Source organism: Micromonospora sp. BQ11 (genome assembly GCF_052068135.1).
GTDB lineage: Bacteria > Actinomycetota > Actinomycetes > Mycobacteriales > Micromonosporaceae > Micromonospora.
In genome coordinates, this window is the sequence record NZ_JBQHDB010000002.1 from 1 (window position 1) to 55,303 (window position 55,303).

55 protein-coding genes and 1 pseudogene (1 of these 56 cut by a window edge) are annotated in these 55,303 nt (G+C 71.8%); 23 read left to right on the forward strand and 33 right to left on the reverse strand.

Features of this window, described 5'->3' with window-relative positions:
• A partial coding sequence (locus tag ACTMSW_RS03985; protein ID WP_441179059.1) for a hypothetical protein occupies window positions 1-374 on the reverse strand: 374 nt, incomplete at its 3' end.
• 88 nt (window positions 375-462) lie between these two features.
• Between ACTMSW_RS03985 and ACTMSW_RS03990 the strand changes: the two are divergent.
• The 3 genes and pseudogenes from ACTMSW_RS03990 to ACTMSW_RS04000 all read left to right on the forward strand — a co-directional run.
• Window positions 463-594, forward strand: a pseudogene (locus tag ACTMSW_RS03990) (IS5/IS1182 family transposase); the annotation flags it as partial.
• Between the two features lie 65 nt (window positions 595-659).
• Window positions 660-1,232: an RNA polymerase sigma factor gene (locus tag ACTMSW_RS03995; protein WP_441179060.1), complete on the forward strand. Its 573-nt coding sequence runs from the start codon at window positions 660-662 to the stop codon at window positions 1,230-1,232.
• Window positions 1,229-2,161, forward strand: coding sequence for a CU044_5270 family protein (locus ACTMSW_RS04000; protein WP_441179061.1), 933 nt, complete (start codon window positions 1,229-1,231; stop codon window positions 2,159-2,161). Before ACTMSW_RS03995 ends, ACTMSW_RS04000 begins: the two co-directional genes overlap by 4 nt.
• A gap of 327 nt (window positions 2,162-2,488) precedes the next feature.
• Here the strand turns inward: ACTMSW_RS04000 and ACTMSW_RS04005 are convergent, their stop codons facing one another.
• From ACTMSW_RS04005 to ACTMSW_RS04040, 8 genes are all read right to left on the reverse strand, one after another.
• Window positions 2,489-2,818 carry a hypothetical protein gene (locus tag ACTMSW_RS04005; RefSeq protein WP_441179062.1) on the reverse strand — a complete coding sequence of 110 codons (330 nt, stop codon included), beginning with the start codon at window positions 2,816-2,818 and terminating at the stop codon, window positions 2,489-2,491.
• Between the two features lie 366 nt (window positions 2,819-3,184).
• Window positions 3,185-3,928, reverse strand: coding sequence for a class F sortase (locus ACTMSW_RS04010; protein ID WP_441179063.1), 744 nt, complete (start codon window positions 3,926-3,928; stop codon window positions 3,185-3,187).
• Between the two features lie 58 nt (window positions 3,929-3,986).
• The gene (locus ACTMSW_RS04015) at window positions 3,987-4,664 is read right to left on the reverse strand and encodes a hypothetical protein (RefSeq protein WP_441179064.1); all 678 of its coding nucleotides are present in this window, start codon (window positions 4,662-4,664) and stop codon (window positions 3,987-3,989) included.
• A gap of 256 nt (window positions 4,665-4,920) precedes the next feature.
• Window positions 4,921-10,416: a pullulanase-type alpha-1,6-glucosidase gene (gene pulA, locus ACTMSW_RS04020; protein ID WP_441179065.1), complete on the reverse strand. Its 5,496-nt coding sequence runs from the start codon at window positions 10,414-10,416 to the stop codon at window positions 4,921-4,923.
• A 158-nt stretch (window positions 10,417-10,574) separates the two neighbouring features.
• The gene (locus tag ACTMSW_RS04025; protein WP_441179066.1) at window positions 10,575-11,255 is read right to left on the reverse strand and encodes a cellulose binding domain-containing protein; all 681 of its coding nucleotides are present in this window, start codon (window positions 11,253-11,255) and stop codon (window positions 10,575-10,577) included.
• A gap of 109 nt (window positions 11,256-11,364) precedes the next feature.
• Entirely contained in the window at window positions 11,365-11,967 is a 603-nt protein-coding gene (locus ACTMSW_RS04030) for a cellulose binding domain-containing protein (protein ID WP_441179067.1), read from the reverse strand.
• A 153-nt stretch (window positions 11,968-12,120) separates the two neighbouring features.
• Window positions 12,121-12,510 carry a hypothetical protein gene (locus tag ACTMSW_RS04035; RefSeq protein WP_441179068.1) on the reverse strand — a complete coding sequence of 130 codons (390 nt, stop codon included), beginning with the start codon at window positions 12,508-12,510 and terminating at the stop codon, window positions 12,121-12,123.
• Window positions 12,511-12,547: 37 nt separating this feature from the next.
• Window positions 12,548-13,228, reverse strand: coding sequence for a hypothetical protein (locus ACTMSW_RS04040; RefSeq protein ID WP_441179069.1), 681 nt, complete (start codon window positions 13,226-13,228; stop codon window positions 12,548-12,550).
• On the opposite strand from ACTMSW_RS04040, the gene ACTMSW_RS04045 reads away from it, so the two are divergent.
• A complete protein-coding gene (locus tag ACTMSW_RS04045) occupies window positions 13,227-13,439 on the forward strand; it encodes a hypothetical protein (protein WP_441179070.1) in 213 nt (70 codons plus the stop codon). The two genes, ACTMSW_RS04040 and ACTMSW_RS04045, sit on opposite strands and share 2 nt — an antisense overlap.
• 24 nt (window positions 13,440-13,463) lie before the next feature.
• Here ACTMSW_RS04045 and ACTMSW_RS04050 read toward each other — a convergent pair whose 3' ends face one another.
• Window positions 13,464-13,832 (reverse strand): ArsC/Spx/MgsR family protein, encoded by a 369-nt coding sequence (locus ACTMSW_RS04050; RefSeq protein WP_441179071.1) that lies wholly within the window; start codon window positions 13,830-13,832, stop codon window positions 13,464-13,466.
• An 86-nt stretch (window positions 13,833-13,918) separates the two neighbouring features.
• Between ACTMSW_RS04050 and ACTMSW_RS04055 the strand changes: the two genes are divergently transcribed.
• From ACTMSW_RS04055 to ACTMSW_RS04065, 3 genes are all read left to right on the forward strand, one after another.
• The gene (locus ACTMSW_RS04055) at window positions 13,919-14,632 is read left to right on the forward strand and encodes a dienelactone hydrolase family protein (protein ID WP_441179072.1); all 714 of its coding nucleotides are present in this window, start codon (window positions 13,919-13,921) and stop codon (window positions 14,630-14,632) included.
• Between the two features lie 185 nt (window positions 14,633-14,817).
• Window positions 14,818-17,673, forward strand: a complete 2,856-nt coding sequence (locus ACTMSW_RS04060; RefSeq protein ID WP_441179073.1) for an aconitate hydratase — start codon at window positions 14,818-14,820, stop codon at window positions 17,671-17,673.
• Between the two features lie 166 nt (window positions 17,674-17,839).
• Window positions 17,840-18,088: a DUF2630 family protein gene (locus tag ACTMSW_RS04065; protein WP_441179074.1), complete on the forward strand. Its 249-nt coding sequence runs from the start codon at window positions 17,840-17,842 to the stop codon at window positions 18,086-18,088.
• 39 nt (window positions 18,089-18,127) lie between these two features.
• Here the strand turns inward: ACTMSW_RS04065 and ACTMSW_RS04070 are convergent, their stop codons facing one another.
• The 3 genes from ACTMSW_RS04070 to ACTMSW_RS04080 form a co-directional block, all read right to left on the reverse strand.
• Window positions 18,128-19,060: a serine protein kinase RIO gene (locus tag ACTMSW_RS04070; protein WP_441179075.1), complete on the reverse strand. Its 933-nt coding sequence runs from the start codon at window positions 19,058-19,060 to the stop codon at window positions 18,128-18,130.
• 155 nt (window positions 19,061-19,215) lie between these two features.
• Window positions 19,216-19,860: an HAD family hydrolase gene (locus ACTMSW_RS04075; protein ID WP_441179076.1), complete on the reverse strand. Its 645-nt coding sequence runs from the start codon at window positions 19,858-19,860 to the stop codon at window positions 19,216-19,218.
• 62 nt (window positions 19,861-19,922) lie between these two features.
• On the reverse strand, window positions 19,923-20,786 hold the full coding sequence (locus ACTMSW_RS04080) for a carbon-nitrogen hydrolase family protein (protein WP_441179077.1): 864 nt from the start codon (window positions 20,784-20,786) through the stop codon (window positions 19,923-19,925).
• A 105-nt stretch (window positions 20,787-20,891) separates the two neighbouring features.
• Between ACTMSW_RS04080 and ACTMSW_RS04085 the strand changes: the two genes are divergently transcribed.
• From ACTMSW_RS04085 to mug, 6 genes are all read left to right on the forward strand, one after another.
• Window positions 20,892-21,464 (forward strand): helix-turn-helix domain-containing protein, encoded by a 573-nt coding sequence (locus tag ACTMSW_RS04085; protein WP_441179078.1) that lies wholly within the window; start codon window positions 20,892-20,894, stop codon window positions 21,462-21,464.
• Window positions 21,465-21,570: 106 nt separating this feature from the next.
• The gene (locus ACTMSW_RS04090; protein ID WP_441179079.1) at window positions 21,571-22,470 is read left to right on the forward strand and encodes a TIGR04222 domain-containing membrane protein; all 900 of its coding nucleotides are present in this window, start codon (window positions 21,571-21,573) and stop codon (window positions 22,468-22,470) included.
• Complete coding sequence (locus tag ACTMSW_RS04095) at window positions 22,467-23,285, forward strand: DUF692 domain-containing protein (RefSeq protein WP_441179080.1); 819 nt, start codon at window positions 22,467-22,469, stop codon at window positions 23,283-23,285. Before ACTMSW_RS04090 ends, ACTMSW_RS04095 begins: the two co-directional genes overlap by 4 nt.
• Window positions 23,282-23,728, forward strand: coding sequence for a hypothetical protein (locus ACTMSW_RS04100; RefSeq protein WP_441179081.1), 447 nt, complete (start codon window positions 23,282-23,284; stop codon window positions 23,726-23,728). Before ACTMSW_RS04095 ends, ACTMSW_RS04100 begins: the two co-directional genes overlap by 4 nt.
• A gap of 159 nt (window positions 23,729-23,887) precedes the next feature.
• Entirely contained in the window at window positions 23,888-24,655 is a 768-nt protein-coding gene (locus ACTMSW_RS04105) for an SDR family oxidoreductase (protein WP_441179082.1), read from the forward strand.
• Window positions 24,655-25,251, forward strand: a complete 597-nt coding sequence (gene mug, locus ACTMSW_RS04110; RefSeq protein WP_441179083.1) for a G/U mismatch-specific DNA glycosylase — start codon at window positions 24,655-24,657, stop codon at window positions 25,249-25,251. Before ACTMSW_RS04105 ends, mug begins: the two co-directional genes overlap by 1 nt.
• A 27-nt stretch (window positions 25,252-25,278) precedes the next feature.
• Here the strand turns inward: mug and ACTMSW_RS04115 are convergent, their stop codons facing one another.
• From ACTMSW_RS04115 to ACTMSW_RS04125, 3 genes are all read right to left on the reverse strand, one after another.
• On the reverse strand, window positions 25,279-27,255 hold the full coding sequence (locus ACTMSW_RS04115; RefSeq protein ID WP_441179653.1) for an ABC transporter ATP-binding protein: 1,977 nt from the start codon (window positions 27,253-27,255) through the stop codon (window positions 25,279-25,281).
• Between the two features lie 112 nt (window positions 27,256-27,367).
• Entirely contained in the window at window positions 27,368-28,135 is a 768-nt protein-coding gene (locus tag ACTMSW_RS04120) for an enoyl-CoA hydratase/isomerase family protein (RefSeq protein WP_441179084.1), read from the reverse strand.
• Between the two features lie 46 nt (window positions 28,136-28,181).
• Complete coding sequence (locus tag ACTMSW_RS04125) at window positions 28,182-28,409, reverse strand: helix-turn-helix domain-containing protein (protein WP_007462679.1); 228 nt, start codon at window positions 28,407-28,409, stop codon at window positions 28,182-28,184.
• Window positions 28,410-28,618: 209 nt separating this feature from the next.
• Between ACTMSW_RS04125 and ACTMSW_RS04130 the strand changes: the two genes are divergently transcribed.
• Window positions 28,619-29,218, forward strand: coding sequence for a cadmium resistance transporter (locus tag ACTMSW_RS04130; RefSeq protein ID WP_441179085.1), 600 nt, complete (start codon window positions 28,619-28,621; stop codon window positions 29,216-29,218).
• 21 nt (window positions 29,219-29,239) lie between these two features.
• Here ACTMSW_RS04130 and ACTMSW_RS04135 read toward each other — a convergent pair whose 3' ends face one another.
• Window positions 29,240-30,844, reverse strand: a complete 1,605-nt coding sequence (locus ACTMSW_RS04135; RefSeq protein ID WP_441179086.1) for an ABC-F family ATP-binding cassette domain-containing protein — start codon at window positions 30,842-30,844, stop codon at window positions 29,240-29,242.
• A 247-nt stretch (window positions 30,845-31,091) separates the two neighbouring features.
• On the opposite strand from ACTMSW_RS04135, the gene ypfJ reads away from it, so the two are divergent.
• A complete protein-coding gene (ypfJ, locus tag ACTMSW_RS04140; RefSeq protein ID WP_441179087.1) occupies window positions 31,092-32,006 on the forward strand; it encodes a KPN_02809 family neutral zinc metallopeptidase in 915 nt (304 codons plus the stop codon).
• A 67-nt stretch (window positions 32,007-32,073) separates the two neighbouring features.
• On the opposite strand, the gene ACTMSW_RS04145 is transcribed toward ypfJ, so the two are convergent.
• A complete protein-coding gene (locus ACTMSW_RS04145; protein ID WP_441179088.1) occupies window positions 32,074-32,727 on the reverse strand; it encodes an acVLRF1 family peptidyl-tRNA hydrolase in 654 nt (217 codons plus the stop codon).
• 113 nt (window positions 32,728-32,840) lie between these two features.
• Window positions 32,841-33,437, reverse strand: a complete 597-nt coding sequence (locus tag ACTMSW_RS04150; protein WP_441179654.1) for a LysE family transporter — start codon at window positions 33,435-33,437, stop codon at window positions 32,841-32,843.
• A 432-nt stretch (window positions 33,438-33,869) separates the two neighbouring features.
• Between ACTMSW_RS04150 and ACTMSW_RS04155 the strand changes: the two genes are divergently transcribed.
• The gene (locus ACTMSW_RS04155) at window positions 33,870-34,619 is read left to right on the forward strand and encodes a glyoxalase (RefSeq protein ID WP_441179089.1); all 750 of its coding nucleotides are present in this window, start codon (window positions 33,870-33,872) and stop codon (window positions 34,617-34,619) included.
• 54 nt (window positions 34,620-34,673) lie between these two features.
• On the opposite strand, the gene ACTMSW_RS04160 is transcribed toward ACTMSW_RS04155, so the two are convergent.
• The 8 genes from ACTMSW_RS04160 to ACTMSW_RS04195 form a co-directional block, all read right to left on the reverse strand.
• Window positions 34,674-35,081 carry a metal-sulfur cluster assembly factor gene (locus tag ACTMSW_RS04160; protein WP_441179090.1) on the reverse strand — a complete coding sequence of 136 codons (408 nt, stop codon included), beginning with the start codon at window positions 35,079-35,081 and terminating at the stop codon, window positions 34,674-34,676.
• On the reverse strand, window positions 35,078-35,554 hold the full coding sequence (gene sufU, locus ACTMSW_RS04165) for a Fe-S cluster assembly sulfur transfer protein SufU (protein WP_441179091.1): 477 nt from the start codon (window positions 35,552-35,554) through the stop codon (window positions 35,078-35,080). Before sufU ends, ACTMSW_RS04160 begins: the two co-directional genes overlap by 4 nt.
• The gene (locus ACTMSW_RS04170; RefSeq protein WP_441179092.1) at window positions 35,554-36,858 is read right to left on the reverse strand and encodes a cysteine desulfurase; all 1,305 of its coding nucleotides are present in this window, start codon (window positions 36,856-36,858) and stop codon (window positions 35,554-35,556) included. Before ACTMSW_RS04170 ends, sufU begins: the two co-directional genes overlap by 1 nt.
• Before the next feature lie 7 nt (window positions 36,859-36,865).
• A complete protein-coding gene (gene sufC, locus ACTMSW_RS04175; RefSeq protein ID WP_441179093.1) occupies window positions 36,866-37,639 on the reverse strand; it encodes a Fe-S cluster assembly ATPase SufC in 774 nt (257 codons plus the stop codon).
• Entirely contained in the window at window positions 37,639-37,965 is a 327-nt protein-coding gene (locus ACTMSW_RS04180) for a non-heme iron oxygenase ferredoxin subunit (RefSeq protein WP_441179094.1), read from the reverse strand. The genes sufC and ACTMSW_RS04180 overlap by 1 nt, the downstream gene beginning before the upstream one ends.
• Window positions 37,965-39,107: a Fe-S cluster assembly protein SufD gene (sufD, locus tag ACTMSW_RS04185; protein WP_441179095.1), complete on the reverse strand. Its 1,143-nt coding sequence runs from the start codon at window positions 39,105-39,107 to the stop codon at window positions 37,965-37,967. Before sufD ends, ACTMSW_RS04180 begins: the two co-directional genes overlap by 1 nt.
• A 91-nt stretch (window positions 39,108-39,198) precedes the next feature.
• Window positions 39,199-40,629 carry a Fe-S cluster assembly protein SufB gene (sufB, locus tag ACTMSW_RS04190; protein ID WP_441179096.1) on the reverse strand — a complete coding sequence of 477 codons (1,431 nt, stop codon included), beginning with the start codon at window positions 40,627-40,629 and terminating at the stop codon, window positions 39,199-39,201.
• The gene (locus ACTMSW_RS04195) at window positions 40,626-41,384 is read right to left on the reverse strand and encodes a helix-turn-helix transcriptional regulator (protein ID WP_441179097.1); all 759 of its coding nucleotides are present in this window, start codon (window positions 41,382-41,384) and stop codon (window positions 40,626-40,628) included. Before ACTMSW_RS04195 ends, sufB begins: the two co-directional genes overlap by 4 nt.
• A gap of 98 nt (window positions 41,385-41,482) precedes the next feature.
• Between ACTMSW_RS04195 and ACTMSW_RS04200 the strand changes: the two genes are divergently transcribed.
• Complete coding sequence (locus ACTMSW_RS04200) at window positions 41,483-42,454, forward strand: COX15/CtaA family protein (RefSeq protein ID WP_441179098.1); 972 nt, start codon at window positions 41,483-41,485, stop codon at window positions 42,452-42,454.
• A 39-nt stretch (window positions 42,455-42,493) separates the two neighbouring features.
• On the opposite strand, the gene ACTMSW_RS04205 is transcribed toward ACTMSW_RS04200, so the two are convergent.
• The 3 genes from ACTMSW_RS04205 to ACTMSW_RS04215 form a co-directional block, all read right to left on the reverse strand.
• The gene (locus ACTMSW_RS04205) at window positions 42,494-43,414 is read right to left on the reverse strand and encodes an ATP-grasp domain-containing protein (RefSeq protein WP_441179099.1); all 921 of its coding nucleotides are present in this window, start codon (window positions 43,412-43,414) and stop codon (window positions 42,494-42,496) included.
• Window positions 43,415-43,422: 8 nt separating this feature from the next.
• Window positions 43,423-43,758, reverse strand: a complete 336-nt coding sequence (locus ACTMSW_RS04210; RefSeq protein WP_357030037.1) for a hypothetical protein — start codon at window positions 43,756-43,758, stop codon at window positions 43,423-43,425.
• Between the two features lie 276 nt (window positions 43,759-44,034).
• Window positions 44,035-44,994, reverse strand: coding sequence for a heme o synthase (locus ACTMSW_RS04215; RefSeq protein WP_441179100.1), 960 nt, complete (start codon window positions 44,992-44,994; stop codon window positions 44,035-44,037).
• 279 nt (window positions 44,995-45,273) lie between these two features.
• On the opposite strand from ACTMSW_RS04215, the gene tkt reads away from it, so the two are divergent.
• From tkt to pgl, 6 genes are all read left to right on the forward strand, one after another.
• A complete protein-coding gene (tkt, locus tag ACTMSW_RS04220; protein WP_441179101.1) occupies window positions 45,274-47,412 on the forward strand; it encodes a transketolase in 2,139 nt (712 codons plus the stop codon).
• Window positions 47,413-47,428: 16 nt separating this feature from the next.
• Window positions 47,429-48,613, forward strand: a complete 1,185-nt coding sequence (gene tal, locus ACTMSW_RS04225; protein WP_441179102.1) for a transaldolase — start codon at window positions 47,429-47,431, stop codon at window positions 48,611-48,613.
• Complete coding sequence (locus ACTMSW_RS04230) at window positions 48,610-50,259, forward strand: glucose-6-phosphate isomerase (protein WP_441179103.1); 1,650 nt, start codon at window positions 48,610-48,612, stop codon at window positions 50,257-50,259. Before tal ends, ACTMSW_RS04230 begins: the two co-directional genes overlap by 4 nt.
• Before the next feature lie 2 nt (window positions 50,260-50,261).
• Window positions 50,262-51,812 carry a glucose-6-phosphate dehydrogenase gene (zwf, locus tag ACTMSW_RS04235; RefSeq protein WP_441179655.1) on the forward strand — a complete coding sequence of 517 codons (1,551 nt, stop codon included), beginning with the start codon at window positions 50,262-50,264 and terminating at the stop codon, window positions 51,810-51,812.
• 22 nt (window positions 51,813-51,834) lie between these two features.
• Window positions 51,835-52,851, forward strand: a complete 1,017-nt coding sequence (locus ACTMSW_RS04240; protein ID WP_441179104.1) for a glucose-6-phosphate dehydrogenase assembly protein OpcA — start codon at window positions 51,835-51,837, stop codon at window positions 52,849-52,851.
• Window positions 52,852-52,915: 64 nt separating this feature from the next.
• Window positions 52,916-53,686 (forward strand): 6-phosphogluconolactonase, encoded by a 771-nt coding sequence (gene pgl, locus ACTMSW_RS04245; RefSeq protein ID WP_441179105.1) that lies wholly within the window; start codon window positions 52,916-52,918, stop codon window positions 53,684-53,686.
• Between the two features lie 85 nt (window positions 53,687-53,771).
• On the opposite strand, the gene ACTMSW_RS04250 is transcribed toward pgl, so the two are convergent.
• From ACTMSW_RS04250 to tpiA, 3 genes are all read right to left on the reverse strand, one after another.
• Window positions 53,772-54,119: an RNA polymerase-binding protein RbpA gene (locus tag ACTMSW_RS04250; protein WP_441179106.1), complete on the reverse strand. Its 348-nt coding sequence runs from the start codon at window positions 54,117-54,119 to the stop codon at window positions 53,772-53,774.
• A 139-nt stretch (window positions 54,120-54,258) separates the two neighbouring features.
• Window positions 54,259-54,516, reverse strand: coding sequence for a preprotein translocase subunit SecG (gene secG / locus ACTMSW_RS04255; protein WP_441179107.1), 258 nt, complete (start codon window positions 54,514-54,516; stop codon window positions 54,259-54,261).
• A 96-nt stretch (window positions 54,517-54,612) separates the two neighbouring features.
• On the reverse strand, window positions 54,613-55,303 hold the 3' portion of the coding sequence (tpiA, locus tag ACTMSW_RS04260; RefSeq protein ID WP_441179108.1) for a triose-phosphate isomerase. It continues 101 nt past the right edge of the window; 691 of the gene's 792 nt are visible here — the last part of the coding sequence; its start codon lies off the right edge, out of view; its stop codon occupies window positions 54,613-54,615.

The window sequence follows — 55,303 nt, forward strand, 5'->3', positions numbered from 1 at the left end:
TCGAACTCGACGACAAGTCCACCGTCACCGACAACGACCCCAAGAACTGCGTCAACGTCAAAGACTGCCACGCCTGACCGGCAGCGCAGTGAACAGCCGAACCGCTGACGGCATCGGCTGAGGCCACCCTCCGGCCCGCTCGGGAACGGTCCAACCGGATCGGACCCGGCGGGCCGGAGGACTGTCGCCAGGAGATACGAGCCGGCCCCCTTCCGCGTCACCGCGCAAGGGGGCCGGCCGCTGTCGTACTCCTGCCGCACGAGATCGTGACCCTCCGCGCCGGCGCGGATGATCGTGCCGGTGGCCGCATCGGTCGTGGTCGTCGGCAGCACCTCGTCGCTGCGGACGGTGACGAAGCCGGTCCCCTGCCCCATCACTGAGCCTTTCCAAACTGATCTTCCAGCTCAGGGCGGGTGTGGCGAGCGCGGGAATCGCGGAGGTGATGACCTTGGCTGACAAGGCGGCGAACGCGCCATCGCCACGCTCAAGACCTGGAAGATGCTGACCAGGCTGCGCTGCCGCCCGCTCCGCGCCACCGAGATCGTGCAGGCCATCCTCGTCCTCCACCATGTCGAAGCGAACCGCTACGCATGATGAGAGATGTCCCCGGTGGTGGAACTCGGGGGTGGCTGCGGACAGGTACAGGTGTGACAGCTGAGATGCGGGTCCGGATCCGGGCCGGAGACACCGATGCTTTCGGTGAGCTCTTCGATGAGCATGCCGATGCGGTTCATCGGCATGCGGTGTGGAGTGGGGGCGATCCGGTTCAGGCCGAGGATGTGGTGTCGCTGACCTTCCTCGAGGCGTGGCGGGTTCGCGAATCCTTGCATCCGGATGGAGGCAGCCTGCGGCCGTGGCTGCTCGGGATCGCCACCAATGTGCTGCGCAATCGCAGGCGGGCGGCGCGCCGGCACCGGGAGGCATTGCGGCGATTGCCCGTACGCGACACCGTCCCGGACTTCGCTGACGAGGTGGTCGCCCGGATGCACGACGCCGACCAGGTGACTGCCGTCATGGCGGGACTGCGGGCGCTGCGCCGGGCGGACCGGGAGGTGTTCCTGCTCTGCGTGTGGTCGCAGCTGGACTACGCGGCGGCGGCCGAGGCCCTGGGCGTACCCGTCGGGACCGTGCGTTCGCGGCTGTCGCGGGCCCGGACCCGGCTGCGGGCGCTGGCACAGCAGGAGATGGCGCGTACCCGAATGATCCCCGTCGAGCAGGGAGAGTACCGATGAGCGAGCCCACCGCCCCCCGGGTGCCGGCCATGCCGGCGCTGCGCCGGCAGGCACTGCGGCATCATCTGCTGGACGAAATCGAGCGGCCGGCCCGGCGGCCACGGCGGATGCTGGTGCTCGCGCCTGCGGCCGGCGTGCTGGCGGTCGCGGTTTCGGCCGGGGCGATCGCCCAGCCGTGGGCGCCAGACAGCACGCCGCAGATCGTAACGGTCGAGAAGGGGGAAGGCAGTGGCGCGACGTTGCTGCTGAACCGGATGGCCGCAGCGGCTGCCGACACGCCGGACCCATCGTCCGGGGAGGGAGAGTACGTCTACATCAGGAGCCGGGGTGCGTTCGCTGAGCTGGGTGACGGCCCGGCGCGGCTGCAGCCGGTACACGAACGGGAGATCTGGATCCCGCGGAACGAGCGCGGTGACGGCTTGCTCCGCCAGCCGTTTGTCAACGTGCCGATCATCGGTGTGATCCCGGAGCGGGAGACGCTCACGGACGTGACGCCGAACGCGGCGCTCGTCGATCTGCCCAGCGATCCGGACGCCCTGTTGGAGAAGCTCTACCGGGAGCGCAACGAGCGTGGCGGAGGCAACAGTCGCGACGGCGCGGCGTTTACCGCGATCGGCGACATCCTGCGCGAGTCGCTGGTACCGCCACAGACGACTGCCGCGCTCTACCAGGCCGCGGCGAAGATTCCGGGGGTCGAGGTGGTCCGCGGGGTCACCGACGCCGCCGGGCGGCGAGGGGTAGCTGTCGCGCACACCGAGAGGAGCCGGCGCCAAGAGTGGATCTTCGATGAACAGACGTACGAATACCTCGGTGAGCGCAGTTACCTCGTGGCGGACACCGCCGACGGGCCGGCTGGGACGGTGCTGGGCACGACTGCGGTGCTGCAGCGAGCCGTGGTGTCGGACCTTGGACAGCGCCCAGAGAGGTAGCTGTCAAGCAACCGGCGGGATCGATGCTGGTTGCAGTGCTGGCGGACGAGGTTGGCGAGGTGGTTCAGGGTGCGGCTGGACAGCGATCGACCTCCGGGCTCGCCGCACCCGCACCGCCGGGAGCCGGATCATCCTGCCTGTGAGCATCAGAAGTACGACAAAGAAGACGCCAGCGGCACGCCACGGGAACCCGTGACCGCCGCTGGCGCTCCTGGCCAGGACGCAACGGTGGGATGCCACCGAGCACGTTGCCGGCATACTGGCCCACCGGCGAGCCGCACGAGCGGCCCAGCTGATGCCGGCACCCTCGAGCTACTCGAGCAGCTCCTAGTCCTCGATCTCCACGTCCAGGTCGATGTCGCGGATGCAGACGATGAGGTTGTTGGGCTGAGTCCTGTTGTCGTTCGTCGCGTCGACCTCCACGGACTGCTCGAAGTCGACTTCGCTGTCCTCGATGTCGTTGTCGCTAATGATGTTGGCGACGATCAGCTCGTTGATCTGCTCGTTGGTCGCGCAGACGAACCCGTTGCGGTCCTTCCCGTCCTTCCCGTACTCCTCGTCGTACGAGGCGAGCGCGGCGGCGGGCGCGCTGAGCACCAGTGCGGCGCTGCCCAGCAGCACCCCGCCGGCGAGCTTGGTCAGAAACTTCTTCGACATGTCCCCACTCCCTCCTTGTCGGCTCCGGAAATGAGCCACTACGAACATAAAAGGGGTTCATGTTCGTTCGGAGCGCTTTCCAGGTTTCTGCGGCGAACATGCCTCTAGCTGCTATAGAAGGCCCTACCGAAGCTCGGACAACGTGTCGGACGTGATGAGCCGGCAGTGTGCCGGTGTGCAGCCGAACGATCCCGCACACAGCACCTCCGGTCCGGCATCCGCTTGTGCCCCGGGTGCCGTGATGTGGGCGGCAACGGCTCGATGCGCTGCCACAGCCCGTCCGGCACGATCCACGTGAGCTGCGCACACGCGTCGCGGCCTTGTCCCTCGCAGGTCATTACCTACGAGAGACAAGAAGCCGGGAGGTCATGGCACCAGCGTCGCGAACACCACGATGTTGTCCTTGTACGACCTCGCTGCCTTGTCGTAGGCGCCACCACAGGTGATCACGCGGAGCTGCGCCTTGCCGGTGTGACCGTAGACCTGCTTCAGCGGGAGCTTGGTCTTCGGGTAGCGGACCACGCCGTCGACGATGAAGCGGGCCTTCTTGCCGTCCTTGCGAAGCACCTCGATGGCATCCTTCGGTTTCAGCGCGCCCAGGCGGAAGAAGACCGCTCGCCCGGTGGCGCGTGAGTCGACGTGGCCCACTACCACCGCGGTCCCGGTCTCGCCGGGGCTGGGTCCCAGCTTGTACCACCCGGCCGTATCGGGCTGGTTGGTCGGCGGGACCGCGATCTGCTGGTTCCGGTCCAACCCGAGCGGAGTCGTCGGCGCGTCGACGCCGATCCGCGAAATCTTGATGCGGGTGGGTTGCGATCGCGGCATCCCGGCCGACGTCGGTGGGGAAGACGGGCGGGTCGCGGCGGACCTGGAACTGCTCTCGAGGCGGCCGCGCGCACCGCGGGCCTCGCCGCGGCTCGCCCCGGTGGTCGGCGACGCGTCGGCCTTGCTCGGCGCCGGATCCGGTGTGGTGGGCTCGTCCGCCAACGGTGACAGCAGGGACTGCGGTGCGGCGGCGGGGTCGGGCTGCGGTGGCGGTCCGACCGAATCGGCAACCGTCGCCGCGTGCACGACCAATCCTGCTCCGGTGAGCGTGACGAGGACGACCATGACGAGGCCGGCGGCACGCCACGGGAAACCGTGGCGGCCGCCGGCGCTCCTGGCCGCCCTAGGCGACAGTGCCATCGGCCGACCGCCGACGCAGCAGTGCGATGCCACCGAGCACGCCCACGCCGATCATGCCGGCACCGGTCGCCGTCAGGACACCGGTGTCGGTGTCGGAGAACGCGCCACCGTCACCGGCCGCGACGCCAGCCGTGCTGGGGAGTATCCAGGCTCCGTCCGGCCCCGCGTACGCGGTGCCGGGCGCGGCGGCGTTGCCGGCAGGCTGGCCCACCGGCGACCCAGCCCGGCCGAGACTGGCCTGGACCATCCTGAGCAGGTCGCCGAGCAGGTCGGTCTCCACGTCCACCCCCACCTCGAGGTCGCGGATGCAGACCACGACGGTGTTGGGCTGCTGGGTTCGGGTGTTCGAGGCCGACTGTGCGGCGCTCAGGTTGAAGGTGACGACGCTGTCCTCGATCGTGTTGTCCCGGACGATGTTGGAGATGTTCTGCTCGTTGATCTGTGTGGTGGACGCGCAGGTGACCCCGTTTCCGTCCCTGTCCTTCAGGTCGAATGTCTTGGGCTTGTCGTCTGACTTCTTCGATTTCTGCCCCTGGGTCGAGACCTTGGACTGCTTGTTCGCCCCGTCGTCGGGCGCGGCGAGCGCGGTGGCGGGCGCGGCGAGCAGGAGCGCTGCGCTGCCCAACACCATCCCGCCGGCGAGCTTGGTCAAGAACCTCATCGACATGTTCCTCATTCCCTTCTGGTCGGCTCAGGAGACCGAGCTACGAGGAACGTTAGGCTGATTCATGCCGAACGAGAGGACTTTCCGGGTTTCGTAACATGTACGACCGAAGGTGCGGTAAGTAGTTTCTTCATCCTTCTTGTGGGCCAAAGGCCGTTTTGTCCGGCCAGCGTCGTCGGTAGCGGCAGGGAACGGCTGACGCAGAAGGGCCGGCCCCCTCCGCGGGAGCGGAGGGGGCCGGCCCACGTTCGGGTCAGCGCTGTACGAAGACCGCCACGCTACGGGCCGGCACCCGGAACGTGCCGCTCGCCGCGTCGAACGACGCCGTACGCAGCACCGGGTCCGCGGAGTCGCGCAGCACCGGGTGCAGCGCCACGTCCGCACCGCGTAGCCCGTCGAGGCGCTGCGTCGCCGCCTCCGGGGTGGCGTTGAAGACCACCGTCACCGACTTCCACCGCCGGTCCAGGCCGCGACCGTCGAGCGTCATGGTGAGTACGCCCGGCGTCTCCGCCGTACCGGACAGCGGGAAGGCCACCCGCTTCTGCACCTGGTCGGCGGTGGTGAGCCCGAAGACCGGCGAGGACGACCGGATCTTCAGCAGCTCGGCGTACCGGGCGTTGGTGGTGTCGATCGCCGCGCAGTCCGGCACCAGCTTCGGATCGGCCAGCAGCGGCTTGGCGTACGGCCACTTGTCCTTGTTGTCCTGCTCCGGCGGAAGGCCGGCGCCGAACCCGTTGCCCTGGGCGCAGTCCCAGCGGATCTGGTTGAACCAGTCTCCCGAGTTGTACGAGTTGCGGTCCAGCGACTTGGAGCGCAGCCGCTCCGTGCCGGTGGTGACGAACCCGGTGCCCTGCCCCATCACGACCGTGCTGAGCGCGAGCACCTGCATCCGGGCCCGGTCCGCCGCCGAGGTGTCCTGCGGCAGCTTGTACGCCAGCGCGTCGTACAGGATCTCGTTGTCGTGCGCGTCGACGTAGGTCACCGCCTCGCCCGGTGCGGCGGTGTAGCCGGCCGGGGAACCGTTGTAGTCGACCTCCGCGCCGGTGACTCGCTTACCGGAGGAGTCCGTGAAGCGGTACCGGGCCAGGTTGCCGGTCAGCCCGACCTTGATGAGGTCGTGCTGGTGCAGCAGCCGCTCGCGCTGCTGCTCGGCGGTTCCGTTGATCTCGTCGCCGTTTCCGTCGGTGAGAAGACCGGAGGCGAAGCCCTGCACGCGCGGGTTCGCGTCGAACGGGCCGCCACCGCGCACCGCGTCACGGAGCCGGTCGTTGAAGGTGCCGATGCCGGTGCCGGCCATGTTGAGCTGGGTGGCCTGCACGAACCGGGCGTCGTTGGCGACCTCGCCGAAGTTCCAGCCCTCGCCGTAGAGCAGGATCGACTTGCCGTCGACGCCGTCGCGGGCGGGGGTCAGCGCGTCCAGCGCCTTGCGCACGGCCAGGATGTTCGCCTTGGGGTGGTGACCCATCAGGTCGAACCGGAAGCCGTCGACCTTGTACGCCTTGGCCCAGGTGACCAGCGAGTCCACCACCAGCTTGCCCATCATGGCGTTCTCGGGGGCGGTGTTGGCGCAGCAGGTCGAGTTGGCGACCGTGCCGTCGTCGAGCAGGCGGTGGTAGTAGCCGGGAACCACCTGGTCGAGCACCGACTTCGGGTCGGTGCCGGACGCCGACGTGTGGTTGTAGACGACGTCCATCACCACCCGCATCCCGGCGCCGTTGACGCCGGCCACCATCTGCCGGAACTCGGTGGTCCGTGCCGCGCCGGCCGGGTCGACGGCGTAGCCGCCCTCCGGCACCGTGTAGTGCAGCGGGTCGTACCCCCAGTTGTAACCGTCCTTCTCCGCCACGGCCGCGACGCACTTCTGCTGTTCGTCGGAGTCCGGCGGCAGCTTCGCCAGGTCACAGGCGGGCTGCTGCTGGTCGGCCCGGCGCTCCGGGATCGTGGCGAAGTCGAACGCCGGCAGCAGGTGCAGGTGGGTGACCCCGGCGTCGCCGAGGGCCGTCAGGTGCTTCATCCCAGCCGTGCCCGGGTCGGTGAAGGCGGCGAAGGTGCCCCGCCGCTCCGCCGGGACGGTGGTGTCGGCGATGGAGAAGTCCCGCACCGACAGCTCGGAGATCTGCACCTTCGTCGACGGCACGGCCGCCGGCTTGCGCAGGTTCGCCCAGCCGGCCGGCGCGAGCGCCGGGTCGGTCAGGTCGACGATCTGGCTGTGCGTGGAGTTCGGCGCGAGGGCCACCGAGTACGGGTCGGTCACCGCCGCGGTGACGACCCTCTGCGCCGCCGGCTGCCAGGCCTCGACCTGGTAGCGGTAGTACTTCCCGGCCCAGGCCCGCGTGCCGCGTACCGACCAGACGCCGGTGCGGTCGTTGCGGCTCATCGCCACGGTCGTCGGCTGCGCGGTCGGCGAGTCGAACAGCTGGAGCGACACGCTCCGGGCGGTGGGCGCCCAGACCGCCAGGGTCGGAACCCGCCCCGCGAACGTCGGGCCGAGACGCGCCCCGGTCGCCGCCGCGTAGACGTCGTCGAGCACGCCGGGGATCTGCACGCCGGTGGCGGAGAGCAGGCCACCCTGGGCGTCCCGCTCGGTCACCACGAGCTGCCCCCGCAGGGCCGCCGGCACCTTGGCCAGGTCCCGCCGGTCCAGCGTGAAGCTCTGGTACGCCCACAGGTGCGGGAACGTCGCGCGCTGGGCCTCGGTGAGCCCGTTGCGCTGGGCGCGCAGCGGGATGGTGGTGTACGTGCCACTCAGCTCGCCGTCGGCCAGGGTCACCCCGCCGGTCGGCGCGGCCACCAGGGCGTACGTCTTGCCGTCGGTCGGCCCGGTCTGCCAGGCGACCGTCGAGCGGTCGATCCAGTGCGCCTTCTGCTTGGTGATGTCGAGGTCCTTCGCCGTGCCGGTGGTGGTCGCCGGCAACAGCCGGCCACGTGTGCCGGCGAGCAGCCACACCTCGCGGCCGGCGCTGGCGAAGTCGAGGCGCTGGTCCTCGGGCAGGTCCTTCTCGTCTCCCTTGTGGATGATGTAGCTCAGCCCGGTCGCCCCGGCCGACAGCGGCACCTCGAAGACCGCGCCGAAGGCGTCGACCCTCACCGGCGCGAGGGGCTTGGCCCAGTCGGTCGGGTTGGCCGCGCCGTCCCAGAGGTGCAGGCCCCAGCCATCGTAGTTGCCGTCGGCCCGGCGGTAGTGGATGAACGCGGTGCCCTCGGCGACCGGCGGGTCCGGCTCGCCGGTGGCCGCCTGCCGGGTCGGGTGCATGGTCGGGTCACCCTGCTTGAGCCAGATCTCGCCGGTCTTCGTCACGTCGACCGTGCGGTCCTGCTCGACGTCCTTGTTCCCGTTCTTGTCGACCATCAGGAAGCCGACCGACTTCGCGCCCGGCTTGAGCTTGACCCAGGCAAACCGGCCGTAGGAGTCCTCACCGGCGAACGGCTGGCCCTTGGGCCACTCGGTCGCGTACGCGGGGTCGATGTCGCCCCAGGCGTACAGGCCCCAGTCGTCGTACCCGCCGGCGGGCCGCTGGTAGTGCACGACCAGCCACTCGCGGGACTGCCCCTGCTCGGGGGTGCCGACGGTGGCCGTGGACCGCGCGGTGGCGGTACGGCCCTTGCCGTCCCGCACCACGGCCTTGTACTCGATCTTCGTTCCGCCGGCCAGGCCGGTCAGGTCGTGGTGCACGGTGTACGGGGCCCGGTCGGCGGCACCGAGGAGGGTCCACTTCCCGCCGGCGACCCGGGCGGCGAACGTGACGGTGGCCAGCGGGTCGCCGGTCACCTGTGCGGTGACGGCGGCCTTGGTGGCGACCGGGGCGTCCGGGGCCGGGGCGCTGATGGTGATCGACGGGTTGGCGGAGGGCGACGCGATCGGCGTGCCGGCGCGGTGCACCACCGCCGACAGCGGCGGAACGGTCAGCGTGAGCTTGCCGTCGCCGGCCGCGACCGGCGCGGCCGTGCCGCCGTAGATGCCGGTGAAGGTGGCGCCGGCCGACCAGGTGTCCACGGTGACCGTCTGCGCGGTGTCCGCGTTGTTCACCGCGACGACGTACTCGGTGCGCTGCTTCGGGTCGATACGGGAGAAGGCGAAGACGCCCGGCCCGTCGGCGGCGTGCCGGGTGACCTGGACCCCGTCGCGCAGCGCCGGGTGCGCCTGGCGCAGCTTGCCCAGCTCGGCGATGGCCCGGTACAGCGGGTGCTGCGGGTCGAACTGGTCGACGGCGTGCGTCCGGTCGGTGCCGAGCAGGTCGTCGTCGAGGTAGTCCGGGGTCTTCGACGCGAACATGTCCTGTCGGGCGTCCTTGTCCCCGCCGGGGCCGGTGAAGCCCTGCTCGTCGCCGGAGTAGACGACCGGCTGGCCGCGGGTGAGGAACATCAGCTCGTGGGCGAGCTGGTCACGCCGCAGGTGGGTGGTGGGGTCGGTGCCACCGGAGGCGATGAACGAGCCGATCCGGCCCATGTCGTGGTTGCCGAGGAAGGTGGGCAGCCGACCGGCGTCGGTGTCCCGGGCGTGGTAGAGGTCGTCGCGGGCGTACACGTCGGCGAGGGCCTTGGCGGAACCGGCACCGGCGGTGTAGCCCCGGGCCGCCTCCTGGAACGAGAAGTCGAGGGTGGCCGGCAGGCCGCCGCGCCGGACGTACGTCGAGGCGACCTCCTGGTCGGAGCTGTAGACCTCGCCGAACATGAAGAAGTCCTTCTTGCCGGCGCGTTCGGCCGTGCGCTCGATGCCCTGACTGAACTGCGGCCAGAAGTCGAGGTTGACGTGCTTGACCGTGTCCAGCCGGAAGCCGTCGACGCCGGTCTTGGCGATCCAGTCGCCGTAGACCTTGGTCAGCCCGCGTACCACCTCGGGACGCTCGGTCCAGAGGTCGTCCAGGCCGAAGAAGTCGCCGTACTCGCTGTTCTCACCGGCGAAGGTGGAGTCGCCGCGGTTGTGGTACATGGTCGGGTCGTTGAGCCACGCCGGGACCTTGACCTTCGCGTCGGCGGGGGTCTCGAAGGTCGGCGTGTACGGGAACGACTTCGTGTTCACGTCCGGGAAGTCCCGGGTGCCGTCGGCGTAGTTGCGGTCCTCGAAGGCCCGCCCCTGCGCGTCCCGGTACGGCGACGTCTTCTTGTCGACGTAGGTGAACGTGTCCTCGGCGTACGTGATGACGTCGGCGGTGTGGTTGACGATGACGTCGAGGTAGACCTTGATGCCGCGCTGGTGGGCGAGCTTGACCAGCTTCTTCAGGTCCTCGTTGGTACCGAAGTGCGGATCGACCTGGGTGAAGTCGGTGATCCAGTAGCCGTGGTAGCCGGCCGACACGTCGTCACCTCGGCCCTGCACCGGGCGGTTCTTGAAGACCGGGGCCAGCCAGATGGCGGTGGTGCCCATGCCCTCGATGTAGTCCAGCCGGTCCATGACGCCCTTGAGGTCGCCACCGTGGTAGAAGCCCTTGTCCGCCGGGTCGAGACCGGTCTTGAGGCGGTCGCCGGACAGGCCACCCCGGTCGTTGCGCGGGTCGCCGTTGGCGAACCGGTCGGGCAGGACGAAGTAGAACTGCTCGGCCCGGGCCTTGTTCTCGGCGGCCCGGAGCAAAGCCTCGGCCGAGGGCTCGGAGCGCCACTGGGTGGCGCCGGCGGCCGGATCGGTGCCGGCGACCCGGTCGCTGGCATCGGCGCTGATCTGGTTCACGGCGACCGGAGCGCCGACGAGGGTGAGAGTGAGCAGGGAGACGAGGGCTAGCCAGGCTGTGCGCGGTAGCGGCGGCGGTTTCATCGACGGCCTTCCTCTGGTCGCTGATTCGCCCGCACGCTAGCTCTTGCCGAAACATTCTGCAATACCTTGCAAACCGAGTCGCAACAAAGCACTCTGCTTGCAGACACCTTGCTGCCTCGCGCACCGCCCCAGGGGCTCGTGCGTCGGGAGTGGACGGCTCAGCGGCAGGCGAAACCGTCGACGGTGCAGCTCGCCGGGCGGGTGTCGGCCCGCTCGATGTGGAACCGCAACGGCGCGGTGCCGCCCGGCGGCACGTCGACCCCACTGCGGTACGTGAAACCACCGTCGGTGGTGCGGAGCGTTCCCTGCTGCTGCCCCTCGACCCAGGCGGTCACCAGCCGGCCCCCGGGGAAGGCGAGCGTGGCGGTCCATCCCCGACCGGTCGACGCCCCGTTGGTGATCAGGACCTCGGCGATGAAACCGCCGTCGTACGCCTCCATCACCCGGTACCGCCCGGTGACCGGCGGCGGGGCGGGCTGGGCCGGTCGCACCGAGGGCCTACCGCCGCCGGCACCGGACGGGGTGGACGGCACGGCCGCGGCGGTGGTCGGCAGGACGGTGGCACGCGGCGACAGCCCCGGCCGGACCGCCGCCGTCGGTGTCGGCCTCGGAGCGGGGACGCTGGACTCGGCCGACGACGGCGACAGTTCCGGCAGCACCATCGGTGGCGCGGGATCGGGTCGTGGACCACCGTCGGAACTGCGGCCCCGGTAGGTGCCCAGCGCGACGACCAGCAGCACCACCATGACGAGGACCCCGATCAACACGACCACCCACGGGGAGGACGCGATCGCGGTGGTGGTGTGGGACGAGTGTGGGGCGCGGCGCGTACCGGACATGTCTCTCCTCACCGTGTCGCCCGGGCAGAGTACCCAGCAGCGGCCATCTCGGACAGTGCACACGGAATGACGCGGCGCAGCGTGCGGTACGCCATGACGGACGCGCCCCTCATCCGACCGCGCAGTCGGTCCCGTTCACCGTGCACAGGTCCGGGCGTTCCCAACTGCCGGTGCGGTTGATCCGCAGCCACACCGTCTCGCTCTCGCCCGCGTCGAGCGCACCCGTACCCCGCAGCAGGTACGAGCCGGCGCCGTCGGCGGAGACGGAGACCCCGGACTCGCCGGAGGCCTGGAATCCCTTGACGCCGCCGCTGAAGTAGAGCTCCACCCGCCAGTCGCGGGACGCGGCGGAGCCGTTGCGGACCTGGAGCTCCACCTCGAACGATTTCCGGTCGTCGTACACCACCCGGTAGCGCGCGGTCACCCGGCCGGCGGCGGCCGGCGATCCGGTGCCGGGCCGGAGGTCGGGCGTGCGGGGCGCGCGCGGCGCCGATGGGGTGCCGGCGGGGCGCGTGGGGGTGGCGACGGTCGGCGCGGGGATCGCCGTGTCGGTGGGGGTGGCGGCCAGCGTCGGCAGGACCATCGGCGGCGCGGGCGGCGGCACCGGCTCCCGCCGCTCCGCACCACGGAACGACAACAGGGCCACCAACAGGAGGCCGACCAGCAGGCCCACGCCGAGCAGCACCACCACCCAGGGCACCGAGGCCAACACGCGGGAAACGGTCCGTGCACCGGGATCCCCGGCGGGTTGCACAGACATGAAGCCCCCTCGTGCGCAGTCGACGCGCCAACTTAGCAACCCATCCTGTCGGACGGGATGAGGCCCGCCTCCGCGCCGGCCGTGTCGTGTCGTCTCGACGGATGGTCAGCCCGCGCGCAGGACGGTGCAGATGACCGGACCGTCGTCGGTGCTCCGCAGCAGGTAGCGGTACCGCTCACCGGGCACCCTGCGGCCCTCGCTGTCGAGGAACTCCCACTCCACCGCCACCATCGTCAGCAGCGCCGACATCGGCTGCACGTCCTCGATCGCGGCGTGCGCGGCCACCAGTTGGCGTTCCTGGTAGTCCGGCGCGGCGCCCACGAAGGACAACGCCACCGCCGCGGGGGACGTGAACGAGAAGCTGTAGGTGTCGGCCACCACCAGTCCCGGCAGCGCGTAGCAGCCGGCGATGGCCGGTACGTCGCCGGCCGTCAGGGCGACGCCGTACCGGTCGAAGAAGTCGGCCAGCGTGTCCAGGTCGGTGGGGGCTTTCACGCGGGAAGCAATTGCCGGCCGGACACCGGGCCAAACCTCAGCGCGGCGGAATCCCCACCTCGATCTCCACGCCGAGCCGGGCACCGCCGGCCAGACCCAGGTCGTCACCGCTCCAGAACCGCCCCGGGTCGTACCAGTTCGGACGTCGTCCGGCGGGCAGCAGCCCCATCGCCTCGTAGGTCACCGCCACCACCTCGGCGCAGTACGCCGTCTCCAGCGCCTGGTCCCGGGCCGTCGACCGGTCCCGACCCTCGCCGCGCTCGGCGTCGCGGCCGGGCAGCGCGGGAACCCGGATCGCCGGCACCCGGCCGCGCAACCAGCGCCAGGCGAGCTGCGCGGTGGACGGGAACGGGGTGCCGTCGAGACGCGCGATGGTCCGCAGCACCGCCCGTTCCATCTCGGCGTCGGCCGGCGGGTCGAGCTGCCGTAGCCAGCCCCGCTGGCCGTACCGGTTCGCCCAGACGCAGACCGCGTCCCGCAGGTCGTGCAGCTGGACGCCGCGCTGGTGGGTGCCCGACCACATGTCCGGCAGGGACCGGCCCAGCTCGGCGTGCCACATCAGCGGCGGCATGTCGTCGAGCACCACGGCCATGCCGACGTGGTTGACCGGACTGTTGGTGGTGAGCTGGATGGCCCGGTCCGGCACGCTGCGGCCCCGGAACACCCACACGTCGCCGGTGCGGGTCAACTCCACGGCCTCGTCCAGACTGATGCTCATGAGGGACTACCCTAAGCCGATGCGGCAACGGATGCGGTGGTGGAAGGTCCTCGGGTTGGCCGGACTGGCCGGGGTCGCGGCGTCCGGTGTGGTCATCGCGCGGGCCGAGCGGCGGCGTCGCGCGTACACCCCGGAGGAGATCCGGGACCGGCTGCGCGAGCGGCACGCGCAGGCCGCCGGGAGCGCGAGCCGGACCGACAACCCGGCCTGAACTCGGCCGCGGCCGCCGATCGCGTCAGGCGCCGGTGCGGCGCACCGCGTCGTCCAGCGCCTCCGGGGTGCGACCGACGAGCGCACCGCCGTCGTCGAGGAGCAGGATCGGCCGCTGGATCAGCTCGGGGTGGGCCACCATCGCCGCGATCCAGCGGGGCTCGGTCGCGTCGTCGCGGGGCCACTCCGACAGGCCCAGGGTGCCGGCCACCGGCTCCCCCGTGCGGCAGACCTCCCAGGCCCGCGCGCCCAACCGCCGCAGGACGTCGGCCAGCTCCGCCGCGTTCGGCGGCTGGTCCAGGTACGCCCGCACCTGGTAGGGCACCCGCACCTCGTCGAGGGTGTCCCGCGCGCCGACGCACTTGGAGCAGGACGGGTTCAGCCAGATCTCCATGGCGACCATCGTGCCAGAGCCGCCGAGCGTCCCTTGTGGATGCCGACGGGGCCGCTCAGCAGCGGCTTCCCGACTAGGCTGCGATCATGGCCTTCCCCGAGACGCCGTTCGCCCTCTCCCCGCCGCCCGCGACCGTCGAGCGCCACGGCCAGGTCGACCTCCACCTGCCGACCGAGGGCGGCCGGCGACCCGCGGTGGTCGTGGTGCACGGGGTTCCGCTGCCACCCGGGGCGCCCGATCCACGCGACTGGCTGCTCTACCAGGGCTACGGCGCGCTCCTGGCGGAGGCCGGTCTGGTCGCCGGCGTCGTCTCCTACTCCGTGACGGACCTGGCGAGGATGCCGGAGGCCGCCGACGACCTGGCGACGATGGTGGAGCAGGTCCGCGCCGACCCGCGGGTGGATGCCGACCGGCTGGTGCTCTGGTTCTTCTCCGGCAGCGGCCTCTTCCTGGGCGACTGGCTGCGGGCCTCGCCACCGTGGCTGCGCGGTATCGCCGCCACCTACCCGTTGCTGGCGCCGATGCCGGGCTGGGTGCTCGGCCCCCGGTTCCACCCGGTCGAGGCCCTCGACGCGGGCCGTGACCTGCCATTCGTGCTCACCCGGGCGGGCCGGGACATGCCGGTCGTCGCCACCGCGATGGAGGCGTTCCTGACGGCGGCCGACGAGAAGCGCCGGCCGATCCGCGTCATCGACGTGCCGAACGGGCAGCACGGCTTCGAGGTGCTCGACCACACCGAGGAGTCCCGCGCTGCCGTGCGTACGGTCCGCGACGCGGTGGTGGAACTGCTGACGGCGTGACCCTTCTGTCGACCGCTACTGGGACCTCGGCGGCACCCGTCGCAGACGTGGGCGTGAGGTTGCATCAATAGCAAGACGGACGTACGGTTTTGTTAAGCACGGGGAACCAGCGGTAAGTGTCGCCTAACCACGGCGGCGCCCCGGCCCGTGCGACAGACTGCTCAGGACTACTCACGGTCGCTGGTGTGAAGGAGTACGACGTGGCGAGCCTCGACACCTTCGGTGCGAAGACCCAGCTACGCGTCGGAGACGCGAGCTACGAGATTTTCAAGATCGGCACGGTGGAGGGCCACGACCGGCTCCCCTACAGCCTGAAGGTCCTCCTGGAGAACCTGCTGCGGACCGAGGACGGCGCGAACATCACCGCCGACCACATCCGGCAGCTCGGCGGCTGGGATCCCGACGCCGACCCGAGCGTGGAGATCCAGTTCACCCCGGCCCGGGTGCTGATGCAGGACTTCACCGGCGTGCCCTGCGTGGTCGACCTGGCCACCATGCGCGAGGCCGTACGGGACCTCGGCGGCGACGCCACCAAGGTCAACCCCCTCGCTCCCGCCGAGCTGGTCATCGACCACTCGGTCATCGCCGACCTGTTCGGCCGTGAGGACGCCTTCGAGCGCAACGTCGAGCTGGAGTACGAGCGCAACAAGGAGCGCTACCAGTTCCTGCGCTGGGGGCAGACCGCGTTCAACGAGTTCAAGGTCGTCCCGCCGGGCACCGGCATCGTGCACCAGGTCAACATCGAGTACCTCGCCCGCACCATCATGGAGCGGGGCGGCCAGGCGTACCCGGACACCGTGGTCGGCACCGACTCGCACACCACGATGGTCAACGGCCTCGGCGTGCTCGGCTGGGGCGTCGGCGGCATCGAGGCCGAGGCCGCGATGCTCGGCCAGCCGGTCAGCATGCTGATCCCGCGGGTCGTCGGCTTCAAGCTGCACGGCGAGATGCCGGCCGGCACCACCGCCACCGACCTGGTCCTCACCATCACCGAGATGCTGCGCAAGCACGGTGTGGTCGGCAAGTTCGTCGAGTTCTACGGTCCCGGCGTGAGCGCCGTCCCGCTGGCCAACCGCGCCACCATCGGCAACATGTCCCCGGAGTACGGCTCCACCGTCGCGATCTTCCCGATCGACGCCGAGACCGTCCGCTACCTGGAGCTGACCGGCCGCGACCCGCAGCAGGTCGCGCTCGTCGAGGCGTACGCCAAGGAGCAGGGCCTCTGGCACGACCCGGACCACGAGCCGGAGTACTCCGAGCGCCTCGAACTGGACCTGAGCACCATCGAGCCCTCCCTGGCCGGCCCGAAGCGCCCGCAGGACCGGGTGCCACTGGGCAGCGCCAAGACGCTGTTCCGCGCCTCCCTGACCGACTACGTGGCGGCCGACGAGACCGGCGGCGACCCGGACCGCAAGTCCGGCGTGCCGCAGCAGGAGAAGCCGTTCGGGGTGGCCGGTCACGCCGACGAGGCCAGCGCCGAGTCCTTCCCGGCCAGCGACTCCCCCGCCAACGGCGTCAACGACCCGGCCGACGCCCCGCGTGACCTGGAGACCGCGGCGGTCGGCTCCGGTGGCCGCGCCAGCAACCCGACCCGGGTCACCGGCGCCGACGGCGCCGAGTACGAGCTGGACCACGGCGCCGTGGTGATCGCGGCGATCACCTCCTGCACCAACACGTCCAACCCGCAGGTCATGATCGGCGCGGCCCTGCTGGCCCGCAACGCCGTCGAGAAGGGCCTGACCCGCAAGCCGTGGGTGAAGACCACCCTGGCCCCGGGTTCCAAGGTCGTCATGGACTACTACGAGCGGGCCGGCCTGACGCCGTACCTGGAGAAGCTCGGCTTCCACCTGGTCGGCTACGGCTGCACCACCTGCATCGGCAACTCCGGGCCGCTGCCGGAGGAGGTCTCCGCCGCCGTCAACGACGCCGACCTCGCCGTCGTCTCGGTCCTGTCCGGCAACCGCAACTTCGAGGGCCGGATCAACCCGGACGTCAAGATGAACTACCTGGCGTCCCCGCCGCTGGTGGTCGCGTACGCGCTCGCCGGCACCATGGACATCGACCTGGCCAACGAGCCGATCGGTGAGGACGGCGAGGGCAACCCGGTCTTCCTCCGGGAGATCTGGCCGAACTCCGCCGAGATCCAGGACGTCATCGCCTCGGCGATCGGCGCCACCGGGTTCAGCGCGGCGTACGCCGACGTGTTCGCCGGCGACGAGCGCTGGCAGTCGCTGCCCACCCCGACCGGCGACACCTTCGCCTGGGACGGCGACTCCACCTACGTCCGCAAGCCCCCGTACTTCGAGGGCATGGAGCGGGAGCCGAAGGCCGTCGCCGACATCTCCGGCGCCCGGGTGCTGGCCAAGCTGGGCGACTCGGTCACCACCGACCACATCTCCCCGGCCGGTTCGATCAAGGCCGACTCCCCCGCCGGGAAGTACCTCGCCGAGCACGGCGTGCCGCGCCACGAGTTCAACTCGTACGGCTCACGCCGGGGTAACCACGAGGTGATGATCCGGGGCACCTTCGCCAACATCCGGCTGCGCAACCAGCTCGTTCCGGGTGTGGAGGGCGGTTTCACGGTCAACCACCTGACCGGCGAGCAGAGCTCCATCTACGACGCCTCGGTCGCCTACCAGTCCGCCGGCATCCCGCTGGTCGTCCTGGCCGGCAAGGAGTACGGCTCCGGCTCGTCGCGCGACTGGGCGGCCAAGGGCACGATGCTGCTCGGTGTCCGCGCGGTCATCGCCGAGTCGTACGAGCGGATCCACCGCTCGAACCTCATCGGGATGGGCGTCCTGCCGCTGCAGTTCCCCGCCGGCGAGACCGCCGAGTCGCTGGGCCTGACCGGCACCGAGACGTTCTCGGTCACCGGCGTGACCGCGCTGAACGACGGCGAGACGCCGCGTACGGTCAAGGTCACCACCGACAGCGGCGTCGAGTTCGACGCGGTGGTCCGGATCGACACCCCGGGTGAGGCGGACTACTACCGCCACGGCGGCATCCTGCAGTACGTGCTGCGCCGCATGATCGCCAACTGACGCACCACGGACGAAGGGCCCGTTCCCCGGTGGGGGCGGGCCCTTCGGCGTACGAGGGTGAGGGCCGATCGCACCTCGTCGCGCCACGCGTCCCGGACGCGACGTCCTGCGGTTCGGTGGCCACCGAATGCGGGCGCACCGGGGCACCCTGTGCCAGGCTCAGGGCATGGACGACAAGACCATCCTGAACCGGATCTCCGAACTCGTCGACGAGGAGCACCAGCTGCGCGCCGACGCGCAGGCCCACGAGACGGGCACCGACGACGACGCCCGCGAGCGGCTCCGCGCGCTGGAGGAATCCCTGGACCAGTGCTGGGACCTGCTGCGCCGGCGGCGGGCAGCCCGGCAGACCCACGGCGACCCCGACGCCCAGGGCGTACGCCCCAGGCCGGAGGTCGAACGCTACCTCCAGTGACGGTCGTCCCGGGCGGCCTAGGGCCGCCCGGGACACACCTCAGCGGATTCCCGCCTCCCGCAGCAGCATCTCGGTCAGCGCCGCCGGATCGGCGGCGGAGGCCGGGATCCCCCGGGCCACGAACCAGGTGGCGACCACCCGCACGTCACGGGCCAGGAACTCCGGCCCCTGCGGGTTGGCCACCACGTCGACCACCTGCGGCAGGTCGATGAGCACCAGCCGGCCCCCGTGCACGAGCAGGTTGTACGGGGAAAGGTCACCGTGCGCGTAGCCGGCGCGGGCGAGCACCACCAGTGCGTCGACCAACTGCTGCCAGAGGTCCCGCACCTCGTCCGGTCCGGGTCGCAGCTGCGCCAGCCGGGGTGCGGCGGTCCCCTCCTCGGCGTCACCGAGGAACTCCAGCATCAGTTCGGTGCCGCGCACCTGCACCGGGTACGGGACGGTGATCGTCCCGTACCGGGAGCCGATCTCCCAGAGTCGGGCCAGCGCGGCGAACTCGGCCGCCGCCCACTGCCCGGCGATCATCTCGCGGCCGAACGCCGTCCGGCCGGCCATCGCGCGGTTCTCCCGGGACCGGCGGACCCGGCGCCCCTCCAGGTAGCCGGCGTCCCGGTGGAACAGCCGGTGCTGGGCGTCCCGGTAACGCTTGACGGCCAGCAGGCAGGACCGGTCGGTGCCGGGGACGGCCCGGCGGACCAGGTGGACGTCGGCCTCCTTGCCGGTCTTGAGCACACCGAGTTCGGTGTCCTTCGCGGCCAGCTCGGTGACCAGCCAGTCCGGGTAGGGCTCCGGACCGTGGACGGCGCCGTCCCACGACGACCAGCGCTCCCCGGTGTCGGGATCGGGCTCGTCGTCGGGATCGGTCAGGACCGGCTGGGCCGGCCCGCGCTTCAGGAACTGTGGTTCGTCGTCGTCGAAGCGGCGCTTGCCGCGGGTACGGCGCTCGGGCGCCGGAAGGTCGTGATCGCGCACTGCGGGTGTGATCCCTTGTTCGAGGCTGATGGAGGCAGGTGGAAGCGACCTGCAAAGACGGCCATGACCGACCTCCTTCCCTCGACCGGGCGCACGCCCGGTGTGCACGTTGCGCCGACCATGCTCGCGATCCACCGGCCCGGCGGTCAACCGAATTACGCCCCCAGCACGGTGGCGACGGCGGCGATCACGCCGTCGACGGTGCGGGTGGGCGCGAAGCGCGTGTCGGTCCACGGCCTGCCCCGGTGCAGCCACACGCTGGGCAGGCCGACCGCCGCGGCACCGCCGATGTCCGCCTCCGGGCTGTCGCCGATCACCCAGGCGCCGCGCAGCGGCATCCGTACCCGCTGGGCGGCCAGGGCGAAGATCCGCGGGTTGGGCTTGCTGACCCCGGCCTCCTCGGAGATCACCCAGTCCGCGACGTAGCGGTCCAGCCCGGTCTGCCGGATCTTCGCGTCCTGCTGACGTACCGAGCCGTTGGTGACCACCACCGGCACCCAGCCCGCGTCGTCGGCGATCCGCAGGGCGCAGGCGACCAACGGGTCCAGCCGCGTGTTGGCGGCAACCCCGTCGTGCAGTTCCTCGACCAGGTCGATGGACGGTATCCGCAGCGCGTACCGGTCCCGGATGGCGTCCGCGATGTCCCACCGGTTGGTGAGCCCGTCCGCGTCGACCGAGAGCAGCCAGTCGATGTCGGTGGGCGGCGCCCCGATGCCGGACAGGAACCGCTCGCCCCAGGCGCGGAACGGCCCGGCCCGGTCGAGCAGGGTGTTGTCCAGGTCGAGCAGGAGCAGCGGCACTCGCGCACCTTACGGGACTGCGGTGTCCGACCGACAGGGCCGTGGACCCCACCACCGTCCGTTCAGACCGTCAACGCCGAACGGGTGAGGCCCTGGTCGGCGAGGCGGTCGAGGAGCATGGCGTGGGCCGCCCGGGTCGCCGCGAGTGCGGCCGGGTCGAGCGCGACGACCAGCACCTCCTCGCCCTCGTCCGCCGCGCGGGCCAGCGGCCGGCCCTCCGGGTCGTACACCGCCGCGCCACCGTTGAACCGCCACGGGTCGGTGCCGCCGACGGCGTTGGCGAACACCACGTACATCGTGTTGTCCAGGGCACGGGCGGCGTAGTAGAGGTCCCGACGGTGCTCGGAGCCGGCGAGGTAGCCGCTCGGGCACAGGTACCCGTGGGCCCCGTCGTCGGCGGCGGCCCGCCCGTGCTCCGGGAAGCAGCCGTCGTAGCAGATGCCGAGGCCGAGCCGCCAGTCCTCCACGAGCAGCGTGGCGCCCCGGTCGCCGGGGTGGAACAGCTCCCGCTCACCGCCCCAGAGCTGCTGCTTGTCGTAGGCGACCCGGACCGCCCCGGTCGGGTCGACCAGCAGGGACGAAATCGTCCGACGGCCGTCGGGGTGCCGGACCGCCGCCCCGACCAGCACCGCCGTGCCACCGTCGCGGGCCGCCGCGCGCAGCGGCGCCAGGCGGGGGTCGTCCACACGCCCGTCGTGGTCGGCCACCACGTCCGTGCCGGCCAGGTCCGCGGCGAGGGTCGGCGGATGGTACGCGGGCAGGAACAACTCGGGCAGTACGGTCACCCGGGCACCCCGGTCGGCGGCCTGGCGGGCGAGGCGCGCGGCAGTGAGCGCGTTGGCGGCCACGTCACCCGGGACCGGCTCGGCCTGGGCGGCGGCGACGGTCAGGGGTGCGGCGGGAACTGCGGCGGGGGGCGGCGGCACGGGGCGATCCTAACCGGACCGAACCGGCCCGGGTGATCGTCGCGAGCAGGCTGCAAGCCGTACGTACGGTTTGCGTGGCCGGTTGTCACCTGACACGATCGACCCGTGCCCAGAGTAAGTCAGGACCAGCTCGACGCGCGTCGCCAGGAGATCCTGGCCGCGGCGCGGGCGTGCTTCGCCCGGCACGGCTACGAGGGCGCCACGGTGCGCCGGCTCGAGGAGGCGACCGGCCTGTCCCGGGGCGCGATCTTCCACCACTTCCGCGACAAGGACTCGCTCTTCCTCGCGGTCGCCGAGGACGACGCCGCCGTCATGGTCGAGACCGTCGCCCGCAACGGTCTGGTCCAGGTCATGCGCGACCTGCTGGCCCGGGCGACGTCACCGGACACCACCGGCTGGCTCGGCAGCCAGCTGGAGGTCTCCCGCCGGCTCCGGACCGATCCGGCGTTCGCCCGGCGGTGGACGGAACGGTCGGCCGCGATCGCCGAGGCGACCCGGGACCGGTTGGCCCGCCAGCGGGACGCGGGCGTGCTGCGCGAGGACGTGCCGATCGCGGTGCTGGCGCAGTTCCTCGAACTCGCCTACGACGGCCTGGTGCTGCACCTCGCGATGGGCCGCCCGGCCGGCGACCTCGATCCGGTGCTGGATCTCGTCGAGGAGGCGGTCCGCCGCCGCTGAGCGCACTCCACGTCTCGGCTTGGTAACTCGGCGTCCGGGCCGGTTCGGAGGTGGCGGCGCGGCTCCACAATGAGGCGGCGATCCTCCTCGTACGACAGGAGCAGTCATGACCGTCCTCGCCGCCCCGGACGCCACGTGGGGCATCCCCGGTCCCGTCTTCCTCGGCCTCTACCTGCTGGCCGCCCTGGTGGTCGTCGTCGGCACCCGGGTTCACCGCTCCCGGCTCCTCGCCGGCCAGCGTGGCCTCGCGGTCGACCAGCTCGGTCCGCAGCAGGTCGCGTACCTCAACGGCGGTGACCTGGTCGCCGTCCTGGCGTCCCTCGGTGGCCTGCGCGGCAGCGGCGTGGTCGGCGTACGCCCCGACCGGCGGCTGGCCGTCGGCGCACAGCTGCCCAGCGGGGTGACGCCGCTGGACCAGGCGGTCTACCACGCCGCCCGGCGCAACCTGCACTCCCGGGAGCTGGTCCGGGACGAGTGGGTCGCCCGCGCCCTCACGGAGCTGCGGGAGGGTCTCCAGCGGCAGGGCCTGGCCCTCACGCCCGACCAGCGCAGGGCCGCCCGGACCGGGTCGAAGGTGCTGCTCGCGCTGCTGCTGCTCGGCGGCCTCCGCATGGCCGCCGGCCTGGCCAACGACCGGCCGATCGGGTTCCTGGTGGTCGCCCTCCTCGCCGTGGCCGTCGCCATGGTGCTGCTGTCCCGGGTTCCGTGGCGCACCCGCGCGGCCGATGCCGTGCTGCGCGAACTGCGCCTGCTCAACGCCCACCTCGCCCCCGCGTCCTCCCCGGCCTACGCCACGTACGGCCCGGCCGGCGCCGCGATGAGCGTGGCTCTCTTCGGTGCCGCGTCCCTGTGGGCCCTCGACCCGACCTTCGCCGAGCAGGCCGAGATCCAGCGGCAGGCGGCGATCAGCGCGGGCGGCTCGTCCGGCTGCAGCGGCGGCAGCTCCTGCAGTGGCGGCAGCTCCTGCGGTGGCGGTGGTGGCGGTGGCGGCGGGTGCGGCGGATGATCGGGCCGTCCGGCGTGGGCATCGGCTGGCGACCGGAGATCGCGGGCTTCGTCGCCGACCTGCCGGGCCTGCGCTTCGTCGAGGTGGTGGCCGAGTCGGTGCCCGCCGACGGGCCGCTCCCGGACGGGCTGGCGGCCCTCCGCGAGCGGGACGTCACCGTCGTACCGCACGGGGTGCGGCTCTCCCTCGGCGGCGCGGAGCCGGTCGACCCGGATCGCGTCGCGCACCTCGCGTCGGTGGCGCACCAGCTGGACGCCCCGCTGGTCAGCGAGCACATCGCCTTCGTCCGCGCCGGCGACCGGGAGGCGGGCCACCTGCTGCCGCTGCCCCGCAGCAGGGAGGCGGTCGATGCGGTCTGCGCCAACGTGGCCCGGGCGCAGGCGCAGCTGCCGGTGCCGATCGCGCTGGAGCCGATCGCGGCGCTGTTCGACTGGCCCGACGACGAGCTGGACGAGGCCGCGTTCCTCACCGAGATCCTCGACCGCACCGGCGCGCTCCTGCTGCTCGACGTGGCCAACGTGTACGCCAACGCCCGCAACCGGGGCACCGACCCGGTCGCCCTGCTCGACCGGCTGCCGCTGGACCGGGTCGCGTACGTGCACGTCGCGGGCGGCGCCGAGCACGGCGGCTTCTACCACGACACGCACACCGATCCGGTCCCGTCGCCGGTGCTCGACGTGCTGGGTGACCTGTGCGCCCGGCACCGCCCGCCGGCGCTGCTGCTGGAGCGCGACGGGTACTACCCACCCGCGCCGGAGCTCCGCGCCGAGCTGGACGCCCTCGCCCGGGTGTCCGGGTATCCGGTGGTGACGTGACCGGCGACCTGGCCGCCCGGCAGGCCGAGCTGGTGGCGGCCCTGGTGGCCGGCGGACCGGACCCGGCCGGTTTCGACCCGGCCGCGCTGGCTGCCGCCCGCGCCGCCCTGCTGCGCAAACGCGCCGGTGACGTGGCACGGCACTGGCCGCTGCTCGCCGCCGGTCTCGGCGCCGACTGGCCGCGCACCTTCGCCCGATGGGCGACCGGGCGGCCCACCGCCGGGTCGTTGCGCGACGGCTGGGACCTGGCCCGGGAGCTGCGCGACCGGGGGACGTTGCCGCCGCTGGGCGCCGACGAGCTGGCGGTACGCGAGGCCACCGACCGCTACGACGGACACCGCCCGCCACGTCACCGCCGACTACCGGCCTGGGGACGCGCCGCCGGCGCCGTCGCGATCCAGATCGCCGGCCACGTACACCTCCTCCACCCCGCCCCCCGCTGACCCCAGCCCCCGCCCCGCCCCCGCCCCCGCCCCGCGATCTTGCAGTTTCGGTCGCCTTCTTGTCGTTCGTGAACCGTTTTGACCGGGCAGGAAGTGCATGATCGCGGGTTCCGGGTGCGTCGGATGCCGGCACCGGGCGGTTGCGGCAGGATCGACGGCATGGATCTCGGACTGACCGACCGGGTGTTCGTCCTGACCGGAGCCTCGCGGGGGCTGGGGTACGCGACCGCGCGCTGCCTCGTGGACGACGGGGCGAAAGTCGTGCTCTCCGCCCGGGACGGCGACGCGGTGGCCGCCGCCGCGCGGGACCTCGGCGGGCCGGAGCACGCCGTGGGGCTGACCGCCGACCTGGCCGACCCGGAGGCGCCAGCGCGTCTGGTGGCGACGGCGCGGGACCACTTCGGCCGGCTCGACGGGGCGCTGGTCTCGGTCGGCGGTCCCCCGCCGGGCACCGCCGCGTCCGTCGACGACGGGCAGTGGCGGCAGTCCTTCGAGACGGTCTTCCTCGGTACCATCCGCGTCGTACGGACGGTCGCCGGCGTCCTGGCCGAGGCTGACGGCGGCGCTATCGGCCTGGTGCTGTCCACCTCGGCGCGTTCCCCGGTGCCCGGGCTGGGCATCTCCAACGGCCTGCGGCCCGGCCTGGTCGGAATGGCGAAGGACGTCGCCGACGAGTACGGCCCCCGGGGCGTACGCGTCGTGGGGCTGTTGCCCGGACGGATCCGGACCGACCGCAGCGAGCAGTTGTTCGCCGCCGCCCCCGACCCCGAGCGGGCGCGCACCGAGGCCGAGGCGGGCATCCCGCTGCGGCGGATCGGCGAGCCGGCGGAGTTCGGCCGGGTGGCCGCGTTCGTACTCTCCCCCGCCGCCGGGTACCTGACCGGGATCACCGTCCCGATCGACGGTGGCGCCCTGCGGAGCCTGTGATGGCCGGGCCGGACCCCACCGGGCAGCGGAGACGCGCGGCCCGGACGTACCCGCGGCCCACCCGCGAGGAGCTGGCCGCGGCGGCGGAGCGGACCCTTCCCGACGTCATCGCACCCGGTCTGGACGTGCTGTTCGTCGGCATCAACCCCGGCCTGTGGTCGGCCGCGACCGGGTGGCACTTCGCCCGTCCCGGCAACCGGTTCTGGCCGGCGCTGCACCGGGGAGGGTTCACGCCCCGGTTGCTGCACCCCAGCGAGCAGGACGAGCTGCCCGGGTACGGCCTGGGGATCACCAACATGGTGGCCCGGGCCAGCGCCCGGGCCGACGAGCTGACCGCCGCCGAGCTGGTCGGCGGGGCCCGGATACTCACCGACAAGGTGGAGCGGTACCGGCCCCGGTGGGTCGCCGTGGTCGGGGTGACCGCCTACCGTGTCGGATTCGCCCGACCGAAGGCGGCCTTCGGGCCGCAGCCGGAGCCGCTCGCCGGTGCCCGACTCTGGGTCCTGCCCAACCCCAGCGGCCTGAACGCGCACTTCACCCCGGAGACCCTCGGCGCTGCCTTCGGCGAGCTACGAGCGGCAGTCACCACCGGGTGAGGCGTCCGGACCCGGACGGGCGACCCGTCAGTTGGCCGAGGCCGGCGGCAGGGCGTCGTCCGGGAGGTACGACCGCATCGGCAGGGTCACCGGCTCCGGGCCGGTCGCGTCGACGTACGGGGTGGGCGAGTCGGCGACCGCGAACTGGGTACGGTACAGCTCGGCGTAGAGCCCGCCCACCGCGACCAGCTCGTCGTGCCGGCCCCGCTCGACGATCCGCCCCTCGTCGAGGACGAGAATCTGGTCGGCGTCGCGCACCGTGGAGAGCCGGTGTGCGATGACCAACGCGGTACGACCGGTCAGCGCCACCGAGAGGGCCCGCTGCACCGCCGCCTCGCTCTCCGAGTCGAGGTGGGCGGTCGCCTCGTCGAGGATGACGATCGACGGGGCCTTGAGCAGCAGGCGGGCGATCGCGATGCGCTGCTTCTCGCCGCCGGAGAAGCGGTAGCCCCGCTCTCCGACGGTGGTGTCCAGGCCGTCCGGCAGCGCACGCACCAGGTCGGCGACCTGGGCGCCCGCCAACGCCGCCCAGATCTCGTCGTCGGTGGCGTCCGGCTTGGCGTAGCGGAGGTTCTCCGCGATCGTCTCGTGGAACAGGTGGGAGTCCTGGGTGACGACGCCGATCTCGTCGCGCAGCGAGTCCAACGTGGCGTCCCGTACGTCGACCCCGCCGACCAGCACCTGCCCGTCGGTCACGTCGTAGATCCGGGAGATCAGCATCGACAGCGTCGACTTGCCGGCACCGGAGGGACCCACCAGGGCGATCATCTGCCCGGGCTCGACGCCGAACGAGACGCCCTTGAGCACCGGCTCGTTGACCGTACGGTCCAGCGCGGCGACCTCCTCCAGGCTGGCGAGGGAGATCTCGGCGGCGCTCGGGTAGCGGAAGAACACGTCGCGGAACTCGACCCGACCGCTGCCCCGGGGCACCGGCACGGCGGCCGGCTTCTCCTCGATGCCGGGCCGCAGGTCGAGCACCTCGAAGACCCGGTCGAAGGAGACCAGCGCGCTCATCACGTCCACCCGGACGTTGGACAGCGCGGTGAGCGGGCCGTACAGGCGGGTGAGCAGCAGCGCCAGGGTCACGACCGTGCCGGCGCTGACGTTGCCGGTGACCGCGAGCCAGCCGCCGAGGCCGTAGGTGAGCGCCTGGGCCAGCGACGCGACCAGCAGCATGGCCACGAAGAACGTCCGGGAGTACATCGCGGACTGGATGCCGATGTCCCGGACCCGCTCGGCCCGGTCGAAGAAGCGGCGGGCCTCGACGTCGGGCCGGCCGAAGAGCTTGACCAGCAGGGCGCCCGCGACACCGAACCGCTCGGTCATCGTCGCGTTCATCTTCGCGTCGAGGTCGTACGACTCGCGGGTGATCTCGGCGAGCCGCTTGCCGACGCGGCGGGCCGGGATGATGAAGATCGGCAGCAGCACCAGCGAGAGGGCCGTGATCTGCCAGGAGAGGGTGAACATCACCGCGGCGGTGAGCACCAGCTGGATGACGTTGCTGACCACCCCGGACAGCGTCGAGGTGAACGCCCGTTGCGCGCCGAGCACGTCGTTGTTCAGCCGGCTGACCAGCGCACCGGTCTGGGTGCGGGTGAAGAACTGCAGCGGCATCCGCTGGACGTGGTCGTAGACGCGGGTACGCAGGTCGAGGATGATGCCCTCGCCGATGCGGGCCGAGTACCACCGCTGGACCAGCGACAGCAGAGCGTCGACCACCGCCAGCGCGGCGATGAACAGCGCGAGCCGGACCACCAGCGCGCCGGCCTCGGAGCCGCCCCGGTTGATGGCGTTGATGACGTCACCGGCGAGCACCGGGGTGGCGACACCGATGATCGCGGCCAGCACCACCGTCACGAGGAAGACCACGATGTCGCGCCGGTACGGCTGGGCGAAGGCCACGATCCGTCGGGCGACACCGCGCTTGAGCCGGTGCGTGGAGATCTCGTCGCGGTTGCGCATCGACCGGAGCATGCTCCAACCGACCATGCCACCGCCGGACATCGGGTTGGACACACTCACCTCCGGGTCGTCGGGCTGACCGCGTCGTCAGGTCGATTCTCCCGACGACTGTGACAACCTCGGTCGTAACCCGGATCTTCCCGAACGGTCCTTACTATTCTCCGCGACCGGCGAGATCACGCAGCCGGCGGGTCTGCGCCTCCCGCTCGGCCCGCTGCTGCTCGGCGGCGGACCGACCGGTCGCGCCGGCGATCAGGGCCTTGATCTCCACGACGGCGTCCCGGTTGCCGGCCAGCAGACCGGCGGTGAGGTCGCGGACGGCGACGTCCAGCTCCGCGGTCGGCACGACCAGGGTGGCCAGGCCGATCCGGTCGGCCTCGGCGGCGTCCATCCGGCGACCGGTCGCGCAGATCTCCAGGGCCCGCGAGTAGCCGACGAGATCGACCAGGCGCTTGGTGCCGGCGAGGTCGGGCACCAGCCCGAGCGTCACCTCGGCCATGGAGAACTTGGCGTCCTCGGCCAGGACGCGCAGGTCACAGGCCAGCGCGAGCTGGAAGCCGGCACCGATGGCGTGCCCCTGCACGGCGGCCACCGAGATGACGTCCGGGCGGTGCAGCCACGTGAAGCCGGCCTGGAACTCGGCGATCCGGTCGGCGCACTCCTGCTCGGGCAGGGTGGCGAGCTCGGCGAAGGAGCCTGGCCCGGAGGCACCGGCCACCGACAGGTCGAGGCCGGCGGAGAACGCCCGCCCCTCGCCGCGGACGACCACGACGCGGACGTCGCCCGGAAGATCCCGGGAGAACTCGCTCATCGCCCGCCACATCGCCGGGGTCTGGGCGTTGAGCACGTCGGGCCGACACAACGTGACCGTTGCGACCGGCCCGTCGCATTCCAGCCGAACCCCGGTCGCCTCGGCGGTCACCGGGCGGCCCGGGGCGCGGCGCTGATGGACGACGCTGGTGGGCGGGTCACGCCTTCTTGCGGCGCCGGGCGCCGCCGCGCTGCCGCAGCTGCACCCCGGACTCGGTGAGCACCCGGTGGATGAACCCGTAGGATCGTCCGGTCGAGGCTGCGAGCGCACGGATGCTCTCGCCCGAGGTGTACCGCTTTACCAGGTCCTTGGCGAGCGTCTGACGCTCGGCTCCGACGATCCGGCGACCCTTCTCAGTGCTGGTGGCTGTGCCGGTGGCTGCCATGCTGTGTCCTCACGTCCCAGACTGTGCGGTTCGGATACGGTCCCACCTATTAGACCGCCTCGAACGATCATGCGCCAGATATCAACTCTTCGCCAACCGACACGCTATGCAATGTCAGCTTCCCGATAGCGTGATCCCGCCGACCGGCCCCACCGCCCGCGCCGTCGGCGTGTCGTGCCCCGGCCCCGCCGGGCCGTACGCTTCGCAGCGTGATCGACCTGCTCGGCACCGCGGCCGGCGCGGCACTGGTCTTCGCCGCTACCGACATCGACGACATCGTCATCCTGACGCTGTTCTTCGTCGCCGCCCGCAGCACGGGCCGGCCGCGCACCGGGCAGATCGTCGCCGGGCAGTACCTCGGCATCGGCGCGCTCGTCCTGGCCAGCGCGGTCGTCGCGGCCGGGCTGCTGGTGGTCCCCGATCCGTGGACCGGTCTGCTCGGCCTGCTGCCGATCGCGCTGGGCGTCCGCGCGCTGCGGACCTCCGACGACGACGAGGCCCCGACGGTGGTGACCGGGACACTCGGGGTGGCCGGCGTGACGATCGCCAACGGCGCGGACAACGTCGCCGTCTACGTCCCGGTGTTCCGGGCTCTCGGCCCGGCCGACAGCGGCGTCTTCCTGCTCGTGTTCGTCATGCTGATCGCCCTGTGGTGTGCCGCCGCGGCCTGGCTCGGCAGACATCCGCGGGTGACCCGGGTGGTGGCGCGGGCCGGCCACTGGCTGGTCCCCACGATCTTCATCGCCATCGGCGTGGTGATCCTGGTCAGCTCGGGCGTCGTCGGTCACCTGCTCGACCGGGTCGGCTGACCGGCCCGCGACCGGCGGCGGTCAGGCCAGCTCGACCAGCTCCAGGAGGTCGTCGCTCCAGGCGTCCTCGTCGCCGTCGGGAAGCAGGATGGCCCGGTCCGGCTTGAGCGCCATGACGGCGCCCGGGTCGTGGGTGACCAGCACGATCGCGCCGGGGTAACGGGCGATCGCGTCGAGCACCTGCTCGCGGCTGACCGGGTCGAGGTTGTTCGTGGGCTCGTCGAGCAGCAGGACGTTCGCGCCGGAACAAACCAGGGTGGCCAGCGCCAGCCGGGTCTTCTCCCCGCCGGACAGCACCCCGGCGGGCTTGTCCACGTCCTCGCCCGAGAAGAGGAACGCGCCGAGGATCTTGCGCAGATCGGTGTCCGTCTGCTCGGAGGCGGCGCTGCGCATGTGCTCCAGGATCGTCCGCTCCACGTCCAGCGTCTCGTGCTCCTGCGCGTAGTAGCCCAGCCGCAGGCCGTGGCCCGGGTGCACCGCGCCGGTGTCCGGCTCCAGCAGGCCGCCGAGCATCCGCAGCAGCGTGGTCTTGCCGGCGCCGTTCAGCCCCAGGATCGCCACCCGCGACCCGCGGTCGACCGCGACGTTCACGTCGGTGAAGATCTCCAGCGACCCGTACGACTTCGACAGCCCGGTGGCGGTCAGCGGGGTCTTGCCGCAGGGGGCCGGGTTCGGGAAGCGCACCTTGGCCACCTTGTCGGCGACGCGTACCTCGTCCAGCCCGGCGATCAGCTTCTCGGCCCGTCGGGCCATGTTCTGCGCCGCGACCGTCTTGGTGGCCTTGGCCCGCATCTTGTCGGCCTGCGCCATCAGGGCGCCGGCCTTCTTCTCGGCGTTGGCCCGCTCCCGACGGCGGCGGCGCTCGTCGGTCTCGCGGGCCTCCAGGTACGCCTTCCAGCCCAGGTTGTAGACGTCGACCACCGAGCGCGTGGCGTCGAGGAACCAGACCTTGTTGACCACCGACTCCAACAGCGACCCGTCGTGGGAGATCACGATCAGGCCGCCCTTGTGGTTGGCGAGGAACCCCCGCAGCCAGGTGATCGAGTCGGCGTCGAGGTGGTTGGTGGGCTCGTCGAGCAGCAGGATGCCGCCGCCGTTCTCGCCGGCGTCGCGGAACAGGATCCGGGCCAGCTCGATGCGGCGGCGCTGACCGCCGGAGAGGGTGCCGATGGTCTGGGCGAGGGCCCGGTCGGGCAGCCCGAGGTTCGCGCAGATGCGCGCGGCCTCGGCCTCGGCGGCGTACCCGCCGAGGGCGGCGAACTGGTCCTCCAGGGCGCCGTAGCGGCGGACCAGCTTGTCGCTGGCGTCCTCGGCGAGCTTGGCCTCGATCTCCTTCATCTGGGCCATCAGCACGTCCAGCCCTCGCGCGGAGAGCACCCGGTCCCGCCCGGTGGCCTCCAGGTCGCCGGTGCGCGGGTCCTGGGGGAGGTAGCCGATGGCGCTGCGGCGGTCGATCTGGCCGGCGTACGGCTGCCCCTCGCCGGCGAGCACCTTGAGCGTGGTGGTCTTGCCGGCACCGTTGCGGCCGACCAGGCCGATCCGGTCGCCCGGCTGCACCCGCAGCGTGGTGTCGGACAGCAGGATACGAGCGCCGGCACGGAGCTCCAGGCCGGTGGCAGTGATCATCTCGACGGACTCGCTCTCGGGGTCTGGAAGGGCTGACTCAGGCACGCGAAAGCGCCGGCGGACGCGGTGGGTCCGTCGGCGCGGGGCGGTTCAGCCTTCGCAGAGCAGCACCCGACAAGTGTACCGGGCGCCGTCGGGTGACCCCGCCGGATTACCAGCCAAGATCATCGGGTACGGAAACCGTCGTCCGGACCCCGTCCGGTACCGCAACCACCACAACTGGACCACACGGGTGATCGGGGTAGGTATGGAGCTGAACGAGAATGCGCGGATCGACACCAGTCAGGTGGACGACCGGCGAGGGTCGGGCCGAGGCGGCGGGGTCGGCGGGATCCCCATTCCCATCGGCGGTGGGCGCGGCGGCGTCGTCGGCATCGTCATCGCCGTGCTGGTGGCCCTCGTCGGCGGCGGTTTCGGCCTGAACGCGGCCACCAACGGCGGCGGCGAGCAGGGCGACAACACGTCGTTGGAGCAGGCGTGCGCCGCCGAGAACGCGCTCGACAAGCTCGAATGCCGCAACACCCTGTACGTCAACTCCATCCAGGCGTACTGGCGAACCGCCCTGCCGCAGGCGTTCGGTGAGCAGTACCTGCCCTCGGACACCGTCTTCTTCAGCCAGGGCGTCAGCACCGCCTGTGGCCAGGCCGACTCGGGCGTCGGCCCCTTCTACTGCCCGGCGGACTCCCTGGTCTACATCGACCTCACCTTCTACCGGGTGCTCGCCGACCAGCTCGGCGCCGAAGGTGAGTTCGCGCAGCCGTACGTGCTCGCCCACGAGTACGGCCACCATGTGCAGAACCTGCTCGGCACCAACGAGCAGGTGCGCCGCCAGCAGCAGCGGGACCCGAACAACGCCAACGCCCTGTCGGTCAAGCTGGAACTCCAGGCCGACTGCTACGCGGGCGCCTGGGCGAAGAACGCCACCGGCACCGCGGACGAGGGCGGTCAGAAGATCTTCACGAGCATCACCGAGCAGGACATCCAGCAGGGCGTCGACACCGCCGAGAAGATCGGCGACGACGCCATCTCCGAGCGGGCCAACCGGCCGGTGAACAAGGACGAGTTCACCCATGGCTCGTCGGCGCAGCGCCGCGAGTGGTTCACCCGCGGCTACGACAGCGGCGACCCGAAGTCCTGCGACACCTTCAAGGCAGGCGTCTGAGCGACCCGCCGTCCGGCGTTAGGAAGGGCCCCCTGTTATGCGGAAAGCGATAACAGGGGGCCCTTCCTTACGCCTCGTCGGGGTCCCGGACGAGGATGTGCACGGCGCGGGCGGCGGCCACCGCCGCGACGAGCACCGCGTGCCGGGGTTCCGGGACGTCGAGCAGGCGCTCGGACCGCAGCGCGGCCAGCGGCGCGAGCCGACGGTCGACCAGCACCGCGTCGACCGCCCGCCGGTCCCCGCCGCACACCAGCGCGGCGAGCGTTCCGGCCGCCGGTAGCAGCAGGCGTACGGCGAGGTCGACCGCGTCACCGGTGGCCGCCTTCGCCTGGTTGTCCCGCCGCCGGGCGAACCGCTGCTGGGACCAGCCGCCGGCCGCCGTGCGCCCCTGCACATAGCGGGTGTCCACCTTGGACACCGTCAGGTCGCTGCCGTCGGCGACGCCGACCGCGACCGCGCCCTTGCGGGCGAGCAGCAGGCCGATCCTGCGGGGCTCGACGGCGGCGGCCACGAAACCGTCGAGGTCACCGGCGCCCCGCGCGCCGGGCGGGGCGTGCAGCTCGGCGGTCGCGCCGTCCGGGGCGGCGAGCAGCATCCCGTACTCGTGGGGTGCCGTCCGGGGCGCGCCGTGCCGCCCGGCGAACCCCTCCACCCAGCGGGCGACGCGCCCTGGTTCCACGTCGACCCATCGCCCGCCACCCGCCGCAGCCCTGCTACCCATCACCCGAACCTACGACACCGTCCCCGGCCGGTGTGGGCGAGCAACTTCGGGGAAGGTGCTGCCTCCACGCTCCAGGTGACAGCATCTTCCCGGAAGTTGCAGCCCAGTCGTGGTCAACCCGCTAGGAGCATGGTGACGGCCAGCGTGGCGATGATGGCGCTTGAGAGCAGGGCGGTGATCATCCGGCCGCGCCGGCCCGCCAGCACCCGACCGATCAGGGTGCCGCCACCGGCCACCAGGAGTTGCCAGCTCGCCGAGGCGAGGAACGCCCCCAGCACGAACATGGCGGCGACACCCGGATCCGGGTCGGCGGCGTCGCTGCGCCCCAGGACGAGCGCCGCGAAGTAGACCACGGTCGCCGGGTTCAACAGGGTCAGGGCGAGCACACCGGCGAACGCCCGTGGCGCACTGTCCAGGCCGCGGCGCTGCACCGCCCGTACCGGCCGGGGACGAAGGGCCTGCCCGGCGGTGTGCGCGGCGAGACCGAGCAGCACCAGCGCCGCCACCACCCGCAGCGGACCGGCGACCGGGGCGATCGTCGCGGCCAGGGCCGCCCCGCCGAGCGCCGCCGCCGCGGCGTAAAGACCGTCGGCCGTGGCCACGCCGAGCGCGGCGGCGGCACCGACCCGGAACGACGTCCGCGCGGCCAGACCCATGACGAGCACGGCGATGGCGCCGACCGGGATCGCGACGCCGTACCCGGCGACCATCCCGGCCAGGAACGCCGCTGTCACGACGGTGGGCGGCGTGTCGGGGCGGACGCCGGAGCGGTCCGCTGTCGGCGCGCGGCGGTGGCCGCGCGGACAGGGACCTGCTTCGGGTACGCCTCGATCACACGACCATCCTCGGGCACCCGTCCGGGACCGGTCCACCGGATATCGCCCTGCGGCCCGGGTCAGCGCCCGGGCACAGCGGCGCAGGGCGTCCGGCCGGCAAGCCGAGGACCGGCTCGACCGGCCGGGCCAACCAAAAGATCCACTCAATGTCGCTGACATCGGGGGGTCCGGGGCGGGGCGACACCCCGACGTCGATGACATCGAGTGGATCTTGGCTATGTGCGCCCGCTCGGGAAGTATGTGCGCCCGCTCGGGAAGGACGACACAATGGCCCGGCCATCCGAGCCCCCTGGGAGTGGAGTGCCGATGACCGAGGACCGCGTCCGGCCCAACGAGACCACGGTGCCGCTGCTGCACTGCACGTCACCCGAGGCGACTCTGACGTTCTGGCGGGCGCTCGGCTTCGCCGTCACCTACGAGCAGACCAGGCCCTACCTTTACCTGGCGTTCCGGTGGAGCGGGTTCGACCTGCACTACGGCCGCGCCCCGGGCGGCGTGGACCCGTCGGCCGAGCAGACCGGCGGTTGCCTGGTGATGGTCGACGCGGTCGCCCCGTACCACGCGGCGTTCAGCGCGTCGATGCGTTCCGCGTACGGCAAGGTGCTCGCCAAGGGTCTGCCCCGGATGACCCGCTACCGGCCCGGCGCCTCGCGGTTCACCGTCGTCGACCCGTCCGGAAACTCGATCATCTTCATCCAGCGGGACGAACCGAAGGAGCTGGAGTACGGCGGTTCGAAGCGGTTGACCGGGCTGACCCGGGTCCTCGACAACGCGCGGATCCTGCGCGAGTTCAAGAACGACGACCGGGCCGCCTTCCGGGCGCTGAACTCCGGACTGCGCCGACACGCCGCGACGGCACCGGCCGCCGAACAGGCGCTGGCGCTCGCCGTGCTGATCGAGCTGTCGGTCGCCCTGGGCGAGCCCGAGCGCGCGCCCGAGTGGGGTGCCCGGCTACGGGCGCTCCGGCTGACCGCACCGGAACGGCAACAGGTGATCCTCGCCGTTGCCGACCCGGCCGTCCTCGCGCCCTGGCTGCCGGACGCGGAGCCCGCGTAGACGCGTCGAGCGCGGCACCCGGATCGGGTGCCGCGCTCGACGGGACGCAAGGTGTCAGACGTTGAAGCCGAGGGAGCGGAGCTGGTCGCGCCCCTCATCGGTGATCTTGTCCGGGCCCCACGGCGGGAGCCACACCCAGTTGATCCGGATGTCGTCGACCAGTCCGCCGCCGGGACCGGTGGTCAGCGCCTGGCGGGTCTGGTCCTCGATCACGTCGGTGAGCGGGCAGGCCGCCGAGGTCAGCGTCATGTCCAGGGTGGCGACGTTGTCGTCGCCGACGTGCACGCCGTACACCAGGCCGAGGTCGACCACGTTGATGCCCAGCTCGGGGTCGACGACGTCCTTCATCGCCTCCTCGATGTCGGCGATGGCGGCCTTGCCGCCGGCCGCCGGGGCGGCGCCGTTCGTCGGGGCGGCGTCGCCGGTCTCCGGCGCCGCCGCCGTGGCAGTGTCCTCGCTCATGCCTTCACCTCCGTCGGGCTCGCGCCCACACCGGCGCGTGCCGCGGCGTCCTTGAACGCCATCCACGGCAACAGCGCGCACTTGACCCGGGCGGGGTAGCGGGCGACACCCGCGAACGCGACCCCGTCACCGAGTACGTCCTCGTCCGGCGTGACCTGGCCACGGCCGGACATCAACTCCAGGAAAGCCTCGTGCACCTCGAACGCCTCGCCGGCGCCCCGGCCGGTGAGCAGCTCGTGCAGGACGCTCGCCGAGGCCTGGCTGATCGAGCAGCCCATGCCGTCGTACGAGACGTCGTGCAGAACCTCACCGTCGGTGGCCACCCGGACGGTCACCTCGTCCCCGCAGGTCGGGTTGACGTGGTGCGCCTCGGCGACCCGGTCCGCCGGGTCGTCGGCGTCCCGCAGGCCACGGCCGTGCGGGTGCTTGTAGTGGTCCAGGATGATCTCCTGGTAGAGCGATTCAAGCTGCATCAGTCGAACACCTTCCGCACCCGCTCCAGGCCCGCCACCAGGGCGTCGATCTCCTCGGTGGTGGTGTAGAGGTAGAACGACGCGCGGGTCGTGGCCGGCACCCCGAACCGGACGCAGACCGGGCGGGCGCAGTGGTGGCCCACCCGCACCTGCACGCCGAGGGAGTCCAGCACCTGCCCCACGTCGTGCGGGTGGATGTCACCCAGCGCGAAGGAGATGGTGCCACCCCGGCCGACCGGCACCGACGGACCGAAGATCCGCAGGCCGGGTACCGAGGCGAGAGCGTCCAGGGCGTACGCGGTCAACTGCTTCTCGTGCCACTGGACGGCCCGCATCCCGATGCCGGTCAGGTAGTCCACGGCCGCGCCGAACGCCACGGCCTCGGCGATCGGCGGCGTGCCCGCCTCGAACCGCGCCGGCGGCGCGGCGAACGTGGAGCCCGCCATCGACACCGTCTCGATCATCGAACCGCCGCCGAACACCGGCGGCATCGCCGCGAGCAGCTCCGCACGGCCCCAGAGCACGCCGATGCCGGTGGGCGCGCACATCTTGTGCCCGGTGAAGACGATGAAGTCCGCGTCGTGGTCGACCACGTCCATCGGCATGTGCGGCACCGACTGCGAGCAGTCCAGCAGCAGCAGCGCGCCCACCTCGCGGACCCGCGCGGTGATCCGCGACGTGGCGTTGACGGTGCCCAGGATGTTGGACATGTGCACCAGCGAGACGATCTTCGTCCGTTCGGTGACCAGGTCCTCCAGGCCCGACTCGTCCAGGCGTCCGCCGTCGGTGACCGGGAACCAGCGCAGCGTCGCGCCGGTCCGCTCGGCCAGCAGCTGCCACGGCACGATGTTCGAGTGGTGCTCCATCTCGGAGATCACGATCTCGTCGCCGGGGCCCAGCCTGAAGCGCGGGTCACCGTCGGACCGCAGCGAGGCGTTCGAGAAGGCGTACGCCACGATGTTGATCGCCTCGGTGGAGTTCTTCGTGAACACCACCTCGTCGACGCTCGGCGCGTTGATGAACGCCGCGACCTTGGCTCGCGCGCCCTCGTACGCCTCGGTCGCCTCGGTGCCCAGGGTGTGCACCGAGCGCGACACGTTGGCGTTGTGCCGGGCGTAGTGCTCGGCGAGCACGTCGAGCACCTGGCGCGGCTTGTGCGACGTGTTGGCGCTGTCCAGGTAGACCAGCCGGTGCCCGTTGACCTCCCGGTCGAGGATCGGGAAGTCGGCGCGCACCGCCGCCACGTCGTACCGGGGCACGTCGTCGTACTGCGGCATGCCCGCCGGGATCGCGATGGAGGTCATCGAACCGTCAGGCCTTCGCCGAGCCGGCCCCGGCGGCGTAGCGCTCGTAGCCCTCGGCCTCGAGCTTGTCGGCCAGCTCCGACCCGCCCTGCTCGACGATCCGGCCGGCCACGAAGACGTGCACGAAGTCCGGCTTGATGTAGCGCAGGATGCGGGTGTAGTGGGTGATCAGCAGCACGCCGGTGTCGCCGGTGTCCCGGACCCGGTTGACGCCCTCGCTGACCACGCGCAGCGCGTCCACGTCAAGGCCGGAGTCGGTCTCGTCGAGGATCGCGATCTTCGGCTTGAGCAGCTCGAGCTGCACGATCTCGTGCCGCTTCTTCTCACCGCCGGAGAAGCCCTCGTTGACGTTGCGCTGGGCGAACGCCGGGTCCATCTGGAGGCGCTCCATGGCGCCGCGGAGCTCGCCGCCCCAGGTGCGCAGCTTCGGCGCCTCGCCGTCGATGGCGGTCTTGGCGGTACGCAGGAAGTTGGCCACCGAGACGCCGGGCACCTCGACCGGGTACTGCATGGCCAGGAAGAGACCGGCGCGGGCCCGCTCGTCGACGGACATGGCCAGCACGTCCTCGCCGTCGAGGGTCACCGAACCACCGGTGATCTCGTACCGGGGGTGGCCGGCGATCGAGTACGCCAGGGTGGACTTGCCGGAGCCGTTGGGGCCCATGATGGCGTGGGTCTCCCCCGACTTCACGGTCAGGTCGACGCCGGCCAGGATCGGCTTGAGCTCACCCTCGGGCAGCTTGACCGACACCTTCAGGTCGCGGATCTCCAGGGTGCTCATTATCGGGTCACTCCATTGCTCGGCGTCAGGCTGACGTAGATGTCGCCGTCGCGGACTTCGACGGGATAGACGGGAACGGGTTCGGTGGCGGGCAGCCCGGTCGGCTCGCCGGTCCTCAGGTCGAAACGGGAACCGTGCAGCCAGCATTCCAGCGTGCAGCCCTCCACCTCGCCCTCGGACAGGGCGACCGACGCGTGCGAGCACTCGTCGAACACGGCGTGGAACGAGCCGTCCTCGGCGTGCACCAGGGCGATCTGCGTGCCGTCGACGTCCGCGCTGATCGCGGTGCCCTTCGGCACGTCCTCGGTCGAGCAGATCCGGATCATCAGGCGCCCGCCTTGGCCAGCCGGGCCTCGATCGCGTCCCCCAGGCGCTCGCGCAGGGACTCCACCGGGATCTTGTTGATCAGCTCGGCGAAGAAGCCGCGCACCACCAGGCGCCGGGCCTCGCTCTCCGGGATGCCCCGGGCCATCAGGTAGAAGAGCTGCTCGTCGTCGAAACGACCGGTCGCGCTCGCGTGGCCGGCGCCGGCGATCTCGCCGGTCTCGATCTCGAGGTTGGGTACGGAGTCCGCCCGCGCACCGTCGCTGAGCAGCAGGTTCCGGTTGATCTCGTACGTGTCGGTGCCGGTCGCCTCGGCCCGGATGAGCACGTCGCCCACCCAGACGGTGTGCGCGTCCTCGCCCTGCAGGGCGCCCCGGTAGCCGACGTAGCTGCGGCAGTCCGGCACGTTGTGGTCGACCAGCTGGCGGTGCTCCAGGTGCTGCCCGCCGTCGGCGAAGTAGACGCCGTACAGCTCGGCCTCGCCGCCCCGGCCGGTGTACTCCACCGAGGTGTACTGCCGGACCAGGTCGCCGCCCAGGCTGACCTGCACGTGGATGACCTTGGCGTCCCGGCCCAGCCGCACCTTGAGGTGCTGGGCCTGGACCGCGTCGGCCTCCCAGTCGGCGACGGTGACCAGGGTCAGCTTCGCGCCGTCGGCCACCGACACCTCGACGTTGTCGGCCAGGGTGCCGGTGCCGACGTGCTCCAGCACCAGGGTCACCTCGGCGAACCGGCCCACCTCGACGTACGTGTGCCCGAAGGCCAGCCCCTCGGCGCCGCCGCCGACCACCCGCAGGCTCACCGGCTCCGCCACCACGGCGTCCCGCGCGACCTCGACCAGCAGCGCCTGCTCGGCACCGCCGTAGGCCAGCGCGCTGACCCGGTCGACCGGGGTGAGCACACTGCCCACCCGCGGGTCGTCCTTGCCGATCCGCGCGACGGTGACGCCCGCGGGCAGGTCGCCGTACTCGTGCCGGACCGTGGCGGTGGCGGCCTGCGCCCCACCGACCAGCCCGCGCAGACGCTTGAGCGGGGTGAAGCGCCACTCCTCCTCCAGGCCCGTCAGGGCCGGGAAGTCGGCGACGTCGTACGAGCGGAGCGCCTGCGTCTTGGTGCTGGGCGGCGCGGAAGCCTGGGTAGTCATCTCTTCCTTGGTCTGTTCTGCAACGACGACGGTGTCTGGTGCTCGGAGCGGCGGGCCGGCGTGGCCGGCCCGCCGGGCGGGACGGGCGGCGTCAGCCGACCGCGCCCTCCATCTGCAGCTCGATCAGGCGGTTGAGCTCCAGGGCGTACTCCATCGGGAGCTCCTTGGCGATCGGCTCGATGAAGCCGCGGACGATCATCGCCATCGCCTCGTCCTCGCTCAGGCCCCGGCTCATCAGGTAGAAGAGCTGGTCGTCGCTGATCTTCGAGACGGTCGCCTCGTGCCCCATCGACACGTCGTCCTCGCGGATGTCGACGTACGGGTAGGTGTCCGAGCGGGAGATGGTGTCGACCAGCAGCGCGTCGCACTTCACGGTGCTCCGGCTGCTGTGCGAGCCCTCCAGCACCTGCACCAGGCCCCGGTACGAGGTGCGGCCGCCGCCCCGGGCGATCGACTTCGACACGATGGTCGAGGAGGTGTGCGGCGCGGCGTGCACCATCTTGGCGCCCGCGTCCTGGTGCTGGCCCTCGCCGGCCATGGCCACCGAGAGCACCTCGCCCTTGGCGTGCTCGCCGGTCATGTAGACCGCCGGGTACTTCATGGTGACCTTGGAGCCGATGTTGCCATCGATCCACTCCATGGTCGCGCCCTCGTGGCAGACGGCGCGCTTGGTGACCAGGTTGTAGACGTTGTTCGACCAGTTCTGGATGGTCGTGTAGCGGCAGCGCGCGTTCTTCTTGACGATGATCTCCACCACGGCGCTGTGCAGCGAGTCCGAGGAGTAGATCGGCGCGGTGCAGCCCTCGACGTAGTGCACGTACGCGCCCTCGTCGACGATGATCAGCGTCCGCTCGAACTGGCCCATGTTCTCCGTGTTGATCCGGAAGTAGGCCTGCAGCGGGATCTCCACCTGCACGCCCTTGGGCACGTAGATGAACGAGCCGCCGGACCAGACGGAGGTGTTCAGTGCGGCGAACTTGTTGTCGCCGACCGGGATCACCGTGCCGAAGTACTCCTTGAAGACGTCCTCGTGCTCGCGCAGCGCCGTGTCGGTGTCCAGGAAGAGGACGCCCTGCTCCTCGAGGTCCTCACGGATCTTGTGGTAGACGACCTCGGACTCGTACTGCGCCGCCACACCGGCGACGAGGCGCTGCTTCTCGGCCTCGGGGATGCCCAGCCGGTCGTAGGTGTTCTTGATGTCCTCGGGCAGGTCCTCCCAGTTGGCGGCCTGCTTCTCCGTGGAGCGGACGAAGTACTTGATGTTGTCGAAGTCGATCCCGGTGAGGTCGGCGCCCCAGGCCGGCATCGGCTTGCGACCGAACAGCCGCAGACCCTTCAGCCGCAGGTCGAGCATCCAGGCCGGCTCGTTCTTCTTGGCCGAGATGTCCCGCACCACCGCCTCGCTGAGACCGCGCTGGGCCACCGACCCCGCGACGTCCGGGTCGGCCCAGCCGTACTCGTAGTTGCCCAGGGCGGCGAGCTGCTCTTCCTGGGTCAGGGGCTGGACGATCTGCTCGGTCATCTATCTGTCCTCACAGTGGTGACGGTCTTACCGGACTGGGCACGCCCCGGCTGACCGGGAATGTGCGTGGTGCACACCCCGTCGCCGTGCGCGATGGTGGCCAGGCGCTGCACGTGGGTGCCGACCAGACGGGAGATCACCGCGGTCTCGGCCTCGCACAGCTGGGGGAACTCGGCGGCCACGTGCGCCACCGGACAGTGGTGCTGGCAGAGCTGGCCGCCGGAGGCGATCGTGGACGCGTTCGCAGCGTAACCCTCGACGGTCAGCGCCCCCGCGAGCGCCTCCGCGCGCGCCAGGGGGTTGTCGCCGGCGTCCTCCATGGCCGCCCGGCAGCGGGCCTCCAAGGCCGCGACCTGCTCGGTGGCGAACGCCTCCACCGCGTCGGAACCACCGTTGCGGGCGATCCAGCGCAGCGCGGCGGTGGCCATGTTGTCGTAGTGGTGGGTGCCACAGCGGCCCCGGCCGGCGTCGGTCAGCTCGAACACCTTGGCCGGACGGCCCCGGCCGCGACTGCCGCGCACGACCTGCTCGCGGGCGGCCACGTCACCGTCGACGAGCATCGCGTCGAGGTGGCGACGGATCGCGGCCGGGCTGAGCCCGAGCGCGTCGCCGAGCTGCGCGGCGGTGGTCGCGCCCCGCTCCAGCAGCAGCCGGGTTACCCGGTCGCGGGTGGAGAGGTCCGTGGCGGACACGGGCTGACCGGCGACCGGAACGGTCGTCGGCTGGCGCCCGGAGAGCCCTGCCACGTTTTTCACAACGCCAACGTTACGTAATTCGTCAGGTGCCCGCAAACCCGGGGTCCGGTGATCCGAACCACCGGGCCGGCGGAGCCGCACGAACCTCGATCACTACAGTGCGTAGGATTTGCGCCGTGACTCCATCCGTCCGGTTCCCGGTCTCCACCACGCTGCTGCGCCGTCTGGCGTACGCCAACATCGTCGCGAACGTGGCGATCGTCGTCACCGGCGGGGCCGTCCGGTTGACCGCGTCCGGTCTGGGCTGCCCCACCTGGCCGCGGTGCACCGACGAGTCGTACACCACCACGCCCGAGATGGGCGTGCACGGGGTGATCGAGTTCGGCAACCGGCTGCTCACCTTCGCGGTCGGGATCATCGCGCTGGTGGTCCTGGTCGCGGTGCTGCTGCACCGCCCCCGCCGCCGAGGGCTGCTGCCTCTGGCGGTCGCCGTGTTCCTGGGCATCCCCGCCCAGGCGGTCCTCGGGGGCATCACGGTGCTCACCGACCTCAACCCGTGGGTGGTCGGCCTGCACTTCCTGGCCTCGATGCTGGTCATCGCCGCCGCGTACGCCCTCTGGCGGCGCGTGAAGGACCCCGACGGCCCGGCGGTCGCCGTGGTCCCGGCGCCGCTGCGGACCCTCGCCCTGATCACCACGGCAGTGAGCGCGGCGGTGCTGGTGATCGGCACCTGGGTGACCGGCAGCGGCCCCCACGCCGGCGACCACGGCGCCGCCCGTAACGGCCTGGACCCGGAGACCATCTCCCAGGTCCACGCCGACGCGGTCTTCCTGCTGGTCGGCCTCTCGGTGGCCCTGGTCTTCGCCTTCCGCGCGGTCGGCGCGACCGGCGCCTACCGGGCCGCTCTGGTGCTTCTCGCCGTGGAGCTCGGTCAGGGCGTGATCGGCTTCGTGCAGTACTTCACGGACCTGCCGGCGATCCTGGTCGGCGCGCACATGCTGGGGTCCTGCCTGGTCCTGCTGGCCACGCTGTCGGTGCTGTGGTCGACCCGCGAGCGTCGCCCGGCCGCGACCCCCTCGGCAGCGGAGGCCGCCGCCCGGACCGAGACGTCCGTCCCGATCCCGGCCTGACCGCCGCGGGCCCCGGGCCACGATCGGCCCGCCGCAGGCTCAGACGGGACGGGACAGCCGGGTGAGGACCGCCTCGGCGAGGCGGTCGGCGGCACCGTCGGCGTACCCGAGGAAGAGCGAGGGCTCGGTCAGCTCCAGCTCCACCAGCACCGGCGCGCCGTCGGCACCCGGGATCAGGTCGACCCGCGCGTAGAGCAGCCGCTCCGACCCGCCCGGGACCGCCGCCAGCGTCCTCTCCGCCACCGCCCGCTCGTCGGCGCTCGCGTCGCGGGCGCGGATCTCCTCGGCCTTGTAGAGCCCGTCCGTGCCGAGGTCGGGCCCGGTGAGCATGGGGCCCTTCCGGATTGCGTGGCTGAACCGGAGCCCGTCCGGGGTGGCCAGGAAGAGCAGCGCGGTCTCGCCGGCCGTGTCGACCGCGTCCAGGTACGGCTGCACCATGGTGAGCCGGCCGGCGTCACCGAGGCGCCGCACGTGGGCGTACGCGAGGTCGCGGTGCTCCGGGTCGGCCAGGTCGTAGCGGCCGGTGTCCTGGCTGCCGGCGCTGACCGCGGGCTTGATCACGTACTCGCCGCGGTCGGCGGGCGCGGTCCACGTCTCCCCCTGCGCCACCCAGGCGGTGGGCACGGTGGGCACTCCGGCGGCGGACAGCTCGTCGAGGTAGCGCTTGTCGGTGTTCCACCGGACCACGTCGGCCGGGTTGGCCAGGGCCGGCACGGTCTGCGCCCAGGCGACGAACTCGTCCCGGCGGGACATGTAGTCCCAGGGCGAGCGGAGCACCGCCAGGTCGTAGCGCGACCAGTCGACGGTCGGGTCGTCCCAGACGACGGCGTCGGCGACCACGCCGCGCGCCGCGAGCGGGTCGATCACGAGGCGGTCGTCGGCCTCCAGGTCGGCGAGTTCCGCACAGGTCACGAGAGCGACCCGGGGTTTCCCCCGGGTCGACTGGTGGTGAGTGGTCAATTTATGTGTCAGCGGGACATCGTGCGCCGGGCCATCGACCGCCAGAGGTCGTTGCTCGGACGCATCTGGTCCATGAGTTCACGCTCCCAGGCGTTCTCGACGGTGACTCCCGCCTTGGCGCACGCCTGCCGTGCGACGACGGTGTCGTCGGCGAACTGGTCGCCCCACGCCCCGTCCTCGCCCACCAGGACGATCCGTGCCCCCCGCTTGCCGACGTACTCGATGACCGCCTTCGCCCCGCCGTGCCCGGCGGCGAACGACTTGATACCCGCGACCAGGCCGTTGGGGGCCTGGGCGGTGGCGGCCTGCTCAGCCGTCAGCGTCGTATCGGAACCATCTGCCATGACGCGAAGCCTAAGCAGACGTGCACCCGTGCGGGCGACTTCCGTGAACCTTTTGTGATGCCAATTACCTGCAGGTTTAAGGAAGACAACAGGTAAACAGCCCGGATATGTCCGGATTTACCCGTGCCAACCACCGCGACGAAGTGGCTGGATCTTGAACAGACAGCGACAGGCCCGACGGTGTGACGAAACTTCCTCCCGACCAACGGTAAAGCCGGACAAGTCGCTCGTCAGGCTGACTTGTCCGGCTTTCGTGGTACCGATCGACCGGGTCGCTCAGAGCAGGGCGTCGAGCGCCACCGCGGCGAACAGGATGGTCAGGTAGGTCGTGGACCAGTGGAACAGCCGCATCGGCTTGACCGCCTCGCCCCGCGTCGCGCGACGGCACAGCTTGTGCGCCTCGACCAGGAAGATCGCTCCCACCACCAGGGTCGGTACGCCGTAGACGGCGCTCATCCCCAGCGGCCAGACCGCCAGCGAGGTGAGCACCGTGAGCCAGGCGAAGATCAGGATCTCCGCGTTGACCCGGCGGGTGGAGGCCACCACCGGCAGCATCGGGATGCCCGCCCGGGCATAGTCGTCCTTGTACTTCATCGCCAGCGGGTAGAAGTGCGGCATCTGCCAGAAGAAGACCACCGCGAACAGCCCCCACGCCGCCGGGGCGAGGGACCCGGTCACCGCCGCCCAGCCGATCAGCACCGGGGCCGCCCCGCAGGCACCGCCCCAGAAGGTGTTGGCGGTCGTGGTGCGCTTGAGCCAGAGCGTGTAGACGAGGTCGTAGTAGACGATCGCGGCCAGCGTGAGACCGGCCGCCAGCAGGTTGGTCGTCACCGCCATCAGGACGACCGAGACGACCGCCAGCACCAGGCCGAAGACCAGCGCGCTGCGCGGCGACACGGTGTGCGCGGGCAGTGGGCGACGCTTCGTGCGCCGCATCAGCTGGTCGATGTCGCGGTCGATGTAGCAGTTGAGGACACTGGCCGCGCCGGCGGCCAGCGAGCCGCCCACCAGCACCACCGCCACCAGCCACAGCGAGGGCATGCCGCCGTGCGCGAGCATCATCGCCGGGACCGTGGTCACCAGGAGCAGCTCGACGATCCGCGGCTTGGTGAGCGCCACGTACGCCGCCACGACCGCCCGCAGGTCGCGGGGGCGGGCCGCCGCCCTCTCCGCGACCGTGCGCACCGGCGGCTGCCCGGCAGAGTTGCTGACGGGGCGCTCGGTGATCATGCTCACGGATTGCCACCTTCCGGCGTCGGGAGGGGAGGTCGGGGCCGGGCGGGACCACGTCCGGGGTCCACACCGCACCACACACTACGCGCTGTCGTTTTAGCTGCCCGGGGGACCCGGTAACGGTGCCGGCCGTCACACCCGACCGGCGACGGGGCGCACTGAACGACCGATCCCTCCGGACACGTACATACGAGCATGCAGAGATCCCCGGGCGGACGTTTAGGAACGCTCGATAGGGTCATCAGTGAGGGTTCCGCCCATCTGCCGAGGAGCACAACCATCGTGGCTGCCAACCGACCCGAGCACCCCGCACTCAACTGGTCCGACCTCGACCGCCGGGCCGTGGACACGGTCCGCGTGCTGGCCATGGACGCCGTGGAGAAATCCGGCAACGGCCATCCGGGCACGGCGATGAGCCTCGCGCCCGCGGCGTACCTGCTTTTCAACCGGGTCATGCGGCACAACCCGGCCGACCCGAACTGGGCGGGGCGGGACCGCTTCGTGCTCTCCGCCGGCCACTCCAGCCTGACCCTCTACATCCAGCTCTTCCTCTCCGGCTACCCGTTGAGCCTGGAGGACCTGCAGTCGCTGCGTCAGTGGGGCTCGCTCACCCCGGGCCACCCCGAGCACGGGCACACCCCGGGCGTGGAGACGACCACCGGCCCGCTCGGCCAGGGCCTCGGCAACGCCGTCGGCATGGCGATGGCGGCCCGCCGCGAGCGCGGCCTGTTCGACCCGGAGGCCGAGCCGGGCGCCTCGGTCTTCGACCACGACATCTGGTGTATCGCCTCCGACGGCGACATCGAAGAGGGCATCAGCCACGAGGCCAGCGCGCTCGCCGGGCACCAGCAGCTGGGCAACCTCTGCCTGATCTACGACGACAACGAGATCTCGATCGAGGACGACACCCGGATCGCCAAGAGCGAGGACGTCGCCGCTCGCTACGAGGCGTACGGCTGGCACGTGCAGACCGTCGACTGGCGGCGCGGCGAGGCCGACCAGGGCGACTACCACGAGGACGTGGAGGAGCTGTACCGCGCACTGCTGGCGGCGAAGGCCGAGACCGCGCGCCCCTCCTTCATCGTGCTGCGCACCATCATCGGCTGGCCCGCGCCCAACAAGCAGAACACCGGCAAGATCCACGGTTCGGCGCTCGGCGGTGACGAGGTGGCCGCCACCAAGCAGATCCTCGGCTTCGACCCGGCCCAGTCGTTCGAGGTCGCCGAGGAGGTCCTCGCGCACGCCCGCGAGGTGATGCAGCGGGGCGCCGCCGCCCAGCAGGAGTGGACCCCGGCCTTCGAGACCTGGGCCGGCGCCGACGCCGAGCGGAAGGCGCTGTACGACCGGATGGCCGGCCGGGTGCTGCCGCAGGGCTGGGCCGACGCCCTGCCGGAGTTCCCCGCCGACGCCAAGGGCATCGCGACGCGGGCCGCGTCCGGCAAGGTCCTGGAGGCGCTCGCCCCGGTGCTGCCGGAGCTGTGGGGCGGCTCGGCCGACCTCGCGGAGAGCAACAACACCACCATGAAGGGCGAGCCCTCCTTCGTCCCGGCGGCCCACGCAACCAAGGACTTCCCCGGCCACGAGTACGGCCGGACGCTGCACTTCGGCATCCGCGAGCACGCCATGGGAGCGATCCTCAACGGCATCGCCCTGCACGGTGGCACCCGACCGTACGGCGGCACGTTCCTCGTGTTCAGCGACTACATGCGCCCGTCGGTACGGCTGGCCGCGCTGATGAAGCTGCCGGTGGTCTACGTCTGGACGCACGACTCGATCGGCCTCGGCGAGGACGGCCCGACCCACCAGCCGGTGGAACAACTGACCGCGCTGCGGGCCATCCCGGGCCTGGACGTGGTCCGCCCGGCCGACGCCAACGAGACCGCCTGGGCGTGGCGGCAGGCCCTGGAGCACACCGACCGGCCGACCGCCCTGGCGCTCAGCCGCCAGGCGCTGCCGACCCTGGACCGGTCGACCCTGGCCGGCGCCGAGGGCGTCGCCCGGGGCGGCTACGTGCTGGCGGAGGCGTCCAACGGCAAGCCGCAGGTGATCATCGTCGGCACCGGGTCCGAGGTGCAGCTCTGCCTGACCGCGCGCGAGCGGCTGGAGGCCGAGGGCACCCCCACCCGGGTCGTGTCCATGCCCTGTCAGGAGTGGTTCTACGAGCAGGACGAGGCGTACCGGGAGTCGGTGCTCCCGCGCGGGGTAAAGGCCCGGGTGAGCGTGGAGGCGGGCATCGCCATGTCGTGGCGCGGCGTGGTCGGTGACCTCGGCGAGAGCGTGAGCCTGGAGCACTACGGGGCGAGCGCCCCGCACACCGTGCTCTTCGAGCAGTTCGGGTTCACCCCCGACCGGATCATGGCGGCGGCTCACGCCTCGCTGGCCCGGGTGGGCGACATCACCGGTTTCACGACCGGCAACTGAGGGGAGCGTCGACAGCATGACGACGGACAGGCTGAACGAACTCACCGCCGCAGGCGTGGCGGTCTGGCTGGATGATCTTTCCCGGGTACGACTGAGCTCCGGCGGGCTGGACCAGCTCCGCCGTGAGAAGCACGTCGTCGGGGTGACCACCAACCCGACGATCTTCGCGAAGGCGCTGAGCGACGCCGACGAGTACGACTGGCAGCTGCGCGACCTGGCCACCCGTGGGGTGGAGGTCGAGGAGGCCGTACGCATGCTCACCACGTACGACGTGCGGTGGGCGTGCGACGTGATGCGCCCGTCGTACGACGCCAGCGCGGGCGTGGACGGCCGGGTCTCCATCGAGGTCGACCCGCGCGTGGCCCACGACGCGGAGAAGACCGCCGCCGAGGCCAAGGCGCTGTGGTGGCTGGTCGACCGGCCGAACCTCTTCATCAAGATCCCGGCCACCGAGGCGGGCCTGCCGGCGATCACCGCGACCCTGGCCGAGGGGATCAGCGTCAACGTGACCCTGATCTTCAGCCTGGAGCGGTACGCGAAGGTGATGGAGGCGTTCCTGGCCGGCCTGGAGCAGGCGAAGGCCAACGGCCACGACCTGTCCAGGATCGGCTCGGTCGCGTCGTTCTTCGTCTCCCGCGTCGACGCCGAGGTCGACAAGCGGCTGGAGAAGATCGGCTCCGGCGAGGCCAGGGCGCTGCGCGGCAAGGCCGCCGTCGCCAACGCCCGGCTGGCGTACGAGCGCTACGGCGAGGTCTTCTCCTCCGACCGCTGGCAGGCCCTCGCCGACGCCGGCGCGCACCCGCAGCGACCGCTGTGGGCGTCCACCTCGACGAAGAACCCCGACTACCGGGATGTGATCTACGTCGAGGAGCTGATCGCCCCCGGCACCGTCAACACCATGCCGGAGCCGGTGATCCACGCGTTCGGCGACCACGGCGAGACGAGCGGCGGCGACACCATCACCGGCGCGTACGACGAGGCCCGGAAGGTCTTCCGCGACCTGGAGACGGTCGGTGTGGACATGGCCGACGTCATCGGCGTGCTGGAGCGCGAGGGCGTGGAGAAGTTCGAGGCGAGCTGGCTGGAGCTGCTGGACGGCGTCCGCAAGTCCCTTGAGGCGGCCGGTGCCGGCAAGAGTCACCCGAGCGACGCCGCGAAGCCCAACGCCGAGGCCGCGCAGCAGGCGGGAGGCAACGCGTGAGCGACCTGCTGTCGGGGGCCGTCGAGGCGGCCGCCGGGCTCGCCGTGTACGGGGCGGACGCGGTCGACAAATCCGCGCCCGCCTCCACCCGCGACGCGCTGGTCTCCGCCGGCGTGCCGGCCAAGCTGGCCGACAAGGACCCGACCCTGTGGGGCCCGGACGCCGAGGCCGAGGCGAAGATCAGGCTCGGCTGGGTGGACACCCACCGCCGCAGCCGGGAGCTCCTCCCCCAGCTCGCCGAGCTGAAGGCGGAGCTGGGCGACCTGGACCACGTGGTCCTCGCCGGCATGGGCGGTTCGTCGCTGGCCCCCGAGGTCATCGCGCGCACCCTCGGCAAGGAACTCACCGTTCTGGACACCACCGACCCGGGCCAGGTCCGGGCGGCGCTGGCCGACCGGCTGGAGCGCACCGTGGTCGTGGTGGCCAGCAAGTCCGGCTCCACCGTGGAGACCGACAGCCACCGCCGGGCGTACTGGCAGGCGTTCCTGGACGCCGGGATGACCGAGGCGGAGGCCGGCCGACACTTCGTCATCGTCACCGACCCGGGTTCGCCGCTGGAGGCCACCGCCACCGAGATGGGCGCGTTCACCGTGCTCGCCGACCCGAACGTGGGCGGGCGCTACTCGGCGCTGACCGCGTTCGGCCTGGTGCCGTCCGCGCTGGCCGGCGTCGAGGTGGCCGAACTGCTGGACCAGGCCGACGAGCTGTCCCGCTCGCTCGGCGGCGACCGCGACAACCCGGGTCTCGCCCTCGGCGCGGCGCTCGGCGCGGCGGCAACCATCGGACGGGACAAGATCGCGCTGGTCGCCGACGGCACCGGTGTCGAGGGGCTGGGTGACTGGGCCGAGCAGCTCATCGCCGAGTCCACCGGCAAGGCCGGCGTGGGCATCCTGCCGGTGGTGGTCGAGTCGCCGCAGAGCCCCGGGGCCACCGGCGACGACGTGCTCACCGTCACCTACGGCGGCGCGCTGAACGCCGGGGACGTGCCCGGCGGCGGCGCGAACCCGGACGTGGCGGTCAACGGTCCGCTCGGCGCCCAGTTCCTGACCTGGGAGTACGCCACGGCGATCGCCGGTGTCGTGCTGGGCATCGACCCGTTCAACCAGCCCAACGTCACCGAGTCCAAGGAGAACACCAACACGATCCTCGCCTCGGGCCCGCCGGCGGAGACGTCGTCGTTCACCGAGGGCGCGATCGAGGTGTACGCGCCGCAGGGCGCACCGGATGACCTGGCCGGCGTGCTGCGCTGGCTGGTCGACGGGCTCGGCGACGACGGCTACCTCGCCGTCATGGCGTACCTGGACCGGTTCGCCGACGCGGACGCGGCCCAGCTGCGTCCGGCGCTGGCCGGTGCCGCCGGGCGGCCGGTCACCTTCGGCTGGGGGCCCCGCTTCCTGCACTCCACCGGCCAGTACCACAAGGGCGGTCCGCAGGTCGGCAGTTACCTCCAGGTCACCGGGACGCCGGCGGAGGACCTGCCGGTGCCCGGTAAGGCGTACACCTTCGGTGAGCTGCAGGCCGCGCAGGCCGCCGGCGACCGGCAGGCCCTCGCCGGCCGGCAGCGCCCGGTGGTGCGCCTGCACCTGACCGACCGGTCGGCGGGCGTGACCCAGCTGCTGGACGCGGTCGGGAAGCTGCACGCGTGACGATGACCGACGTGGACGATGCGGAGCGAGGAGGCGGCGTGAACCCGCTACGCGACCCGCAGGACCGGCGACTGCCGAGGATCCCGGAGCCCTGCGCTCTGGTGATCTTCGGCGTCACCGGTGACCTGGCCCGGAAGAAGCTGCTGCCGGCCGTGTACGACCTGGCGAACCGAGGGCTGCTGCCGCCGGGCTTCGTCGTCCTCGGCTTCGCCCGCCGCGACTGGGGCGACGGTGACTTCGAGTCCCTCGCGCACGACGCGGCCAAGCAGCACGCCCGCACCCCCTGGCGGGAGGAGGTGTGGGCGCGGCTGGTCGGCAACATCAAGTTCGTCGGTGGCTCGTTCGACGACGACGCCGCGTTCGACCAGCTCGCCGGCACGCTGGACGAGCTACGCCAGACGCACGGCATCCCCGGTAACGCCGCCTTCTACTTCTCCATCCCCCCGGCGGCGTTCCCGGTCGTGCTCAAGCAGCTCGCCCGTACCGGCATGGCCGACAACGCCAAGTCCGGCGGCTGGCGCCGGGTGGTGGTGGAGAAGCCGTTCGGCAACGACCTGCCCTCGGCGAAGGCGCTCAACGACCTGGTCGACGACGTCTTCACCCGTGAGGATGTCTTCCGGATCGACCACTACCTGGGCAAGGAGACGGTCCAGAACATCCTCGCCCTGCGGTTCGCCAACAACCTGTTCGAGCCGCTGTGGAACTCGAAGTACGTCGACTCGGTGCAGATCACCATGGCCGAGGACGTGGGCATCGGCAGCCGCGCCGGGTTCTACGACTCGGCCGGCGCCGCCCGTGACGTCCTCCAGAACCACCTGCTCCAGCTGCTGGCGCTGGTGGCGATGGAGGAGCCGACCAGCTTCGACGCCGACGAGATCCGCACCGAGAAGCTCAAGGTGCTCCGGGCGATCACGTTGCCGAAGAACGTCGTCGAGGGCACCGTACGCGGTCAGTACCTGCCCGGCTGGGTGGGTGGGCAGCGGGCCGTCGGCTACCTCGAGGAGGAGGGCGTGCCCGCCGACTCCACCACCGAGACGTACGTGGCGGTCCGGCTCGGCATCCAGAACCGCCGGTGGGCGGAGGTGCCGTTCTACATCCGGGCCGGCAAGCGGCTGCCCCGGCGGGTCACCGAGGTCGCCATCATCTTCAAGAAGGCGCCGCACCTGCCGTTCAACGCGGCCGACATGGAGTCGCTGGGCAACAACCAGCTCGTCATCCGGGTCCAACCGGACGAGGGGGTGGTGCTGAAGTTCGGCTCGAAGGTGCCCGGCACCACCATGGAGGTCCGGGACATCGCGATGGACTTCCAGTACGGCGAGGCGTTCACCGAGTCCAGCCCGGAGGCGTACGAGCGCCTGGTCCTGGACGTGCTGATCGGTGACCGTACCCTCTTCCCCGACGCCGCTGAGGTCGAGCAGAGCTGGCAGGTCGTGGACCCGCTGGAGCAGGCGTGGGCGGGCACGAAGCCGGAGCCGTACCGGGCCGGCGAGTGGGGCCCCCGGGCGGCGGACGAGATGCTGGCACGCGAGGGCCGGGCGTGGCGGCGGGCGTGAGCGAGCGAACCAGGAGGCGGCCGTGATCGGACTGTGGGACACCACCGGCAACGAGGTGGTCAAGGCGCTCGCCGCCGAACGGCGCAGCGCCGGCGGCGTCGCCAGCGGGATGGCGCTCACCCTGATCGTCGTGGTGGACGAGAAGCGGGTCCGTGAGGCGGAGGCGGCGGCGACCATCGCCGCGGCCGCGCACCCGTGCCGGCTGCTGGTGGTGGTCCGCTCCGACGTCGAGCGGGAGCGCAACCGGCTGGACGCGGAGATCGTGGTCGGCGGCCGGCTCGGACCGTGCGAGGCCGTGGTCACCCGGATGTACGGGCGGCTGGCCCTGCACGCCGAGTCGGTGGTGATGCCGCTGCTGGTCCCGGACGTCCCCGTGGTGACCTGGTGGCACGGCGAGCCGCCGGCCGAGATCGCCACGGACTTCCTCGGTGTGGTGGCCGACCGCCGGATCACCGACGCCGGCCAGGCCGTCGACCCGATCCGGGCGCTGCACCAGCGGGCCCAGGACTACGCCCCCGGCGACACCGATCTCGCGTGGAGCCGGATCACCCTGTGGCGCACCCTCGTCGCGGGCGCGTTCGACACCACCGAGGCGCGGGTCACCGAGGCGACCGTTGTCGCACCGCGTACCGACCCGACGGCGGCGCTGATGAGCGGCTGGCTGGCCAGCCGGCTGGGCATCAGCCCGCAGTGGGAGCACACCGACGAGCACCCCCGGATGCGGGAGGTGCAGCTGCGCTGCGCCAACGGCGACCAGCTGACGCTGACCCGGGACGACAGCATGGCGGTCTTCCGGCGTACCGGCCAGGAGGACCGCAGGCTGCCGCTGGTCCGCCGGCCACTCGGCGACGAGCTGGCCGAGGAGCTGCGCCGGCTCGACGCCGACCAGGTGTACGCGGAGGCGCTGGGGGCCACGGCCGGGCTGACCGGCCTGGACCATCGTCCGGCCCAGCGGGTGCACGTCTGGAAGGATCCGTCGGAGGCCCAGCGGGCGGAGGCGGGAGTCACCGCCCATGCGGGCACGAGTGCGGGTCACTGACCGCCGCGGCGGTTCACGGCACCTGCGGACCACCGGCCGGGCCGGAGAAACGAAGGCAGAACGAATGACAGAGGCGAGTGTCGCCGTCCACGCCGACGCCGACCTGCTGGCCCAGGCGGTGGCGGCCCGGTTGCTGGTGAAGCTCCTCGACGCGCAGGCCGAGCGGGGCCAGGCGTCGGTGGTGCTGACCGGAGGGCGGATCGCCGCCGCCGTCTACCGGGCGGTGGCGGCCCTGCCGGCCCGTGACGCGGTGGACTGGTCCCGGGTCGACGTGTGGTGGGGTGACGAGCGGTTCCTGCCCGCCGGCGATCCGGAGCGCAACGAGACGCAGGCCCGGGCGGCGCTGCTGGACGCGGTGCCGCTCGACCCGGCGCGGATCCATGCCATGCCGGCGTCCGACGGCCCGGCCGGTAACGACCCGGAGGAGGCCGCCGCCCGGTACGCGGCGGAGCTGGCCGGGGCGGCCCGCCCGGGTACCGCGCTCCTCCCCCACTTCGACGTGCTGATGCTGGGCGTCGGGGAGGACGGGCACGTGGCCTCGGTGTTCCCCGAGCACCCGGTGCACTACGAGAGCCGGCCGGTGAGCGCGGTCCGGGGCAGCCCGAAGCCGCCGCCGGTGCGGACCACGCTGACCCTCCCGGCGATCAACACCGCCGAGGAGGTGTGGCTGGTGGCCAGCGGGGCGGACAAGTCCCGGGCGGTCGGCATGGCCCTGGCCGGTGCGGGCGCGGTCCAACTGCCCGCAGCGGGGGCGCAGGGCACCAGCCGTACGCTCTGGCTGCTGGACCGGGCCGCCGCGGCCGACGTGCCGGCCCGCTCGCGCAGCCTCCGCTGAGGTGAAAGGAAGGGCCCCCGCTTAACGCCTGGTGCATAGGAAGGGCCCCCCGTTAACGCCGCGCGTTAACAGGGGGCCCTTCCTTTCACTCGGGGCGTCCCCGGCGGCGGCGCAGTGCGGCGAGGGCCTCGGCGAGGATCGCCTCGCCCTCCTCCTCGGTGCGCCGCTCCTTCACGTACGCCAGGTGGGTCTTGTAGGGCTCGGCCCGGACGCGACCCGGCGGGTTCTGCGCGTCGCGGCCGGCCGGGAGGCCGCAGCGCGGGCAGTCCCAGACGTCCGGCGGTGACGCCTCCGCGGCCATCCGGATCTCGACACGGTGGTCGTTGCGGCACCAGTAGGTGACCGCCCGGCACGGGGCCGGCTCGTAACGCTCGGTGGGACGGTCGGGGGTCGACCCGATCCGGGTGCCGCGGATGACGTTGCCGTTCGACACGGCTGCTCGCTCCTGTCGTCGGGAGGGGGTACCGCCGCCGGAGGGGTGGCGACGGGCGACGCGGTGCAGCGGGTGAAACGGCCGCGCGCGGCCCGTCGGGTGACGGACCGCGCGCGGATTGTACGACTCGGCGGGCTGCTCAGGCGGCGGTGACCTGCAGACGCAGCCAGAGCCCCAGCCCGACGATGCAGGCGAACCAGACGATGCCCACCAGGACCGTGTAGCGGTCGAGGTTCTTCTCCGCGACAGACGACCCGGCGAGGCTGGAGCTGACGCCGCCGCCGAACATGCTCGACATCCCACCACCCTTACCGCGGTGGAGCAGGATCAGCATGGTGAGCATGACGCTCGTGATGACCAGCAACACGATCAACGTGTATGCGAACCAGATCGGCATGGCTGGGGTCAGTTCCTCTCGTTACGGTCCTCGCCCGGGCAGATCGGGCACGGCGGCACCGACCGGCGGACGGGCGGAGTCAAGGATAGCGAGCGATCAGCGGGCCGTGTGCTCCGGGAACCGGCAGATCTTCGCGAACTCCTCGGCGTCCAGGCTCGCCCCGCCCACCAGGGCGCCGTCCACGTCCGGCTTGGCCATGATGGCGGCGACGTTGGAGGACTTCACCGAGCCGCCGTACAGGATGCGGACGGCGTCGCCGGTGCCCTGGCCGAAGCTCTCGGCCAGGCGCCTGCGCACCTCGCCGCAGACCTCCTGGGCGTCCTCCGGGGTGGCCGTCTTGCCCGTGCCGATCGCCCAGACCGGCTCGTACGCGACGACGACCTTGGTGACGTCCTCCGCGGAGAGCCCCTTCAGGGCCCCGTCGAGCTGGTCGCTGCAGTGCGCCACGTGGGTGCCCTGCTCACGGATGTCCAGCCCCTCGCCCACGCAGAGGATCGGGGTGAGCCCGTGGGTCAGCGCCGCCTTCACCTTGGCGTTGACGACCACGTCGTCCTCGTGGTGGTACGCCCGCCGCTCCGAGTGGCCGACCACGACGTACGTGCAGCCCAGCTTCGCCAGCATCGCGCCGGAGATGTCCCCGGTGTAGGCGCCAGACGCGTGCGGGGACAGATCCTGCCCGCCGTAGCCGAGCAGCAGCTTGTCGCCGTCCACGGCGGTCTGCACCGTCCGCAGGTCGGTGAAGGGCGGCAGGACCACCGTCTCGACCTCGGTGAGCTGCTTCTCGGTG

Coding starts and splice junctions, on each gene's coding strand:
- ACTMSW_RS03995 (WP_441179060.1), top strand. CDS start 660: ATGCGGGTCCGGATCCGGGCCGGAGACACCGATGCTTTCGGTGAGCTC.
- ACTMSW_RS04000 (WP_441179061.1), top strand. CDS start 1,229: ATGAGCGAGCCCACCGCCCCCCGGGTGCCGGCCATGCCGGCGCTGCGC.
- ACTMSW_RS04005 (WP_441179062.1), bottom strand. CDS start 2,818: ATGTCGAAGAAGTTTCTGACCAAGCTCGCCGGCGGGGTGCTGCTGGGC.
- ACTMSW_RS04010 (WP_441179063.1), bottom strand. CDS start 3,928: ATGGTCGTCCTCGTCACGCTCACCGGAGCAGGATTGGTCGTGCACGCG.
- ACTMSW_RS04015 (WP_441179064.1), bottom strand. CDS start 4,664: ATGAGGTTCTTGACCAAGCTCGCCGGCGGGATGGTGTTGGGCAGCGCA.
- pulA (WP_441179065.1), bottom strand. CDS start 10,416: ATGAAACCGCCGCCGCTACCGCGCACAGCCTGGCTAGCCCTCGTCTCC.
- ACTMSW_RS04025 (WP_441179066.1), bottom strand. CDS start 11,255: ATGTCCGGTACGCGCCGCGCCCCACACTCGTCCCACACCACCACCGCG.
- ACTMSW_RS04045 (WP_441179070.1), top strand. CDS start 13,227: ATGAGGGACTACCCTAAGCCGATGCGGCAACGGATGCGGTGGTGGAAG.
- ACTMSW_RS04040 (WP_441179069.1), bottom strand. CDS start 13,228: ATGAGCATCAGTCTGGACGAGGCCGTGGAGTTGACCCGCACCGGCGAC.
- ACTMSW_RS04050 (WP_441179071.1), bottom strand. CDS start 13,832: ATGGAGATCTGGCTGAACCCGTCCTGCTCCAAGTGCGTCGGCGCGCGG.
- ACTMSW_RS04055 (WP_441179072.1), top strand. CDS start 13,919: ATGGCCTTCCCCGAGACGCCGTTCGCCCTCTCCCCGCCGCCCGCGACC.
- ACTMSW_RS04065 (WP_441179074.1), top strand. CDS start 17,840: ATGGACGACAAGACCATCCTGAACCGGATCTCCGAACTCGTCGACGAG.
- ACTMSW_RS04090 (WP_441179079.1), top strand. CDS start 21,571: ATGACCGTCCTCGCCGCCCCGGACGCCACGTGGGGCATCCCCGGTCCC.
- ACTMSW_RS04095 (WP_441179080.1), top strand. CDS start 22,467: ATGATCGGGCCGTCCGGCGTGGGCATCGGCTGGCGACCGGAGATCGCG.
- ACTMSW_RS04105 (WP_441179082.1), top strand. CDS start 23,888: ATGGATCTCGGACTGACCGACCGGGTGTTCGTCCTGACCGGAGCCTCG.
- mug (WP_441179083.1), top strand. CDS start 24,655: ATGGCCGGGCCGGACCCCACCGGGCAGCGGAGACGCGCGGCCCGGACG.
- ACTMSW_RS04115 (WP_441179653.1), bottom strand. CDS start 27,255: ATGTCCGGCGGTGGCATGGTCGGTTGGAGCATGCTCCGGTCGATGCGC.
- ACTMSW_RS04125 (WP_007462679.1), bottom strand. CDS start 28,409: ATGGCAGCCACCGGCACAGCCACCAGCACTGAGAAGGGTCGCCGGATC.
- ACTMSW_RS04135 (WP_441179086.1), bottom strand. CDS start 30,844: ATGATCACTGCCACCGGCCTGGAGCTCCGTGCCGGCGCTCGTATCCTG.
- ypfJ (WP_441179087.1), top strand. CDS start 31,092: ATGGAGCTGAACGAGAATGCGCGGATCGACACCAGTCAGGTGGACGAC.
- ACTMSW_RS04145 (WP_441179088.1), bottom strand. CDS start 32,727: ATGGGTAGCAGGGCTGCGGCGGGTGGCGGGCGATGGGTCGACGTGGAA.
- ACTMSW_RS04150 (WP_441179654.1), bottom strand. CDS start 33,437: ATGGTCGCCGGGTACGGCGTCGCGATCCCGGTCGGCGCCATCGCCGTG.
- ACTMSW_RS04155 (WP_441179089.1), top strand. CDS start 33,870: ATGACCGAGGACCGCGTCCGGCCCAACGAGACCACGGTGCCGCTGCTG.
- ACTMSW_RS04160 (WP_441179090.1), bottom strand. CDS start 35,081: ATGAGCGAGGACACTGCCACGGCGGCGGCGCCGGAGACCGGCGACGCC.
- sufU (WP_441179091.1), bottom strand. CDS start 35,554: ATGCAGCTTGAATCGCTCTACCAGGAGATCATCCTGGACCACTACAAG.
- ACTMSW_RS04170 (WP_441179092.1), bottom strand. CDS start 36,858: ATGACCTCCATCGCGATCCCGGCGGGCATGCCGCAGTACGACGACGTG.
- sufC (WP_441179093.1), bottom strand. CDS start 37,639: ATGAGCACCCTGGAGATCCGCGACCTGAAGGTGTCGGTCAAGCTGCCC.
- ACTMSW_RS04180 (WP_441179094.1), bottom strand. CDS start 37,965: ATGATCCGGATCTGCTCGACCGAGGACGTGCCGAAGGGCACCGCGATC.
- sufD (WP_441179095.1), bottom strand. CDS start 39,107: ATGACTACCCAGGCTTCCGCGCCGCCCAGCACCAAGACGCAGGCGCTC.
- sufB (WP_441179096.1), bottom strand. CDS start 40,629: ATGACCGAGCAGATCGTCCAGCCCCTGACCCAGGAAGAGCAGCTCGCC.
- ACTMSW_RS04210 (WP_357030037.1), bottom strand. CDS start 43,758: ATGGCAGATGGTTCCGATACGACGCTGACGGCTGAGCAGGCCGCCACC.
- tal (WP_441179102.1), top strand. CDS start 47,429: ATGACGACGGACAGGCTGAACGAACTCACCGCCGCAGGCGTGGCGGTC.
- zwf (WP_441179655.1), top strand. CDS start 50,262: ATGACCGACGTGGACGATGCGGAGCGAGGAGGCGGCGTGAACCCGCTA.
- pgl (WP_441179105.1), top strand. CDS start 52,916: ATGACAGAGGCGAGTGTCGCCGTCCACGCCGACGCCGACCTGCTGGCC.
- secG (WP_441179107.1), bottom strand. CDS start 54,516: ATGCCGATCTGGTTCGCATACACGTTGATCGTGTTGCTGGTCATCACG.